The organism is Ottowia beijingensis, assembly GCF_042680925.1.
GTDB classification, from domain to species: domain Bacteria; phylum Pseudomonadota; class Gammaproteobacteria; order Burkholderiales; family Burkholderiaceae_C; genus Ottowia; species Ottowia beijingensis.
In genome coordinates, this window is sequence record NZ_JBHUEP010000013.1 from 1 (window position 1) to 56350 (window position 56350).

Here is a 56350-nt window from a genome sequence, read left to right on the forward strand (position 1 = left end):
CCATCACGCTGGAACACTGTCCGCCATCAGCATGGAATCGTGTCCGCCATCGCGTGGAATACGCAGGCTACCACGAATTCTCACCAGAGACAAGGGGCGAGCGAACTTCTCGATCGCCCTTAATTATGCTCGCGCCTTTTCGAAATTTTGGCGATTTGAGACAGTGGCGTCGTGTTCAACACATCGCTCGCAAAGCACGCATTCAAATGACCTCAACTCGAATCGTCCGTCAACGAGACGTTCCAGGCCTGCTGGGTATTTCGCGATCGACTTTGGCCAATTGGCTGAACCAGCATAGCCCCTACTACAAGGATGAATTTCCAGCAAAAGTGTACCTCAGCGTACGCTCAATTGGGTTTCGCAGTTGCGACCTAGAAGCCTGGATTGCAAGAAACATGGAGGGGCACAAGTCGACGCGATAGAGGATGCCGAATATTCAGCCTTTAGGCCGAAGCTGTCCTCTGGTTTTAGGGGCGGGGACGCCCTGCAAACTCGGTTCTTATGTTATTGAAAGGATAGTTGAAAGGATGTACTTGCCCGTTACGTTCTGAACTGCAACTAGCTTGGATGAAAGGTCGAAGATTTTAAGTATCAACAACTACACACAAAGGATCAAAATTTGATTAATGCACATCAAGAGGCGCTACACCCAAACCCCTCAACACGCAGCATGCCCATCGTCGAAAACAGGCGATTTCAAAGTCGCCCTCGGAAGAAGGGCGATGCCGGAGTCACCGATTCGGTCGCATTGAGGCTTGCCAACCTGAATTTTGAAAGGTCAGATCCAGACGAGCTTGAAACCACGGCAGACCAAGACGCTGTACAGCTTATTTACAGAATCGTTTCATTTATGAAAGCATTGAAGAACACCGATGAAGAACTTTTTAGGATAGATCTTGACACACGGGGCAGGCGCCACTACTACCAGCACCCGCTCGGGGAGAGTTTCATCCGCCTGTGCGGCCGACCGATGCTGCCTATTGTCGAGGCCTTCCCGCTCCACGAGCTTAACCCCTGGGTGAAGGCTTTTTTAGCGCACACGCGTCATGCGGCGATTTACGAGCTGCGCCTACATCCAAATGCGCGTTTTACGGCCAACATGCGGGATTGGATTGACAGCTTGAATAAAATTGTTGCCGAACTGAAAATCGCCATGGCGCAGCCGTCCTTCCGTGCTGCTGAGAAGAATTGGGCCAGACGCACCTCCCGAGCCCGGTGGCGCTTCTTTAAACTCTTCAAGGCCACCCTCGCCAGGCATTCCAAGGTCATGGTCGTCCGCATTGACTTCGGCCTCAAGCGCCACGAGCTCTACAACTCCAAGGAACCGAGGACGCCTTGGCCACAGGCGACGGTCAATCCCAACGCCCCTCACGCCGGCGCTCAAGTACAGGCCGAAGACCAACGGCTCAAAAATCTACTCCAGCAACTTGGCTTTGATGAAATTGATACAGCGCGCGAAAAATCATTGCGCCGCATTCGTGACGTATTCGGATCCGGTTTGCTGGGGTATATCTGGAAACTAGAGTATGGAGCAAGAAAAGGCTTCCATTACCACTGCGTGTTCCTGCTGAATGGTTCCGTCCATCGGCAGGACATCAGCATAGGAAACCAAATCGGAAAAATCTGGGCCGACTACGCTCCCAACGGCCTGGGAATTTTTCGCAACTGCAATGCAAATCGTGGGTACTACAAGTTTCCGGCTGTCGGGATGCTTCAATATCATGAATCGCGGCACTGGAAAGGCCTTAGCCATATTGCCAATTACCTGAGCAAGCCGGACTACTATGTTCTATTGAAACTTCCTTCTGATCAAAAGCACCGGACATTCGGCACCAGTGTGATTCCCAGGCTCACTACGAACAAACCAGGCCCCCATCGGAGAAAATCTTTTGGGCTACAGGGTAATCCACTATGAGTCAGCTGGGCAGCAGATTCGATGGCATTTCTTTCCTCAGGGCAGCATCGATTCTTTCTTTAAATTCGGGATCCCGCTTGCGCCAGTCCTTCAATCGCTCACGCACAAGGCTATCGTCGCCCCACGAAGGTTCAACGCCTATGGAGGATGCATATTTTTCGATTTCTGGACCCAGCTGCTTCAAAGCCATGGACAGACTTTTCTTTTGCTCAAGTGGAAGGCGCTCGATCTTAATAACAATATAGCTCTTAAGTTCACTATTTTTCTTGGATACCGCGTTGCTGCGGTTCTTTGCGGATCGCTTCTTGGTGATGGATGCGAAGTTTTCGATACGTTCATATGCAGCGACTCTTCCAACAAATTGCGCTGCGTCAATGAGGCAGCGCAGCGCTCTGCCGTTTTCGTCCTCATCCAGGAGTCGTGTGGCTTCCTGCAAGATCGTGTATGCCGTTTTCAAATCTCGCCTCAGGTCAACAAAGGCGTCCTTCGGCTCCTCTCGGAGTTGGATCTTCCTCAGGACCTTGCTCTCCTGCGGATCGCCCCTGTCTAACGCAAATGTTTTTATCAGTGCCAGTTCCTCCAAACTCATATCGAAATACTTTTCGGCATATTGTTCTAGATCCAAAAGCAAAGCGATGCGAGCCTCCTGCAGGCCAAAGCTACGCTCGCTTTCCTCCATCAATTCACCTAATAAATTTCTTGACATGAACGTAAAAACCCAAACCAAGCCCCCCTCGACGGAGGACATCATCTGCGCCCTTTCAGAGCGCGCTTTGCCACTTTTTTACCACGGTAATCCAGTACTCAACCTGCCTGGCATGCACAGTGGCTGGGTCCCCAGGTTGGTCGACATCGTCAACGCCGTTGAGCGGATCGCTCGCTCGCAGAAGCCGTTGTTTCGGCACATTCGGACTCCACAGGGTGGCATCGCGATCCGATCGGATGAGCTTGGCAGGGATGTGGCGGGCCTGCTGGCGATGCCTGCCCATCACTTGCGGCAGTCGCTCGTGCTCTACGACCTCGACCCTCGGGTTGACATGTTCTGGGACGAGGCCGACCGGCGAGGACTGGCAACCGTCGTCGCTGTCCAACCATGGACCGATGAGTCGCTCGTGCTGGCAAGCGTGGACGCCTTGAACGGGTTCGTACAGGCCGTGCGGCAACGACATGCGCGCAAAGGATTTCAGTCGAAGGTCAATGCGCACGTCCGTGCGACCTTGAAGAACTACACGGCTCTGAAGGGCTACCTGATGGCCATCCTTCAGCTGCATCCCAGGTTGCTGCCCATCACGCTGGACTTCACGTATCGAAACGGCGCGCCGAGCGGTGCCGCGGATGCTGTGCCTGCGCTGAAAATCGTGAGCAGTCACCTCGCTTCGCTGGTGGAGAACGTGAGGACGACGTTCGGCGATGCCGTGCTGGGCCATGCGTGGAGCCAGGATGCCATGTTGGGGTGCGGCAACGTTGGTCACTTGCTGTTGCTGCTCAAGGACGACATCGACAGCAACGAGTCCTTCGCACTGGCTCACGAGGTCGCCCGATCCTGGCGTGATGACGTCACGGGCGGCGACGGTTGTGCCTACAACAATTTGGCGGCCAATGACCTGCGGTTTCGCTTCCGCGGCATCAGTCAGGACGAGCGTCGCTACACGCCGGTGGAAGAGCACCTTCGTCGCATGGCGGTGTATCTGCGGTGGACGGATCGCTTCGCTGCCCTGAAGCGTTCGCCAGGAGTTCAGACCCATGGCATGGGAACGGTCCCCAAAGTCCCCCGAGCAGCTTCAACGCGCGCAGCCTATCCATTCCCCGAGATGCTTGGCAGCGGCCCTTGGGCGACCAGACTGTGAGCATGTGCGCGCGATGCCAATGCAAACCGGAAGCCAATCCTATGGGGAGCCACGCGCTCCCCGTACTCGTTGATCCATCCCAATGCAAAGGAGCTTCCATGCCAACGGCCATTCCTGTCAAACTCGAAGATCGAGAGTTCGCCAGCCAGAACCAGGCACGCCTGCACTACAGCGCCATGCTGCGCCGCTACGAACCCGGCCAGGCCATCAGCGCCGCCGACCAGACCGACCTGCAAGACCTGCTCAGGCTGCACCCTCGCCACGCTGCCAACCGACCCATCCATCAGATCCAGGTCGTCGCAGGCGGCTTTAATCGCAATCACTTCGTTGCCCACTACGCGAACAAATTCACGCAGCCGCTGTCGTACGTTCACTGCATCCGCAACTGCCCCAGACCGGCTCCCGCTGCAGACGCACCCGTGCCTCCCAAAAAAACAAAGGCCAGGACCGCGGACGATGCCCTCGCACCGTCCGCAATCCCGTCCTCAACCTCCGATCAGGCGGTGCAATCATGAAACTGCTCGCCTGTCTTCGCGACTTCCTGACGTACTCTCCGGAGCAGGAAACTCTGCAGCGCGTGCAGACCATCTCCGACCTGCTCGAAATCCACCGGGCTGCCCGATCAGGATCATCCAAACGCCAGCCCCCCAGGCCTGTCGTCGCGAACAGCTCGGTTGGTGGCGCAGACGGCTGCGCTACATCAGGCACCTGCTGCGGCGCCGCCGACGGGTCTTGATGACCCGCCGACGACCAGCTTCATGAGGCGCCATCGCCCGACCGCTGCACCTGCTGCACCCGGCGCTCCAGCTTGGCCTTGATGCCCTGGCTCGCCTGAGGTGCCGGCAGGTCCTGCGAGGACTCGTCCGGATAGAACTCCTCCACCACAGCCACCCCCTCTTCCTCTGACTCCTCGAACGCTCCGGCCGCATAGCCCTCGCGCGCCGCCTCATCCAGCGCCCACTGATCGAAGCCCAGCTGCTGGCGCCGCTCCTCCACTTCCGCTGCCTGCGCGATCGCCTGCTCCAGACTGGTGCCCGGTGGCGTCGTCAGATCCACGTAGTAGATCGGCGTGCGGTGCGACAGCGTCGTCGACTTGCCCCTGAGCCTCAGCATCAAGGGCAAGGACGCCAGCATCCCCCCCGACACCGCCTTGAAGTAAGCCAGCCGCGCCGCCAGCGTGCGGATGCTGTTGAAACCCGTGGTGCGGAACACAAAGCTCCCCAGCCCATCGTCTTCTCCAGCCCCCGTTTCCGCCTCGGGCGTGATGACCCGCACATGCAGCCGCCCATACGGCTTGCAGCGCCCGTCCTGCCCGAGGGGACAGGCCACCGGCGTCGGACACGGCAAGCTCTCGATCCCCTGCTCCGTCACCCGCTTGCAGCGCTCCCCGTCTCCGACACACCAGGGCCGCCCGCTGCTGCGATCGAACAGGGTGAAACTGGCTCGCAGATTCAACTCCGGCGCTCCGAACACCAGCCGCACCGGAATACTGCGCAGCTTCGCGGTGGCGTCCTTGCGCAAGGCCGCATCCAGCGGATGCCGCACCCAGCCTTCCAGGCCCTGCACCTGGCTGGTCAGCGTGAACTCATCGTCCTTCTCCGGCAGGCGCTTGCCGTTTCTCTCCACCACGCGCCCAATCGAAATCCGCCCGATCACGGGCGGGGTAATGGCCAAGCCTTTCAACATAACGGTTTCTCCTTCATTCGTTGGACGCGCTCATCAGGAAACGCCGGCTGCCCGGCCTGACCTGGCCGTAGCGCTCCTTCAAGTCCGGCTGCTCCTGCAACAGCCGCCTGGTATCCAGCACCACGCTGTCCTTGCTGCGGCGCCAGCTGACCTCACCGGTCTCGAACACCGCCTTCGACGCCTCGCCCATCCGTTCCTCGATGCGCTGGCGCAAGCGGGCTTCCTCCAGCTCAGCGGCCTGGATTCGCTGGCGGATCGCCTGCAGATCGGAGAACGTGCCCCCCATCTCCGTGTCCTGCGTCCAATCCAGCGTCTGCCCATCGTCCTGCGGGTACAGCGCCCACAAGGCGGCTTCGGCCGACTCCGAACCATCCACCGGCGGCGCCTGCCGGGTCTCGACACAGCGCCAGAACGCCGCTTCCAGCGCGATCAGCCGCCCGATCACCGTCTCATCGCGTTCGATGCGGTGAATGCGCAGCTCCTGGCCCCCGATCAGCACTGCCACATCGCAGGCCGCCTTGCCCGTCACCGCCAGCTGGTGCATCACCTGCAACTGCACATACTCCGGCACGCCGTCCTGCCACAGGCGGGCACCGTGGAGTCCGGCCGTCTTGCACTCCAGCAACTGCACTTCCGGGGAACCCATCACCTCGCGGTCCACATTGGCCAGCATCCAGGGGTGCTGGGGGTGTTGCAGCACCGCGTTGATGCGGCGCACCCGCAACCCGGTACGCCGGGTGTAGTGCGCCGCCACAATGGGCTCCAGCAAGGTGCCCCAGTACATGGGGTGGCGGTCATCCTGGGGATCGGGTTCGGGAAACCGGGCCTGTCCGGTCTTCTCCGCCCACAGCTGCAGCGGTGACTTGTACGGGCTCAGGCCCACGGCGGCCGCGGCATCCGAGCTGCCGATACCCTGCTGGCGCACCTGCAGCCAGTCGGCACGGCTGAGTTGCTGGGTCTTGACCAGGCGCAGGGCCGGGCGGGACTTGGGCACCGCAGAGGGTTGCCCGGTCGATTCAATCAAGGGATTCATGACGCTCTCCTTCAGAAACAAAAAAAGCCCCGGTGCCTTTGGGCTACCGGGGCCATGGGTTGGTGGATACCAGGCCGCTTCAGGCCACCAGCTGCAAGGCCTGATCCAGCGCCCGCTGCTTGAGCTGGGCACCGGGGCCGAACCAGGCGCTGTCGAGCCGGTACTCGGGGCTGCGGGCACGCCGCTCGTGGTCGACGAACTCGGTGACGGCGCACAGCAGGCCCCAGGCGGTGTCGTGGGCAGCGCCGACTTCCGCACCCCGCCCCTGGCCGTCGTACAGGCTCTGCACCTTCTTCAGGGCCTGCTCGTTGCTGAGCTTCATGCGGGGCTCGCCCGGGCCATCGGCGTGGCACAGCACCTGCAGGAAGTAGTTCATCGCCTCGTGGCTCTTGACCTTGCGCTCGGCCAGGGTCTTCATGCGGTACATGAAGCCGTCCCACTGGGAGACGGCCAGGCCGAGTTGCTGCTTGACGGCCTGGGCGTCGAAGCGGGTCGAGTGCGGCACCTTGACGGCGCCGGTGGCGCCGTTCAGGGCGATGCCAAGGGTGTTCTGGCACACCACGCGCACCGTGGTCGGGGTGGCGGTGGTGGCCAGGCTGCCATCGCAGGAGCTGGCCAGCAGCAGGTAGCCCTTGACCAGATCGCGTCCCTTGAGGACGGTTTCCTGGCCGGTGCGCGCCAGCGCCCAGAACTTGCGCCCGGCCTTGAGCACGCCGGCGGTTTCCAGCTCGTAGCCGGAGACGGCCACGAGGTCGCGGTAGAACTCCAGCACTTCGCGTGGCTGCACCACCTGGTAGCGCGATCCCACCACCGACAGCGGCAGTTGGGTGTCGCTGCGGTAGAGCACCTTCTGCTCGTCGAAGCTCTGGATGGCGCCGAGCGAGCCGGCCTGCTCGGTGAGAAAGCGCACCGGGGTTTCGCGGATTTGCCAGTCCATGCCGGCAGCGCGTGCCCAGGCTTCGAGGGGTTGCTTCGGGGGCAGGTCGCTGCCCAGGGTTTGCCAGGGGGTTTCGGCGGGGGTGAGGGTGGCTAAGGCTACGGACATGGGAATACTCCTTCAACAGATACAAAAAAAGGCCCCGAAGGGCCAAGACAAGAAAAGACAGGGAAGAGAACAGCCATCGATCAGGCGACCTGCAGGCGGGGCGTGAAGGTGTGGCCGCAGACGACACACTGGTGGCTTTCGAGCCAATGGGTGTCGATGGCGTGGCCGATCTCCAGGCCGACTTCGCGGCCGATGGCGCCGCCGATGAGGCCGCCGACGCAGGCGCCGGCGATGGCGCCCAGGGAGGAGCCGACGGGGCCGGCGATCAGGCCGACGGCGGCTCCGGTTTCGGCGCCGGCGGTGGCGCCGCGCAGGGCAGCGGCCACACCGGTGGCAGAGCCGGCGATGGTGCCGAGGGCGCCACCGGTGTCGCGGCCGATGTGGCGTTCGACCACGCGGGTGGATTGGCAGTTGGGGCAGGTCAACATGGGAACTCCTTGAAAGGGATGAGAGGGAACAGGCCATCACGCCAGCAGACGGCACAACGCCCGGCGCAGCGGGGGCTGGCCGGGCGTTGGTGTCGGGGAGGAAGAAAGCCGCGGGGGCTCAGGGGGCGCTGGCGAGGGCCTGGGGCAAGCACTGGGTCAAGTGCTTACTGGGTAATATGTGGTTGAAAAATTCTGGATTGATGGGGACCTTGACCGAGTCTCCGCGAGGTGAAGTCTGCCGGCCGCGCGGCAGGTAGACGGCTTGCCTGGCCATGATTCGCAGGTGCCAGCAACATCTTCTTCACACACCTGTCGCACCTTCCACCTACGGTGGCACGTCCCGATGAGCGGAGCCAATAACGACAATTGACAAGAACAATTTGTTCGTTACATTCTGCTTCGCATCCACGTTTGCCGCGCCATGTGGTCATCTGCATGGGCGTCGAGAAACCAGAACTCAAACTCTCATCGAGAGGATGTGACTCATGGGATTCGCTGCGTATGGCGTCCGTCAAGCGGGCATGAATGCCACGGTCGACTTCATGTGGGTTGCCGTGAGAAGGTTGCTCTGGCGATCAGTGCCATTCGGGATCATGTCCCTCCTTGTCGTGGCGCACAACGCGGCAGCATCGGGCTCACCTCAATGCGAGCGCATGAGTCAGAACCTGGCAAGATTGGAACAGCGTTCCGTCGACCTACCGCTGATCGCAAGTGCGCGCAGACAGTATGAGCGCATGTGTGGCGCATTGCCGCCGGACAGGGGCGCCGGTACCAGCTCGACAGGATCGATGGCGCGACCCTCATCGATGGCGCGGCCTGCCACGCAGTCGGGCGCACCGAATCCCCCGTCGGCTGACTCAGCCTCCCGCTCCACCAACGCGACGCCAAGAGCCAGTGCCGATCAGGCGGCCAGGATGTGTTCGCTGGATGCGGATCATCCGATGTGCCGCGGTGCGACCCAGGCACCAAGGCTAAGAAGCTTCAGCTACTGGAGTGCTGCCAACTACGGCCGTTGTGCGCAGGAAAGCACACCCGGACAGCCGCGTGATCGCGATTACTGCCCCCGTACATTGGTCGAGCAAGCGCTTCAGTTGGGTTTGGTTTCCAGTGCGGCTGTCGAGCGCTGCCGCTCGCAATGGGTTCAGAACAACGAAAACCGCTCGGAACAATTCGCCATCTACACGTGCCTCGAAAAAGCCTCGCACATGGAAGGCATGATGACCTCCCGAATCTTGAGTTCGGCGCCGGAAACCGTCAGCACCTCGTTGCCCAGCAATGGCTACCGCCAGCCTGCGGCCATGGCGGCCATTCATGCAGGCAACTTCAGCCAAGTACCCCCGATTCGCGGGGACGGCACCTACTTTCACCAGGCACTTGGACAGCTCGGCGAAATGTGTCCCGCACTCGGGGTCGAAGCGATCCAGCTGCAAATGACTCAGCAACTGGTGCGCCGGCAACAGGAGGTCATGGCGCGAGCCGCACGGGGTCAAGTCACGCGCGAAGAGGCGCAATCGATCGTTGCGAGCATCGTTGTAGGGATGGTAATGATGGAGAACTGCGATGCGAAGGACTCCCACGAAGAGCGACAACGCTGTGAAAGAGGCAAAGAAGACCTGATGACCTTGCCGGAATCACGAGACGCAGTGCAAGACGCTTCCCTGTTGGTCAAACGCCATGCCTGCACCAGCAATGAAACCAGGCGATTTACCGCCAACCTGGGGAAATGGCTCATGATGCCGCCCGAGATGCGTTCACCTCTTGCTTGGGCCGACGGGGACCGCGAGCAAGGTCGGTATCGGGCCATTTTCGAGAACTGCCGGCGCCAAGGAGGCGATGGCTCCGCAGACGCCTGGTGCGGCTGCTATGTCCGGCAGTTCAGCAAGACCAAGCCAGGCACACGAGCCCACCCAGCGGAACACGCGGCAACGGCAAGCCAGACTGCTTTCGTTGGGGACAACGACTCATGGTTTGTTCCGTCCCAGTTGTACGACTGTGAGCCGCAGCTTGAGCAGCTCAAGGTGTGGCGGCGCGCACAGGCGCCGGAGAAGGTGACCGCCTGTCTCGTTGGCCAGTCCGCAGTCGCGGAATCTGTCTTGCCTGAGTTGAAGGCCTGTCGCTATCGAGCCGCATGGGGCGAGATCGAGGTGCGCAGTCAGCAATGTCAACCTCAGTTGCTGGCACGAAATTGGGGTGGCGAGACCGTTCGGTGCAACTGAGGGCCTTCAACGCTTGAGATTGGGTTCGGACCCAGGCGCGGTTCGATTGGTGTGCTGTCGTTGCATTGGTCGAGGTTCTGCGTGCCTTGAGCCGCGGCGCGTCTAATCTGACGCCGCACAATGCCCCCATGTGCAACCGCTACGTCACCCCCGATGAAGCCGAGATCGAGCGTGCCTGGCACATAGGCGGGCGCAACCCGGTGCGCTGGTGGGATGAAGTCGTGTTCCCTCGCGGCCGGGGTGTCTTCATCCGGCGCGCCGTGCACGATGCCGCCTACTCACGCGAACTGGTCGCCGGCCAGTGGGGCCTGATCCCGCACTTCGCCAAGTCGGCCAAGCTGCCCTACAGCACCAACAACGCCCGGTCCGAGGAACTGGCCGCCAAGCCTACCTACCGCACCCCCTGGGCCAAAGGCCAGCGCTGCATCATCCCGGCAGACAGCTTCGATGAACCCTGCTGGGAGACTGGAAGGAACGTTTGGTGGCGTTTTCGCCGTGCCGATGGCGCGCCCTGGGGTCTGGCCGGCCTGTGGAACACCTGGACCGACCGAGCCACCGGTGAGGTGCACGAGAGCTACACCATGCTCACCCTCAACGCTGACCACCACCCGCTGATGAGCCGCATGCACAAGCCCGACCCGAAGCTGCCGCCGGACAGCCAAGACAAGCGCAGCGTGATTCCCATCGAATCCAGTGACGTCGATCAATGGCTGGCCGGCACCATGGCCGAGGCCCAGGAACTGCTCAGGCTGACCGAGGCTGAGGCTTTCGACGCAGCGGCGGTGGCCTGAGAACGGCGCGCGGCGCGCTGTGAACCCCGTCCTCGTTGTATTCCATTGCCGCGAATTCCATCTCTTCCAGCTCCTCCGCGCTGAACAAGGCACGGGCGTCGAAGATCAGTTGGCGCAACTCAGGCACATCCAGGTGACCCGGGCCACCGTGGGCCGGGTTGGCGATCATGTGCTGCTGCACCAGGCGACGCACGATCCCTTCCAGGGCGGTCAATTGAGAAGTGTTCGGGGACGTGTCCATGATCGGACTCCTTCAAGAGATACTGTATATTTGCACAGTACACCGGAGGCCGTCAAGAAGCACCATGCCAAACCCCACCCTGTCGCAAGCGTTCTTTGATGGTCTGGGAAATCGCAATGTCCAAGCTGACCGGGTACGGGCCGGCGATGCCGGGTTGGCCGAAACTCCTGCAGATTCCGACTTGGGCGGCTTGTGGCGTGTGTATCGCCTGCGTCACCATGGGCAGAAGGTAGCTGCCGACGCGGTGCGCGCCGGTGCACTGGTCGGACGCCTGACGGTGTGGAGCCACGTGGCTGACCGCAACCGGCGTGCCGAACTGCTCGCCAGCTTTGAGTTGCCCGATGGCACTCGACCACTGCCGGGGCTGGTGCAGGTTCGGCTGTTGCAGATCGACCGGGGCGGTGTTCTGCTGACAGGCTACGAGCGTGTCTTGATCGAGAGCGATTGTCCAGGCGGGAACATGCCGTTCCGGCAGACTTGGTGGTGCCTGCCTTCGCCCGCCTGAGGGCGTGAAGACAGGGGAGGGCGCGGCACGCCCCCGATACACTTAGTCACATGGTCTTCGAGCCCACACCTTTCTCTTCTTTCATCAGGTCCGTTACAGACCTGCTGCGCGGCGACTACATGCAGTCCGCTTGCGGTAAGGTCATCTTCCCGTTCACTGTTCTGCGCCGTCGAGGCTGCGAAATCGAATTGACCAAGCACGCCGTCCTTGCTGAGCTGACCACCAGGCGGCAGCGCGGCACCAATCCAGATTCCTTTCTCGCGCGCAAGATTGGCCTGCCGTTCTTCAACCAGTACCTGCTCAATTTGGACAAGTTGCAGCTTCACCCGATCCGCGCCACTGCTGCTCGCCACATGCCGGGGCATCCCATAGAGACAAACAGCAAAGGATGAAAGGGGCCATGTCCAACCCGTTCTTCGATCAGCCCATCCTGAACTCGCCCTACGCGCGTCCTGCGCGTCATTGGGAACTGGACAGCTCCGGTCAGCCCACGCAAATCATCAAAGAGTCGCGCCGCCAAGCTGACTTCATCACTCCGATCCCGAAGCCGCGCAAGCAAAAAGGTGGCGGGGATCAGGCGTCACTGGTGTTCGACGAAGGGCAGGGTCTGTCCACGGATAAGCAGCAGTACGACCACACCGCCGTCATCAATGCGGTGCGCGAAGAGGTGGACAAGTGGCGGATGCTGCCACCCGCTCAGTGGCGCGTCACACCGGAAACCGCGCGCTTGTTGCAGCACTGGCGCGGTCACCCGTTCTCTGGCATCCGACCGTTCTTCTGTCAGGTCGAAGCGGTGGAAACCGCGATCTGGCTCACCGAGGTCGCGCCGCAGTTGGGCAAGAGCGGCCAGCGTTTCCTCGACCATCTTTCCAAGGCCAACACCGAGGCCAACCCCGAACTCAGCCGTCTTGCCCTGAAGCTCGCCACCGGCGCGGGCAAGACCACGGTCATGGCCATGCTCATCGCGTGGCAGACCATCAATGCCGTGCGCCGCCCCAACAGCCAGAAGTTCACACGCGGTTTTCTCATCGTCGCACCGGGTCTGACCATCAAGGATCGCCTGCGCGTGCTGCTTCCCAACGACACGGAAAGCTACTACGCCAACCGCGAGCTGGTTCCCAGCGACATGCTGCCGGACATCGCCCACGCACGCATCGTCATCACCAACTACCACGCCTTCCGCCTGCGCGAGCGGCTCGAAGTCTCCAGCGGTGGCCGCCGTCTGCTGCAAGGGCGCGGCGGCGAGGAAATGCAGACGCTGGAAACCGAAGGCCAGATGCTCCAGCGCGTGCTGCCGGAGTTGATGGGCTTGAAGAATATCCTCGCCATCAACGACGAAGCCCACCACTGCTACCGCGAGAAGCCGCCCAGCGAAAGCGACGAAGACGAAGACCTCAAGGGCGACGACCGCAAGGAAGCCGAGGAGAACAACGAGGCCGCTCGGCTGTGGATCTCCGGCCTCGAAGCGGTGAACCGCAAGCTCGGCCTCGCGCGCGTGTTCGATCTTTCCGCCACACCCTTCTTCCTGCGCGGATCAGGCTACGCCGAAGGCACCTTGTTCCCGTGGACGATGAGCGACTTCTCGCTGATGGATGCCATCGAGTGCGGCATCGTCAAGTTGCCGCGCGTGCCGGTGGCCGACAACATCCCCGGCAACGAGGTGCCGGTGTATCGGGAGCTGTGGAAGCACATCGGCAAGCGCATGCCCAAGAAGGGTCGCGGCAAGGGCAACCGGCTTGACCCGCTCAGCCTTCCGGTGGAGCTGCAAACCGCGCTCGAAGCCCTCTACGGCCACTACGTCAAGGTGTTCGAGCACTGGCAAAAGGCCGGCATCAAGGTGCCGCCGTGCTTCATCGTGGTGTGCAACAACACCTCCACGTCCAAGCTGGTCTATGACTTCATCTCCGGCTTTCAGCAGGAGAACGACGACGGCAGCAGCCAGTTGGTGGAAGGGCGCCTCAAGCTGTTCCAGAACCACGACGAGCACGGCAACCCGCTGGCGCGGCCGCGCACCCTGCTGGTAGACAGCGAACAGCTTGAATCCGGCGAGGCCCTCGACGACAACTTCCGCACCATCGCCAGCGACGAGATCGACCGCTTCCGCCGCGAAATCATCGAGCGCACCGGCGACGCCCACGCCGCCGACAAGCTCACCGACTCGGAACTGCTGCGCGAGGCGATGAACACCGTCGGCAAGGAAGGCCGCCTCGGCGAATCGGTGCGCTGCGTGGTGTCGGTGGCGATGCTCACCGAAGGGTGGGACACCAACACCGTCACCCACGTTCTGGGCGTGCGCGCTTTCGGCACCCAATTGCTGTGCGAACAGGTCGTGGGCCGCGCCCTGCGCCGCCAGTCCTACGAACTCAACGCCGAGGGCCTGTTCAACGTCGAATACGCCGACGTGCTGGGCATCCCCTTCAACTTCACGGCGCAACCCGTGGTGATCCCGCCCGAGCCGCCTGCGGAGGTGATCCGCGTCCGCGCCGTGCGCCCGGAACGCGATGCGCTGGAAATCCGCTTCCCGCGCGTGGTCGGCTACCGCGTGGAACTGCCGCAGGATCGCCTGAGCGCCGAGTTCAACGAAGACTCCGTGCTGGAACTCACGCCGGAACTGGTCGGCCCGTCGCGCAACGTGCAGGCAGGCATCATCGGCGAGGCGGTCGAACTGAACCTGCAGCATCTGGACGACGTGCGCCCGTCCACCGTGCTGATGCACCTCACCAAGCACCTGCTCCTCAGCAAATGGCGCGACGCGGGCGACGCCCCGCAACTGCACCTGTTCGGCCAGTTGAAGCGCATCGTCAAGCAATGGCTGGACACCTGCCTCGTCTGCAAGGGCGGCACCTTCCCCGGCCAGTTGCTCTATCAGGAACTGGCCGACAAGGCCTGCGAGCGCATCACCGCCGCCATCACCCGCGTGGAGTTGAAGCAAGGCCGCCCGGTGAAGGCCGTGTTCGACCCTTACAACCCCGAAGGCAGCACAAAGCATGTCGCCTTCAACACCTCGCGCAGCGACCGCTTTGAGACGCTGGGGCCGCCGCCCAAGAACCACGTCAACTGGGTCATCCTCGACAGCGACTGGGAGGCCGAGTTCTGCCGCGTGGCCGAAGCGCACCCCAAGGTGCTGGCCTACACCAAGAACCACAACCTGGGCCTGGAAGTGCCCTACCGCGCAGGCAGCGAGACGCGCAAGTACATCCCCGACTTCATCGTCAAGCTCGACGACGGCCACGGTGAAGACGACCCCCTGCACCTGATTGTGGAAGTGAAAGGCTACCGGCGCGAAGACGCGGTGGTGAAGAAGATGACGATGGAAACCTACTGGGTGCCCGGCGTGAACCACGCCGGCAAATACGGACGCTGGGCATTCGCCGAGTTCACCGACGTGTACGAGATGCAAGATGACTTTGCCGCCAAGATCAAGGAGCATTTCGAGCACATGGTCGACGCCGCCATGACGGAAACCGTTGCGAAGAAGGACGCCTGATATGGCCACGAGAAAGAAAGAAAAAACACCGATCAGCGTCGAAGCCTTCAAGCACGAGGAAGCCACGCGCAAGAACATCCCCACGGCGGAGTACCAGGCCGTGCTGGCCAAGACCGAGCAAGCGCCGGTGCGCGTGGCGATGGAGCGGCGCAACCGCGATCTCGACCCGCAACTGGTCTGGCGCGGCAAGGATGCGCAGGACGAAGTCGACCTCGTGGTGCAGGCCGCGCCGCTCTACATTCAGGAGAAGGTGCATCCCAAGGTGCTGGTCGATGACCTGCGCCGCCAGAGCGAAGCGCGCCGCGAGGCACAGGCACAGGCGCAGCAGAAGCAAGGTACCTTCGCCGATCTATTCGCCGACTTCAACGGCCTGCCCAACGAGGCCGCGCGCACCGAGTTCTACCAGCACGACGCGCACTGGGCCAACCGCTTCATCCTCGGCGACAGCTTGCAGGTGATGGCGTCACTGGCCGAGCGCGAGGGCTTGCGCGGCAAGGTGCAGTGCATCTATTTCGATCCGCCCTACGGCATCAAATTCAACAGCAACTTTCAGTGGTCAACCACCAGCCGCGACGTGAAGGACGGCAACGCCGAGCACATCACGCGCGAGCCGGAGCAGGTGAAGGCGTTCCGCGATACCTGGCGCGATGGCATTCATTCGTATCTGACCTATCTGCGCGATCGGTTGACGGTGGCGCGGGATCTGCTGACGGAGAGTGGGTCGATCTTCGTGCAGATTGGGGATGAGAACGTGCATCGGGTGCGGGCGGTGATGGATGAGGTTTTCGGCGAGCAAAACTTCGTTGTATCCATTGTTGCTCAGAAAACCACTGGCGCAGGCAGTCCAGGTGAACTTAAGACGCTCCCGGGTGTTGCTGACAACATTCTGTGGTTCGCCCGGAATATTGAGGTTGTGAAATACAAGCAACTCTGGCGTGAAAAGGTCGCTGGCGCTGCTGGCGGAAGTCTCTACACGCAAGTTGAGGAGGCAACCGGCCTGCGTCGACCGCTACAAAGAGAAGAGAAAACCGGAGCAACGATTCCTGAAGGAGCGCGGATTTTTGGCGTTGATAATCTGACTTCGTCATCTGGTGTGGACAAGACTCGTTATCCAGTGAACGTATCAGGTCGAGAATTTCGACCTGCATCGGGCGTTTGGAAAACTGGTCAAACTGGCATGACGCGATTGCTTGCCGCGAATCGCGTTCACGCAGGCTCAGGAAGTAATCTTGGCTACATTCGCTACCTCGATGATTTCCCTGCATTTCCATTTAACAATATCTGGAGCGATGCTGTTGGCCAAAACCAGTTTGGTGGCGACAAGATCTATGTCGTTCAAACCGCGAACAAGTTGATTGAGCGGTGCATTCTGATGGCAACCACCCCCGGCGACCTCGTGCTCGACCCTACTTGCGGTTCCGGCACTACTGCCTACGTCGCCGAGCAATGGGGTCGTCGCTGGATCACGATTGACACCAGCCGCGTTGCGCTCGCACTGGCCCGCGCCCGCGTCATGGGCGCGCGCTATCCGTTCTATCTGCTCGCCGACAGCCGCGAAGGCCAGCAGAAGGAAGCCGAGATCACCCGCAGCGCGCCCAGCAGCAAGCCCACCAGCGGCAACATCCGCCACGGCTTCGTCTATGAGCGCGTGCCGCACATCACGCTGAAGTCCATCGCCAACAACGCCGAGATTAATGTCATCTGGGACAAGTTCCAGCAACTACTGGAACCGCTGCGCGAAGCCCTGAACAAGGCACTTGGTAAGCAGTGGCAGGAATGGGAGATCCCGCGCGAGCTTGACGCCAAGTGGCCGGATGCCACCAAGCAGGCGCACAAGGACTGGTGGCAGCAGCGCATCGCCCGCCAGAAGGAAATCGACGCCAGCATCGCCGCCAAGGCCGATTCCGAGTTCCTCTACGACCGCCCCTACGAAGACAAGAAGAAGGTGCGCGTGGCCGGGCCGTTCACGGTGGAAAGTCTCAGCCCGCACCGCGTGCTGGGTGTGGACGAAAACGACGAACTCATCGACCACGTTGCCGAAGCGCAGGCCGAATACGGGCGAGACTTCAACGCCATCATCCTGGAGAACCTGCGCACCGCTGGCGTGCAGCAGGCGCACAAGGCCGACAAGATCGACTTCACCGCGCTGGAACCCTGGCCGGGTGAGTTGATCTGCGCCGAGGCGCGTTATCTTGAAGGCACGGATGAAAAGCGCGCCGCCATCTTCATCGGCCCCGAGTTCGGCACCGTCACCCGCGTTGACCTCGCCGCCGCCGCGCGCGAAGCGGCCGAGGCCGACTTCGACGTGTTGATCGCCTGCGCCTTCAGCTTCGACGCCCACGCCAGCGAGCTGGGCAAGCTCGGCCGCATCCGCGTGCTGCAGGCGCGCATGAACGCCGATCTGCACATGGCCGAGGACTTGAAGAACACCGGCAAGGGCAACCTGTTCGTGATCTTCGGTGAACCGGACATCGACCTGCTCGACGGCGGCGAGGACGACGCTGCCAACCAGATGCGCGTCAAGGTGAACGGCGTGGACGTGTTCCATCCCAACAGCGGCGAAATCCGCAGCGACGGCGCAGACGGCATCGCCTGCTGGTTCATCGACACCGATTACAACGAGGAGAGCTTCTTCGTCCGCCACGCCTACTTCCTCGGCGCGAACGACCCGTACAAGGCACTCAAGACCACACTGAAGGCCGAGATCGACGCGGAGGCGTGGGCGAGCTTGAACAGCGACACCTCGCGCCCGTTCGAGAAGCCGAAGTCGGGACGAATCGCGGTGAAGGTGATCAATCACCTCGGCGATGAAGTCATGAAGGTGTTTCGCGTCTAGGGGGGTCGCATGCAGCCAGGCGACAGGGTCAGACTGAAGGCCAATCCTGGCCGAATCGGAATACTCACAAACGAATCGGATGGCCCCGCGTCACGGCGGAGAGTGCTTGTCAACTTCTTCGACGGAAGCGAGGATTTCTTTCTTCCCGGCGCACTGGAGAAGGTCGATAGGACGCCGCAAGGACCCTACGAGATGATCTTGCACGGTCGGTTTGGCCGCGTCCACGATCTGCGGGGTGCCATCACCTACTACAGGTTGAGTGGGAAGCTGGCCAACCTGATCTACAGCCTCAACTCCACCAATACGCAGTTTCTCGCGTATCAATTCAAGCCTGTGCTCCAGTTTCTGGACTCCCCGAGCAACGGCATCCTGATCGCCGACGAAGTTGGCTTGGGCAAGACCATCGAAGCTGGGCTTATTTGGACCGAACTTCGAGCTCGTCAGGACGCACGACGCCTGCTGGTGGCGTGTCCTGCCATGCTCTGCGAGAAATGGCGTCACGAACTGAACGAACGCTTTGGCGTGCGCGCCGAGATCGTCAACGCCGGAGAGCTCCTCGCGCGTCTTGAGAAGGCGGTTCGGGACCCACACGAAGAGTTCGCACTGATTGCCAGCTTGCAGGGCATCCGTCCACCACGGGACTGGGACGAGACCGACGATGCGCCACAATCCGGCGCAGCGAAGCTAGCGCGGTTTCTCGACGACGCTGATTTTGACGATGCACCGCTGGACTTGGTCATCATCGACGAAGCGCACTACCTGCGCAACAGGGAAACGAAGACCCATCGGCTGGGCGAGTTCCTCAGATCGGCTGCGCAGAACATGGTGATGTTGTCTGCCACACCGATCCAGTTACATAACCGCGATCTATTCAATCTTCTGCACCTGCTCGACAAGGAGTCATTCCCCTTTGAATGGACTTTTGAGTGGACGCTGGAAGCCAACGTACCGATGGTCAGGCTGCGAGACAGGGTTCTGAACTCTGTCGTTAGTCAGGCGGAGTTTCTCGCTGCGGTCGAGGAGGCCCTCGGTGCTGGCCATCTCGACGATAACGAGCAGCTCGCCTACCTGCAGGAAAACCCACCAAGCGACGCCGTGCTGGCCAGCGCGCGGGGACGCGCGGAGATCGCGGACAGGCTGGATCGGATCAATCCGCTCAGCAAGATCATCACCCGCACACTCAAACGCGACGTCAACGAGCACAGGGTGGAGCGATACGCTGAGGTTGTAAAGGCGACGATGGCGCCTGTGGAGGCCAGGTTCTACACGCTGGTCACGGACAAAGTCCGGGAGTTCTGTGAAAACCTCGAAATCTCTGAAGGTTTCATGCTCACCATCCCTCAACGCCAGATGGCTAGTTCGATGGCTGCTGCCTGTGCAGGCTGGCGCAGCAAGCTGACCGGCGAGTCCGATCGGGAGGGCTTGGCCGAAACAGCATACGAGCTGGACGCGGACGAGTTCTTCGCCGATCGTGAGACCAAAAAGGACGGTGTGCTGCTGCGTGAGTTGGCGAAGATCAGTGCCGCAGTCGGCGATTCCGCGGAACTCTCCAGACACGATTCGAAGTATCGCGAGCTAACGAAACGGCTGAGCAAGTATTGGAAGGAGTACCCGGGCCGCAAGGTCGTCCTGTTCACTTTTTACAAGCAAACGCTGTACTACTTGGCAGAGCGTCTAAAGGATGACGGCATCACCTCGATCGTGCTCCATGGGGGGATGGACAAGCACGATGCACTGGCGCGGTTCGAGAAACCCGATGGCGCCAACATCTTGTTGTCCACGGAGGTGGCCTCTGAAGGCGTAGACCTCCAGTTTTCAAGTCTGCTCATCAACTACGACCTGCCGTGGAATCCCGCAAAGATCGAGCAGCGTATTGGTCGCATTGACCGGATCGGGCAACAAGCCGAACGAATACTGATTTGGAACATGGTCTATGCGGACACCATTGACGAGCGCGTCCAGTCTCGCTTGATGCAGCGCCTGGACACATTCCGAAATGCACTCGGCAGCATGGAGGCCGTACTCGGAGAGGAGATTCGCAAGCTGGGTTACGAACTGCTATCGCATAGGTTAACGGCAGCCGAAGAGCGCGATCGAGTCGATCGAGCCGCTGTTGCGATTGAAACCCGGACGCAGCAAGAGCTTAAGCTTGAGGAGGAGGCGTCAAACCTGATCGCGCACGGCGAGTTCATCACCAACAAAGTCAGGGCGGCGAACGAACTGGGTCGCTACATTCGCGGTGACGATCTACTGGCCTATGTGCGCGATTTCCTGAAGCATGAGTTCGAAGGCACTCGACTCATTGCCGCCGCCGGTGAGCCGCTTGTTCAAACCGCAGAGTTGTCGATAGACGCCAAGCAGGCATTTGGAGATTTTTTGCAGGCTCATCGCCTGCAATCGCGGACCGCATTGTTGTCGTCCAAGCCGCCGCTGCTTAGGTTCGACAACAAGGTTGGCGGACCCAAATCCAGCTTGGAAATTGTCAGTCAGGACCATCCACTCGTTCGCTTTGTCAGCGAACGCATCAAAGCGACAGGCGGCGACCCCAGGTATCTCCCCGTCGCAGCAGTGCAGCTTGAATCCAGTGCCGATGCAGGCCAGCCGCCTGACATCTATGTCTACACAGTCATGCGTTGGTCTGTGTCAGGTTCGCGCGAACTGGAGCGGCTTGAGTACGTTGCAAAATCGTTGCACACCGGCCGGGTTGTCGAAGGCAGTGCAGCGGAGCGTCTCGTCAACGTCGGCGCGTTGCAAGGCCGGGAATGGCTGGGAGCGACAGGAGAACTCGACACAGCGAGAACGGCCAACCTTCAGGACGAATGCCGCGAGATTCTTGAACGGGAGTTTAAAGAGTTCGTTGAGTCCACGCGTCGCGAAGATGCGGATCGAATTCGCTTCAACGTCAGTGCATTGAGAAAGCACCTTGACGACAAGATGGAAAAGTACGACGCGAGAATTCGTGCCTATACCCACTCAGCCGATCCCAAGAAGCTGCGGATGCGGCCTGCGGAAGAAAAGCGCAAGGCCAATGAGCGGCAACGTATCGAGGAGCGCATCGCCTTGCTTGAACTCAAGGCGAAGGCAACCGAGCAGAGCAGCCTGGTATCGGCGGGTGTTATCAAAGTTGTTTGAAGAAGGGGACAAAGGTGGCGCGATCAATAAGGGAGGCGTTCATCAAGGCGCAACAGGAAGCAGATCGTAAGGGCGCATCCAGCCCTGATCGCGCCCTGGCGAACCGAAGTGCAGATGACTCAACTCGTCGCGCTGCGCAGGGGCCGCCTCCTACTGACGTCAGCGCATCGAGAGCCAACGCACAACCTATTCACTCTCACCCTGATCACACGAGGAGCAACAATCGACGAGAGACGATGGGTGGTGTCCCACCAGAACGGCCGGCACGTAGCGATTCCAAGAACGGGCGCCTAGTCTCGCATCTCCGGGGTCCCACTCGCTCAGGGCAGGCGGGTTTACGATCAGCCCAGACACGGAGTAGGCCTGCTGCGCAAAATTCACCGCCGAAACCGCCAGATCAGACCATTAGGCTTTCCATCGCTGCCAATGCAAGATTCAACCTTGGGCCAGCTATGCCCGTCGCGTCGGTGCAGTCAGACGACTTTGAGCTCTCCGGTATCGTTACTCAAGCGCATCATGGCAAGGTCGAGGACCAGCATGAGGTCACGATGGGATTGGATTTCGGCACCTCGTGCGTCAAGGTGGTCATTGGGGACCATGAACTGGGCCAAGCATTCGCTGTGCCGCTGGGGTCTGGTACAGGGATCGAGCAGTATCTGCTTCCTTCTAGGCTGTACCAAACTGGAGAGCGGTTTTCACTCACGGACGGCGCGGAGTGTCACAGAGACTTGAAGCTCTCCTTGCTCTCCGATCCAGACCAAGTTGCACTGCAATGTCGTGCCGTGGCTTTTCTAGCACTCATCATCCGACGCTCGCGCGGATGGTTGCTTAGCACTCGTGGCGGGCTCTACCGAAGCACGCAACTCTTCTGGAAGCTCGCCATCGGGTTGCCAGCCGCCCATCACCTCGATTCGCCGAAGACCGCAAGACTGTTTCAGCGCATCGGTTCCGCCGCGTGGGCGTGTGCCAACGCCGCTGGCGACGTGGGTCTCGCCTCGGTGCAAGCGGCGCTGGATCGCGCAACGGGGGAACCGACTGATGAAGATGATGCAGAGGTGATTGCGTTGCCCGAGATCGCCGCACAGATTTACGGCTTCGTGGTTTCGACCAGTTTTGACGTCAATGCCCGAAACATCTTTCTGATGGCCGACATCGGCGCGGGGACGATCGATGCGTCCCTATTCCATGTAAAGCCTTCGCGAGGAGGCAAATGGGACTTCGAGTTCTTTACCTCGGTGGTTGAGCCGAACGGGGTCAGCAACCTTCATCGACATCGAGTGAATTGGTGGAGCACTGCTCTCGACCAGAGTCGAGCGGACGCCGCTTTGACGGAACCGCTCAAGGATGCGAAGTTCGCCACCGATCAGCAGCGGGCCGTGCCTGAGAGCTTCCGAGATTATTTCAGCGGAATCGCGATCCAGTTCCCGAAAGATTCGAAGACTCCCGATGAGGGGTTCTACAGCTCCAATGTGCTGGCCCAAGTGCAAGGCAGGGCGTTCTGGCGCGCTTGGAGAAACGGGCTTTTGGACCAATCAGCCCTGACGGACATACCGTTCTTCCTGTGTGGAGGGGGTGGGCGAATGAAGTTCTACCTTGAATTGGAGAAGTCTCTTGCGTCCGTTCCGGGGCTGTCCTGGCTGCGGGCGGAGGCGTGGCATTTAGGCGTCCCCGAGGATCTCGATGCGGAAGGCATAACGACGGAAGATTTCGATCGCCTCTCTGTCGCGTACGGCTTGAGCAGAGTCGATATTGGCAATCTTCGCAAAGCCCTCCCCCTGCCCAAGTTGCGAGAAACGCCAAGTGGAGCATGGCGTGACAACTATGTAAGCAAGGATGCGTGTTAACGATGAACTTCCGCATTGCCGACACGTTCACTGACAGTCTCGCACGGTTGACCGGTGACGAGCAGAAGGTCGTCAAGACCACTGCATTCGACTTGCAACTCAATCCGGCCCATCCGGGGATGAGCTTCCACAAGCTCGACCGCGCCAAGGACACTCGATTTTGGTCGGTGCGGGCGGGCTCCGACATCCGTCTAATCGTCCACAAATCTGCGAGCAGTCTGCTGCTCTGCTACGTGGATCACCACGACAAGGCCTATGCGTGGGCGGAACGGCGCAAGCTGGAAGTGCATCCCACTACCGGCGCAGCACAGTTCGTGGAAGTGCGCGAGCGTGTGGAAGAAATCCGCGTCCCCAAATACGTGGACGAGCCGGTGCCATCGGTGCGCGTGCCAGCATCCGCCTCACCCACACCGAAGCCCTTGCTGTTCGCACAGACGGCAGAACAGTTGCTGCTGGGCTTCGGCGTGCCAGTGGAATGGCTGGAGGATGTGCGCAAGGCAGACGAAGACTCGCTGCTCGATCTGGTCGAGCACCTGCCCGCGGAAGCAGGCGAAGCCTTGCTGGAACTGGCTACGGGTGGCACGCCCAAGGCTGCGCCGGTGGTGGTGCAGCCCAATGCCGATCCCTTCGAGCACCCCGATGCCCTGCGACGCTTTCGCGTGGTGGCGAACGTGGAGGAACTGGAGCGCGCCTTCGAGTATCCGTGGGAGAAGTGGACGATTTTCCTGCACCCGGATCAGCGCCAGTTCGTGGAGCGTGACTACAACGGTCCTGCGCGCGTATCCGGCTCTGCGGGCACCGGCAAGACCATCGTAGCGTTGCACCGTGCTGCGCACCTGGCGCGCGTCAATGCCGACGCACGGGTGCTGCTGACCACATTTTCGGAAGGTCTGGCGACCGCGCTGCGAACCAGGCTTCGGCTTCTCATCAGTTCCGAACCGCGCTTGGGTGAACGCATCGAGGTGGCGGCACTTGACGCCGTGGGCCTGCGCCTCTATGAGGTCAGCTTTGGCAAGGCTCGGCTCGCTACGGCCAGCGATGTGCGGGCACGACTCGCCAAGCACGCGGCGAAAGTGTCTGGCTCGCGTTTTGGCGAATCCTTTCTGTTCGGCGAGTGGCACCAGGTCGTTGATGCGTGGCAGTTGCAGACCTGGGAGGAGTATCGCGACGTTGTGAGGCTGGGCCGTAAGACTCGGCTGTCAGAAGGGCAGCGGCAATTGCTGTGGTCGGTGTTTGATGCGGTTCGGCAGGAGCTGCAAGCCGACGGCTTGGTCTCGTTGGCGGGGGTGTTCACGCGGCTGGCCATAGAAGTGCCCAAACGCAAGCATCCGCCGTTCGAGCATGTGGTGCTGGATGAGGCGCAGGATGTGTCGGTAGCGCAGCTGAAGTTTTTGGCCGCTGTCGGCGGCGGGCGCCCGAACGCCCTGTTCTTTGCGGGCGATCTCGGCCAGCGGATCTTCCAGACGGCTTTCTCTTGGAAATCACTCGGCGTGGACGTGCGTGGACGCTCGCGTTCCTTGATGGTGAACTACCGGACCTCGCATCAGATCCGTGCGCAGGCCGATCGGCTTCTCGGTACTGAAATCGCCGATGTGGATGGCAATAGCGAATCTCGCAAGGGCACAGTGTCTGTCTTCAACGGTCCATCGCCCACGGTCCAGGAATTCAAGACCCCGGAGGACGAAAGCAAGGTCGTGGGCGACTGGATCAGAAGTCAGGTCGATGCCGGATTGGCTGCGCACGAGATCGGCGTGTTCGTCCGCAGCGAGGCCGAGTTGGAGCGTGCCCGAGAAGCTCTGCAACACGCCGACGTGCCTTTCGTGATCCTGGACGAGAGAGTGCAGTCGGTCATCGGCAAGGCATCCGTAGCCACCATGCACTTCGCCAAGGGGCTGGAATTCCGTGCCGTCGCCGTGATGGCCTGTGACGACGAGGTGATCCCCCTGCAGTCACGCATCGAGTGCGTGAGCGACGAAAGCGATCTGGACGAGGTTTACGCGACCGAGCGCCATCTTCTTTATGTGGCCTGCACGCGTGCGAGAGAATTTCTGCACGTTTCCGGCGTGAATCCGGCCTCGGAGTTCTTGGCGGACTTGACCGACTGACAACTGCCGATCAGAGATTTTTGAGGGTATTCGGACGGGCTAAGGACGGACTGAATCTGAAGAGGATGCGCGCCATCATCGAAGCCTTCGAGCGGCATCAGATCATGAGCAGACAGGCGCTGGATTCGGAGTGGGTGAGGGCCGGGATCAAGAACGTGCTGCTGGGGCCGGCGGGGTTGTACGAGGGGTTGCGGGGCGGCGCGCAGTAGGTGCCTGGCGCTCCAGGGCTTGAATTGGCTGGGAACGGTTGGTTTGAGGCGGTAGCGGAGAGCATCCAGTTGTCCGATCAGTTCGCTGGGATGGTGAGTTGACAACCTTCACGAACTCTTCTCGCTTCCCTGTCTGTCCGGGGGAACAAACGGGGGAAAAAATAAAAACCTAATCGGAGAATTCGTAGATTTCATGCGCGTAAGCGCAGATCATTCAGTAGATGGTCGCCCACCAATATTGAAGCCCCAACCGTTCTCGGTTGGGGTTTTTTCTTGGCCGTTCCCCGCGTGTTTGCTGCGTTTCGGGGCATCGCCCTTCGGACGCGGGCGTGGCCGGTTCGCGGCGCTAGGCTCTCTGACGACTCTCTCTTCTCTGTTTTTCTCTGGCGTCCGTGGAGTGCTCCGAGGGCGACTTCCTTGCGAGACAAGGGTTTGGAGACGGTCGGTTGTAGTTTGAGACTGCTACAGCAGCAAGGACTGAGACGCCGCCGAGACGGGCCCCGCATCGAAGGTTTCCACGGGTGCGAGCCGCAGCAGGCTCTGTGCCTCGTCCACCGTGCCGCGCAGCCACTGCTCGACGTCACCCGCATCGATGGGGATCACCGACCGCTTGTCCTGCGCATCGGGTGGCAAGTTGGGTTCGGGTTTGTGCATCCGGCGCATCAGCGGGTGGATACGTTGCTCAAGCAGGGGCTGACACAAACCGTCGGCCAGTTGCGGGAGTGGAAGGTAGCGATCTGACGGACGCGGGTTCGATTCCGCAAATGGGAATTGAACCGGGCCCGTCCCTCGCAAAGTTGACGCCCCTGCAGTGGTCGACCGTGCGCCGGTGAAAACTGCAGAAATGCCCCGAAAGTGGGCTGTCAAGGTCCACTTTTCACTGGAATCCGCAGCAATCCGCTACTTGCCGAGACCCCGATTTCGGGTCCATTCAACGCGGTTTGGGACCGGCTACCATCCCACCACCACATTCAAGGGCTCGGATCATTTCCGGGCCCTTTGTCTTTCTGGCGACGACGCATTTGCGCCCGAGTTGCCGCATCGAAAAAGAAAAAGTCCGCACGGGTGTGAACCTGTGCGGACTTCAATGTGGTGCCGACTGCCGGGATCGAACTGGCGACCTACGCGTTACGAGTGCGTTGCTCTACCAACTGAGCTAAGTCGGCGAAATTGGAACCAAAGATTATAGCGCGACTGACCGGGATCGTGGATGATGCAGGGCCTCGATTCGATCAGGCATGGGCAGGAATCCGCAAACGCCTCTAGACTGGTTGTCCCGATCCCCACATACACAGGAGAGCTATCAGATGCTGAAGTCCGACCACATTCTCGACACCCAGGCGCTGCTCGATGTGCCGGCCAAGCCGCTGGCGCCCACGCGCCGCACCGCGCTCAAGCTGGGCCTGGGCGCGGGCTATGCCGCGGCGACGCTGCCGATCATGGCGCAGACGGCCATCAAGACCTCGGCCGAGGGGCTGACGGCGGGCGAGGTGACGATCGACGTGGCCGGCTTCAAGATGCCCGCCTACCGCGCGCAGCCGGCGGGCAAGACGGGGCTGCCGGTGGTGCTGGTGCTGTCGGAGATCTTCGGCGTGCACGAGTACATCGCCGACACGGCGCGGCGCTTTGCCAAGGCGGGCTATCTGGCCATCGCGCCCGAGCTGTTCGTGCGCCAGGGCGATGCGCAGAGCTATGGCGAGATGGCCAAGCTGATGAGCGAGGTGATCTCAAAGGTGCCCGATGCGCAGGTGCTGGGCGACCTGGACGCCACGGTGGCCTGGGTCGCGGCCCACGGCGGCAATGCCGACAAGCTGGGCGTGACCGGCTTCTGCTGGGGCGGGCGCCAGACTTGGCTGTACACGGCGCACAACCCGAAGGTGAAGGCCGGTGTGGCCTGGTACGGGCGCCTGGTGGGCGACAGCACGGCGCTGACGCCGAAGCACCCGGTGGAACTGGCGGCGCAGCTGAAGGGGCCGGTGCTGGGCCTGTACGGCGCGGCCGACACGGGCATTCCGCTGGACACGGTGGAGAGGATGAAGGCGGCGCTGGCGGAGGCGGGTGCCAAGGGCAATGCGGCGGCCAAGGCGTCGGAGTTCGTGGTGTACCCCGACGCGCCGCACGCCTTCCATGCCGACTACCGCCCGAGCTTCCGCAAGGAAGCGGCCGAGGATGGCTGGAAGCGCGCGCTGGCGTGGTTCAAGCAGCACGGTGTGGGGTAAGCGTAAGGCCAGGCTGCAGCAACTGGACAGGAAAAGCCGCCCGAAGGGGCGGCTTTTCTTTCTGGCGTTTGTCAAAAATGCTTGATTACCAAGAAGTCTCGGATGACGCGCGGATCTCATCCGCTGTGTGGGAACGGGCTTGCCCGCGATCAGGCGTTCGTGGCGACGAGGCGCCTCATCGCGGGCAAGCCCGCTCCCACAACACGGTCTGAGACTTGTTGCTGATCAAACAAAATGATAGCTGCTTGCGCTGATAAACAGGCGATTTCAACATCATTCAATTCTGAAATTGTTTAATGACGAGCGCAGCCAGCTATCAAATACGTAGAGCCTGATCCCTCAACCCTGCGCCATCGGCAGCCCCGGCGTGCGGCTCCATTCGCTCCAGCTGCCGCCGTACAGCGCGGCGGGCGGGTAGCCGGCCAGTTCCATGGCCAGCACGTTGGGCACGGCGCTGACGCCGCTGCCGCAGTGGTGCACCACGCCAACGGCGTCGCGCCCGGCCAGCAGCGCATCGAACTCGGCCTGGAGCTGCTCGCGCGGCTTGAAGCGGCCGTCGGCGCCCAGGTTGTCGGTGAAGGGGCGGTTCAGCGCACCGGGGATGTGGCCGGCCACCGGATCGAGCGTCTCGGTCTCGCCGCGGTAGCGCGCCGCGCCGCGGGCGTCGATCAGTGTCTGCGTGGGGCGACCCAGCTGTTGCAGCACCTCGTCGGTGTGCACCAGGCGGCGCAGGGCGGGCTTCAGGGAGAACTGGCCGCGTGCGCGCCGGGGCGGGGGGCCGGATTCGACCGCGCCCGCCGCCTCCCAGGCCTGCAGGCCGCCGTCGAGCACGGCCACGGCGTCGTGGCCGGCCCACTTCAGCATCCACCACAGGCGGCCGCAGTAGTTGGCGCCGTTGCGGTCGTACACCACGGCCTGCATGGCGTTGTCGAAGCCCAGCGCTTGCAGGGTCTGCGCAAACAGCTCTCGTTTTGGTAGCGGATGGCGCCCGCCGTTGACAGCGTTGGCCGGGTCGTGCGCGCTCAGGTCGCGTTCCAGGTGCGCCTGCACGGCCCCGGCGATGTGCTTCTCGGCGAACATGGCGTCGGCCTTGTCGGGGTTGCCCAGTTCCGAACTGCAGTCGAACACCAGCAGCGGCGCGTCGCTGGCGTGCAGGGCTTTCAGCTCGTCGACGGAAATCAGATGGGTGTAGTGCATGTCAGTGCGATTCAGCGGGCGGGTTGGGCAATGCACGGGCGCGCAGGAAGGTGGCGGTCATGCCGCTGGCGATGATGGTGGCCATGCCGGCCCAGCCGATCAGCGGCATCCGGTCGCCGAACAGCAGCAGCCCGAATAGCGCCGCGAAGATGATGCCCGAATACTGCAGGTTGGCCACCACCATGGTGGCGCCGCGGGTGTAAGCGCGCGTCATCGACAACTGCCCCAGCGCCGCCAGGATGCCGATGGGCAGCAGCCACAGTGCCTGCACGGTGTTCAGCGGGTGCATCTCGAAGAACAGCATGCCGATGCCGCCGGCCAGCGTGGCGCCGAGCGAAAAATAGAACACGGTGCGCGCCTCCGGCTCGCCCACGCGGCCGAGCGCGGCGACCTGGATGTAGGCCAGCGCCGACATCAGGCCCGACATCAGCCCGATCAGGCCGGCGAACAGCTGATTCTGTTCCAGCGTGGGGCGCAGCATCATGATGACGCCGGCAAAGCCCGCCATCACGGCCAGCACCAGTGGCCCCTGGCGGCGGATGTCGGCGATGCGGCCCAGCAGCAGCGTGCCGCCGATCAGGAAGGCGGCCACCCACACGCCACTCATGTAGTTCAGCGTCATGGCCGTGGCCAGCGGCAGGTGGGCGATGGCGTAGAACCAGCACACCAGCGCCGACACGCCGACCACGTTGCGCCACACGTGCATCATGGGCACCGTGGTGCGCAGGCTGACCTGGCGCGAGCGCATCATGATCCACAGGAAAACCATGCCGATGGCGCCGCGGTAGCAGACGATCTCCAGCGGGCCGAAGTAGGGCGAGGCGTACTTGATGCACACGCTCATCAGCGCGAAGAACAGCGAGGCGGCGATCATCCAGGCGGCTTGCATGGGCGGCGATTATGAATCAAATCGGGCTATGGCGCCCGTCAGGTAAGCGCGGAGAGCTACAAAAACAAAAGCGCCGGTTGTTGTGTCAACCGGCGCTGTCTAGTATTCCAAAGGCCGCGGAGCAGGCCATGCCAGTGATCGCCGTGGAAGGGCTTGGCCCGCCCACTGGCGATGTCCCCCCTCGCGCAGCAGAGGGGGAAGCGCCGTCAGGCGCTCAGGGGGGTGGCACCGATTTTTTTTCGGTACCACTCATGGAAGTGCTGCATGCCGTCCTCCATCGGGCTCTGGTACGGGCCGACCTCGTTGTCGCCGCGCAGCATCAGCGCCTTGCGGCCGGCGTCCATGCGCTCGGCGATCTCGTCGTCCTCGATGGCGGTCTCCATGTAGGCAGCGCGCTGTGCCTCGACGAACTCGCGCTCGAAGGCGACGATTTCCTCGGGGTAGTAGAACTCGACCATGTTCAGCGTCTTGTCGACGCTGATCGGGTGCAGCGTGCTGACGGTGAGCACGTGCGGATACCACTCGACCATGATGTGCGGGTAGTAGGTCAGCCAGATGGCGCCGCGCGTGGGCTGCTCGCCGCCCTGGTAGTTCAGCAGCACCTCGTGCCACTTCCTGTACACGTCGGAGCCGGGCTTGGCGAAGGTGGGGGCCACGCCCACGGTCTGCACCGAATACTCGCTGCCGAACTGCCACTGCAGGTCGTCGCAGGTGACGAAGTTGCCCAGGCCGGGGTGGAAGGGGCCGACGTGGTAGTCCTCCAGATAGACCTCGATGAAGGTCTTCCAGTTGTAGTTGCACTCGTGCATCTCGACGTGGTCGAGCGCGAAGCCCTCGAACGACAGGTCCTTCGCCACGCCCATGCCGGCCAGGTCGGCGGCGATGTCGCGGCCGTTGTCCTCGAACAGCAGGCCGTTCCACTCGCGCAGCTTGTAGTTGTGGAGGTTCAGGCAGGGGTCGTGCTTGAAGTGCGGCGCGCCCAGCAGTTCGCCCTGGGGCGAATAGGTCCAGCGGTGCAGCGGGCACACGATGTTGCCGCCGGCATGGCCCTTGGCCTCGGTCTGCAGCGAGCCGCGGCCCTTCAGCATCACGGCCTGGCGGTGGCGGCAGACGTTGGAGATCAGCTCGATGCCGCCCTGCGGGTTGCGCGCCAGCGCGCGGCCCTCGGCCTCTTGCGGCAGGGCGAAGTAATCACCAGGGTTGGGCACGGCGAGCTGGTGCCCGACGTAGCGCGGACCGGACTCGAAGATGAGCCGCTTTTCGCGCTCGAACAGCGCCTGGTCGAAATAGGAGGTGACGGGAAGTTGACTTGCCGCCTGCTGTAATTGAAGACTCAAATCAGACATGGTGTTCCGATCCAAAGACTCCCCCTATGAAGGGGCAGGAAGTAAGCGCTTTGGCATCCGAGGATATTGGGCGCGCGAACCCAGTGGTTTTTGAGGCCAAGGGAACCTTTTATTTTACCCGGATGAGGGTGGTTGTGCAGTTTTCAAGCCTGTAGTCCGGGGCCGCGTTCTGTGCGCTTTGCCCGCGGTGTGGCGGGGGCGCACCTAAAATAGGCACCTTTGCCCGCCATGTCCCGAAAAGCACCCGCCACCCCCGCCGCGCCCGCCAGCTATGGCGATGCCGTGCAGCAGCTCGAGCAGCTGGTGGCCGGCCTGGAGTCGGGCCAGTTGCCGCTGGAGGAGTTGCTGGGCCAGTACCAGCGCGGCACCGAGCTGCTGCGCTACTGCCGCGACCGCCTGCAGGCGGTGGAAGACCAGGTCAAGGTGCTCGACGACAGCGGCGCCATCAAGCCGTGGACGGCGGAATGAACGGGGTGGTTTTGAACGGATCAGCATCGAGCGTGACGGATTTTTCGGCCTGGATGGCAGCGCAGGGCGCGCGTGTCGAGCAGGCCCTGTCGGACTGGGTGCCCGCCAGCACCCCGGCCGGCTTGGGCGAGGCCATGCGCTACGCCGTGCTGGACGGCGGCAAGCGCCTGCGCCCGTTGCTGGTGCTGGCTGCCGCCGAGGCGGTGCAGGGCCATGCCGAGGCGGCCCTGCGCGCCGCCTGCGCGGCGGAGTTGATCCACGCCTATTCGCTGGTGCACGACGACATGCCTTGCATGGACAACGACGTGCTGCGCCGCGGCAAGCCCACGGTGCATGTGCAGTTTGGTGAAGCCACCGCGCTGCTGGCAGGCGATGCCCTGCAGGCGCTGGCGTTCGAACTGCTCACGCCCGAGGGCGACGCGGTGCCGCCCGCCATGCAGGCCGATCTGTGCCGCCTGCTGGCGTGCGCCGCCGGGGCCCACGGCATGGCCGGCGGGCAGGCCATCGACCTGGCCAGCGTCGGCAAGCCGCTGGCCGAGCCCGAACTGCGCGCCATGCACCGCCTGAAGACCGGCGCGCTGCTGCAGGGCAGCGTGCGCATGGGCGCGGCCTGCGCGTCCGATGTGCCGACGGCCGCGCGCAAGGCGCTGGACGACTACGGCGCCGCCATCGGCCTGGCGTTTCAGGTGGTGGACGACATCCTCGACGTCACCGCCGATTCCGCCGCCCTGGGCAAGACGGCGGGCAAGGACGCTGCCGCCGACAAACCCACCTACGTGTCACTGCTGGGGCTGGCCGCGTCGCAGGCCCTGGCCGACGAACTGCGCGCCCAGGCCCATGGCGCGCTCGATGCCAGCGGCCTGCGCGACGTCTCGCGCCTGCGCGCACTGGCCGATCTGGTGGTGAACCGCAAGAACTGACATGGCTTCCACGAACCTTCTCGACTCCATCCACGACCCCGCCGAGCTGCGCCGCCTGCCGCGCACGCAGCTGAAAGGGCTGGCCGACGAACTGCGCGAATGCGTGCTGCAGAACGTGGCCAAGACCGGCGGCCACCTCAGCTCCAACCTGGGCACGGTGGAGCTGACCATCGCACTGCACTACGTCTTCAACACACCGCAGGACCGCCTGGTGTGGGACGTGGGCCACCAGACCTACCCGCACAAGATCCTGACCGGCCGGCGCGAGCGCATGCCCACGCTGCGCCAGCTGGGTGGCATCTCGGGCTTTCCGCGCCGCGACGAGAGCGAGTACGACACCTTCGGCACCGCGCATTCGTCCACCAGCATCTCCGCCGCGCTGGGCATGGCCCTGGCCGCGCGCCAGAAGGGCGAGGACCGCAAGGCCGTGGCCATCATCGGCGACGGCGCCATGACCGCCGGCATGGCCTTCGAGGCGCTGAACAACGCCGGCGTGGAGCGCGATGCGCGCCTGCTGCTGGTGCTGAACGACAACGACATGAGCATCAGCCCGCCCGTCGGCGCGCTCAACCGCTACCTGGCGCAGCTGATGAGCGGCGGCTTCTACGCCGCCGCCAAGAACGTGGGCCGCACCGTGCTGGGCCCGGTGCCGCCGCTGTTCGAGCTGGCCAAGCGCATCGAGCAGGGCGCCAAGGGCATGGTGGTGCCGGCCACGCTGTTCGAGAAGTTCGGCTTCAACTACATCGGCCCCATCGACGGGCACGACCTGGATTCGCTCATCCCCACGCTGGAGAACATCCGCGACCGCATGGCCAAGCAGGAAGGCCCGCAGTTCCTTCACGTGGTGACCAAGAAAGGCCAGGGCTACAAGCTGGCCGAGGCCGACCCGGTGGCCTACCACGGCCCCGGCAAGTTCGACCCGGCCGTGGGCCTGGTCAAGCCCGCCACGCCGCCCAAGCCCACCTTCACGCAGGTGTTCGGCCAGTGGCTGTGCGACATGGCCGAGCACGACCAGCGCCTGGTCGGCATCACGCCCGCCATGCGCGAAGGCTCGGGCATGGTCGAGTTCCACAAGCGCTTTCCGGATCGCTACTACGACGTCGGCATCGCCGAGCAGCACGCCGTGACCTTTGCCGCCGGCCTGGCCTGCGAAGGGCTGAAGCCGGTGGTGGCCATCTATTCCACCTTCCTGCAGCGCGCCTACGACCAGCTGATCCACGACGTGGCGATCCAGAAGCTGCCCATGGTGCTGGCCCTCGACCGCGCCGGCCTGGTGGGCGCCGACGGTGCCACGCACGCCGGCAACTACGACATTGCCTACCTGCGCTGCATTCCCAACGTCAGCGTGGCCTGCCCCGCCGACGAGCGCGAATGCCGCCAGCTGCTGAGCACGGCGTTCGCGCAAGACCACGCCGTGGCGGTGCGCTACCCGCGCGGCGCCGGCGTGGGCGCCGAGCCGCTGCAAGACCTGTCGGCGCTGCCTTTTGGCAAGGGCGAGATTCGCCGTACCGGCCAGCGCATCGCCATCCTGGCCTTCGGCCCGCTGCTGTACCCGGCGCTGCAGGCCGCCGAGCGCCTGGGCGCCACCGTGGTCAACATGCGCTGGGCCAAGCCGCTGGATACCGAGCTGCTGCTGCAGGTGGCCGCCGGCCACGAGGCCCTGGTCACGCTGGAAGAGGGCGCCGTCATGGGCGGCGCCGGCAGCGCCGTGGCCGAGGCGCTGGCCGCAGCCGGCGTCGTCAAGCCCTTGCTGCAGCTGGGCCTGCCCGACGAGTTCATCGAGCACGGCGATCCGGCGCGCCTGCTCAGCCTGCAGGGGCTGGACGCCGCCGGCATCGAGGCGTCGGTGCGCCAGCGCTTCGGCGAACTGGCCAGCGCGGCATCCCCGGCGCTGAAGATCGTCGCCTGACCGACTTGTTCACGGCTTCGCGGCCGCGGACAGGTGAATCCCTAGTCCGTGCCGATAAACCGGCCGTTACACTTCCGTGTTCTCAATGTCAATCAAGGAGTATTCATCCATGGATCGTCGTTCCCTCATCAAGCGCGCCGGCATTGCCGGGGTTCTGGCCGCCGGCGTGGCCCCTGCCGTGCACGCGCAGCCGGCCGTGCGCTGGCGCCTGGCCTCGAGCTTCCCCAAGTCGCTGGACACGATCTTCGGCAGCGCCGAGAAGATGTCGCAGACCGTCAAGGCGCTGTCGGGCGGCAAGTTCGAGGTGTCGGTGCACCCCGCGGGTGAACTGATGCCCGCCTTCGGCGTGGTCGACGCGCTGGAGAAGGACACCATCGAGATGGCCCAGTCCGCCGCCTACTACTTCGCCGGCAAGGACCCGATCTTCTCGCTGAGCTGCGCCGTGCCCTTCGGCCCGACGACGCTGCAGATGAACGCCTGGAAGGACCATGGCAACGGCCGCAAGCTGCTGGATGCGTTCTTCGCCAAGTACAACTTCAAGACCGCCAGCGGCGGCAACACCACCACCCAGATGGGCGGCTGGTATCGCAAGGAAATCAAGACCCCCGGCGACCTGAAGGGCCTGAAGATGCGCCTGGGCGGCGGCATCTTCGGCGAGGCCATGGCCAAGCTGGGCGTGGTGGCGCAGTCCATGCCTGCCGGCGACGTGTACCAGGCGCTGGAAAAGGGCACGCTGGACGCGGTGGAATTCGTCGGCCCGTACGACGACGAGAAGCTGGGCTTCAACAAGGTCGCGCCGTACTACTACTACCCCGGCTGGTGGGAGGGCGGTGCCGATCTGGAGTTCTTCGTCAACGTCAAGAAGTACAACACGCTGTCGGCCGAGAACAAGGCCATCCTGGATGCGGCCATGAAGGTGGCCGCCGCCGACATGACCTCCAAGTACGGCGCGCAGAACCCGCAGGCGCTCAAGCGCCTGGTGGCCAGCGGCACCAAGCTGACGCTGTTCCCCAAGGCGGTGATGGATGCGGGCTTCAAGGCCTCCATGGAAGCCTTTGCCGAGAACGACGCCAAGTCGGCCGAGTTCAAGAAGATCCACCAGGACATGCGCGCCTTCCAGCGCGACCAGATCCTGTGGAACCGTTTCTCGGAGTTCCCGTACAACCAGTACATGAACAGCGTCAAAATCTGACGCCCGCCGCCGGGCGATGCGCCCGGAACGAAAAAAGCCGCTCATCGAGAGCGGCTTTTTTCTTGGCTGGCGGCTGGTGCGCGCCGGCCTTCGGTACGGTTCCTGCGCCATGCCATGAGCAAAATCAGGCGATAGCCATTGAGCGCCACAAAGCAGTATGAAAAAGAGAGCTGCTTGCGCCCGATGATCGGGCGCAAAAGCCGTTTGTCATGGGGCAAAAAATCTGGAAGGTCCCCCCCCCGGGGGATGCTTTCAGCGGCGGTGCGGACGCCGGGCCCGCACCGCCGTGCGGCGCTTCACTGCGTCTTCAGCGCATCCTGCATCGCCTTCATGGGGTCGTCGGCGCCGTAGCCCTCCGTGGCAGGGGCGGCCGGGGCCGCCGGCGCGGCTTCAGAGCCCGGGGTCGCCGGCTCGGTTGCCGACGACTCGTCGCCCCAGGCGGAATCGTTGCCCCAGCCGGCGTCGGCGCCTTCGGGCTTGGCCGCACCGCTTTCGCTGCCGCCGTCACCCCAGGCCGAGCCGCTGCTCCAGTCGCTGCCGCCGGCCGCTTCTGCGCCACCGTAGCCGGCGCCGGAACCCAGGCTCTCGCGCATCTGCGCGCCGATGGCGTCCATGTCGACCTGCACTTTCTTGTCCAGGCTGCCCGTGACCAGTTGCGGGAAGGCGATCAGCACGCTCACCATCACCAGCTGGATGAACAGGAACGGGATGGCGCCCTTGTAGATCTGCATCGTGGTCACCGGGTCCATCACCTTGCCGGTCACCTTGTCGACATAGGGCTTGTCGGGTGCGACCGAGCGCAGGAAGAACAGCGCGAAGCCGAACGGCGGGTGCAGGAACGAGGTCTGCATGTTCACCGCCAGCAGCACGCCGAACCAGATCAGGTCGATCCCCAGCTTGTCGGCCACCGGGGCGAGCAGCGGCACCACGATGAAGGACAGCTCGAAGTAGTCGAGGAAGAACGCCAGGAAGAAGATCATGACGTTCACCAGGATCAGGAAACCCACCTGGCCGCCCGGCAGGTCGGCCAGCAGGTGCTCCACCCATTTCGGGCCGTCGGCGGCCTGGAACACCATGCTGAACACGGTGGCACCGATCAGGATGAACATCACGAACGAGGCCAGCTTGGTGGTGGCCGCCAGCGCCTGCTTCAGCAGCGACCAGCTCATGCGGCCGCGCAGCCAGGCCATGATGAGCGCGCCCACCGCGCCCATGGCGCCGCCCTCGGTGGGCGTGGCCACGCCCAGGAAGATGGTGCCCAGCACCAGGAAGATCAGCAGCAGCGGCGGGATCAGCACGAAGGTCACGCGCTCGGCCAGCTTGGACAGCAGGCCCAGCTTGAGGAAGCGGTTGACCACGGCGATGAGCCAGGCCACGAACACGCCGCCGCACATGGCGACGACGATCTTCTCGTCGGTCGGCACGGATTCGACCAGCTTGCCCTCCCACCAGGTGTGCACGTCGGCCATGTGGCGCGCCAGGAAGATCGACACCAGCGCCGACACCACGGCCACCACCAGCAGCGACTGGTGGCCGCTCTTGCCGTTGGGCTCGCGGAAGGTGCGCGCCTCGGGCGGCAGCGCCGGCACCATGCTGGGCCTGAAGATGGCCAGCAGCACGATGTAGAGCACGTACATGCCCACCAGCATGAAGGCCGGCACGAAGGCGCCCTTGTACATGTCGCCCACGCTGCGGCCGAGCTGGTCGGCCATGATGATCAGCACCAGCGAGGGCGGGATGATCTGTGCCAGCGTGCCCGAGGCGGCGATGACGCCGCTGGTCAGCGGCCGGCTGTAGCCGTAGCGCAGCATGATGGGCAGCGAGATCAGGCCCATGGAGATGACCGACGCCGCCACCACGCCGGTGGTGGCCGCCAGCAGCGCGCCGACGAAGATCACCGCCAGCGCCAGGCCGCCGCGCATCGGGCCGAACACCTGGCCCACCGAGTCGAGCAGGTCCTCGGCCATGCCGCTGCGCTCCAGCACCAGGCCCATGAAGGTGAAGAAGGGCACGGCCAGCAGCGTGTCGTTGGCCATGATGCCGATCAGCCGCTGCGGCAGCCAGGCCATGATGGACGATGGGAAGATGCCCAGCTCGATGCCCAGGAAGCCGAAGAACAGTCCGCAGGCGCCCAGGCTGAAGGCGACCGGAAAGCCCAGGATCAGGAAGAAGATCAGCCCCACGAACATGATGGGGGCGTAGTTGGCGGTGAGGAACTCCATGCTGCGTGCCTTCTGGTGATCAGCGGGCCGCGGGCGCGGGGTTCGGGGCGGCGGCCTCGGCCTCGGCCTGCTTGCGCAGCGCCTCGGCCAGGTCGGCTTCGGCGCTCTGGTCGGTCAGGCGGCCCATCGGGTCGGGACCCTGGCCACGCAGGAAGGCGATGCGCTTGATCAGCTCCGACCAGCCCTGCAGCAGCAGCAGCCCGAAGCCGACCGGCAGCGCCAGCCACACCGGCCAGCGGATCAGGCCGCCCGTGTTGGGCGACACCTCGCCGGAGGCGTACTTGTCGATCAGCATGGGCACGCCCAGCCACAGCACCAGCAGGCACAGCGGCGTGAGGAAGAAGGCGAAGCCGATGATGTCGATCCACACCTGCGCTTTCTTGGGCAGGCGGCTGTTCAGCACGTCGATGCGCACGTGCTCGCGGTGCAGCAGCGTGTAGCCGGCGGCCACCAGGAAGGCCCAGGCGAACAGGTACCACTGCACCTCGAGGTAGGCGTTGGAGCTGTAGTTGAACACCTTGCGCACCACGGCGTTGAGCGCGCTGATCAGGGTGGCGGCAAAGATGAGCCAGATGACGACCTTGCCCACCTGAGCATTGAGCCAGTCGATGGCCCGTGAGATTTTGAGCAGCGCTTGCATCGGGGTCTCCGTATCGGCGGCGGCGCGCCTTGTGCGGCGCGACAGCAGGCGCGGCCACCGAGGATCGACACGGCGCCGCGCAGCAAAAGTGAGCGATTGTAATGACCGGGCCGCGGGCGCCGGAACGAGGCTTTCCCTAGGCGGGCGGCGGTTGCGCCGTGCCGGCGCGCCGGCCGGCGGCCTTGGGCCGGGCGAAGCGCCACCACGGCAGCACCTGCGTCATGGCCCGCACCTGGCCGCTGTGCGAGGGCACGTAGCCCGGCAGCGCGGCCAGGCTGGCGCGCCAGCCGGGGCTGGCCAGCACGTCGCGCAGGGCCGTCACGGGCGGCTCGTCGAGTGCCGACTGCAGGCACACCAAGTGGTAGTCCTCGGTCACCAGGGGCACGAAGTCCAGCCCGCGCCCGCGCGCCGTGGCCTCGATGCCCAGGCCGGCATCGGCCTGCCCGGCCAGCACGGCCTGCGCCACGGCGGCGTGCGAGGGCTCGGTCTGCTCGTAGCCGCGCAGCTGCTCGGGGGCGATGCCGGCCTCGGCCAGCAGTTCGTCGAACAGCACCCGCGTGCCCGTGCCGAGCGCGCGGTTCACGTAGCGCAGGTTGGCGCGCGTCAGGTCGTGCAGGCCGCTGATGCCGCGCGGGTTGCCCGGCCGCACCATCAGGCCCTGGGTGCGGGTGGCGAAGCCGATGATCTTGTGCTGGCCCGGCCGCAGCAGGGGCTTGTAGGTGCGCTCGGCCAGCGAGCCCTCGGGCGGCGCGCGGCGGGTATGAAAGCCGGCCATGATGCAGCGCCCTTCGTTCAGCGCCTGGATCGCGTCCACGCTGCCGACGAAGCGGATGTCCAGGTGCAGGCGCGGGCTGCCCGGCAGGCTGGCGGTGTGGCCGCGCAACGCGGTCAGCGCATCGTCGTGGCTGGCGTAGAAGGTCAGCACGTGCGCCTGGTCGTCGAAGGCGACCGCGAAGGTGCGCTGCAGCTCGGCGCGCAGCGCGTCGATCTGCGGCGCCAGCCGCGCCTGTGCCTGCCGCTCGGACCACAGCAGCTTGTCGGCGAAGGCCGTCAGCCGGGCCGGGCGGCCCTTCTCCCACAGCACCAGCGGGTGGGCCAGGGTCTGCTCCCAGCGCTTGAGTTCGCCCCACACATGGCGGTACGACAGATCCAGCAGCTTGGCGGCACCCGAGATGGAGCCGCTGGCGCGCACGGCCTGCAGCAGGTCGATGAGCGGGTTGCGGATCAGCGGCTCGGCGCTGTCGGCGTCGAGTGAATAGGAAAGACCAATGTGATGCACCCCGCGAGTGTGCCCGATCCGGGGTCGTGCGCCGCCGATGACCGCGGGCGGCCGATTGAGGCTCAATTCGGCCTCCGGCGCCCATCCAGTCGGCGCCGGTAGCTATTGATCAAGTAGCAACGAGGTCGGCGGATGTTCATGCCATTCATCGGACGCGCCGTCCTATGCAATCATTTGCATAGCTCTCCATCCCCAATACTCGGGCATTGCGCCAGCGTTTAGCATCGGCGCCGCCGTGAACACCTTTGCCGACAGCGCGCGCACTGCGCTGGCCCTCATCACCAACTTCGACCCTGGCCTGTGGACCATCGTGGCCCGCTCGCTGGCCGTGAGCGCCACCGCCTGCGCCATTGCCTATGGGCTGGGGCTGGCGGCGGGTGCGTGGCTGGGGGTGACGCGCTTTCGCGGCCGCGGCGCGGTGCTGACGGTGCTGAACACGCTGCTGGCGCTGCCCTCGGTGGTGGTGGGGCTGCTGGTGTACCTGCTGCTGTCGCGCAGCGGGCCGCTGGGGTTTCTGGGCTGGATGTTCACCTTTCAGGCCATGGTGGTGGCGCAGGTGGTGCTGGTGGTGCCGGTGGTCACGGCGCTGACGCGCCAGACGGTGGAAGACGCCGACGTGCAGCACGGCGAGCAACTGGCTTCGCTGGGCGCGGGCCGCTTCCTGCGCGGGCTGCTGCTGGCCTGGGACGAGCGCTACGCGCTGCTGACGGTGCTGATGGCCGCCTTCGGCCGTGCCGTGTCCGAGGTGGGCGCCGTGATGATCGTCGGCGGCAACATCGACGGCTTCACGCGCGTGATGACCACCGCCATCGCGCTGGAAACCAGCAAGGGCGATCTGCCGCTGGCGCTGGGCCTCGGCATCGTGCTGCTGGCCGTGGTGCTGATCCTGAACGCGCTGATCGCCGTGGTGCGCGGCTGGCGCGAGCGCGTGGACGGCATCACCACGGCCGCCACGCGCGGGCTGGTGGCCACATGAAGCGCGATCTGCCGACGGCCCGCGAACCGGGCGAGGCCGGGTTGGCGCCTTCCCCCGCCGGGGGAAGGTCGGGATGGGCGCCGCACCCCATGCACGCAGAGGCGGTGCAGCCCGCACCCCCACCGGCCCCCAGCGCGGCAGGGGGCGCAACGCGGTTGATCGCCCTGCACGACGTCAGCGTGCACTTCGGCGCCGTGCACGCGCTGCGCGGCGTGACGCTGCACATCGCCCCCGGCGAAAGCGTGGCGCTGATCGGCGGCAACGGCTGCGGCAAGAGCACGCTGCTGCGCGCGGTGCACGGCCTCATCGCCACCAGCGCTGGCCAGTTGCAGGCGCCGCCGCGCGCGGCGCAGGCCATGCTGTTCCAGCGCCCGTGGATGCTGCGCACCACGGTGCAGCGCAACATCGCCATCGGCCTGTGGCTGCGCGGCGTGCCCTGGGCCGACGCCAAGGCGCGCGCCCTGCAGGCGCTGGAGCGCGTGCAGCTGGCGCCGCTGGCCGAGCGCAGCGCGCGCGGCCTCTCGGGCGGGCAGCAGCAGCGCGTGGCACTGGCGCGTGCCTGGGCGCAGCGCCCGCAGCTGCTGCTGCTGGACGAGCCCACGGCCAGCCTCGACCCGCACGCCAAGCACGAAGTCGAGGCGCTGATGCAGGAGTTCACCGGTGCGCCCGCCGAGACCGGCGCCGCGCCGCTGACCATGGTGTTCGCCAGCCACAACCTGGGCCAGGTCAAGCGGCTGGCGCGGCGCGTGGTGTATCTGGAGCAGGGCCGCGTGCTGGCCGATCTGCCCGTTCAGGACTTCTTCAACCGCGACGTGCTGCGTGCCGTCTCGCGTGAGGCCGATCTGTTTCTTAAAGGAGAGTTGTTATGAGTTTTTTCAAGTCTTTTGGCCCCCGAGCCGCCGTCAAATCTGCGCTGGCAGCTTCTGTTTTTGTAGCGTCCATGGCTGCTTCGGCGCAGTCCATCGTGGTCGCCTCCACCACCTCGACCGAGCAGTCGGGCCTGTTCTCGCACCTGCTGCCCGAGTTCAAGAAGGCCAGCGGCATCGACGTCAAGGTGGTGGCGCTGGGCACCGGCCAGGCGCTGGACACCGGCCGCCGCGGCGATGCCGACGTGGTGTTCGTGCACGACCAGAAGGCCGAGGACAAGTTCGTCGCCGACGGCTTCGGCGTCAAGCGCTACCCGGTCATGTACAACGACTTCATCCTCATCGGCCCCAAGGCCGACCCGGCCGGCGTCAAGGGCACCGACATCGTCGAGGGCCTGAAGAAGCTGGCCGCCGGCAACGCGCCCTTCGTCTCGCGCGGCGACAAGAGTGGCACGCACGCCGCCGAGCTGCGCTTCTGGGACCAGGCCGGCCTGAAGGACGCCAAGGGCAGCGGCTACAAGGAATGCGGCTGCGGCATGGGCCCGGCGCTGAACATGGCGGCCTCCACCGGCGCCTACGTGCTGGCAGACCGCGGCACCTGGCTCAACTTCAAGAACCGTGCCGATCTGGGCATTCTGGTCGAGGGCGACAAGCGCCTGTTCAACCAGTACGGCGTGATGCTGGTCAACCCCGCCAAGCACCCGCAGGTCAAGCAGGCCGAGGGCCAGAAGTTCATCGACTGGGTGACCTCGCCCGCCGGCCAGAAGGTCATTGCCGAATACAAGATCGGTGGTGAGCAGCTGTTCTTCCCCAATGCGGAGAAGTGATGCGGCGCCTGTTGCTGGCCGCCACGGCCGTGGCGGCGCTCGCGGCGTGCTCCTCGATGCATAGCGCCGCACCCGCTGCCAGCGCCGAGCCGGTGCGCGTGTACGCCGCTGGCAGCCTGCGCGAGGCGTTGACGAACATCGCACAGGACTACGAAGCACGCACGGGCCAGAAGGTGGCGCTGACCTTCGGCGCCTCGGGCCTGCTGCGTGGTCGCATCGAGCAGGGCGAGCCCGCGCAGGTGTTCGCCTCGGCCGACACTGACCATCCGCAGCGCCTGGCCGCCGCGGGCGGCTGGCAGGCGCCGGTGGTGTTCACGCGCAACCAGCTGTGCGCGCTGACCAGCGACCGCGTGAACGCTACGCCCGACTCGCTGCTGGCCACGCTGCTCGACCCGCAAGTGCGCGTGGGCACCAGCACGCCCAAGGCCGATCCGTCGGGCGACTACGCGTGGCAGCTGTTCCGCCGCGCCGACAGCGTGCGCCCCGGCGCCTTCGCCACGCTGGATGCCAAGGCGCTGAAGCTGACCGGCGGCCCCGATTCGCCGCCCGCGCCCGCGGGCCGCGGCACCTACGCCTGGCTGATGGACGAAGGGCGTGCCGACGTGTTCCTGACCTACTGCACCAACGCCGTGGCGGCGCAGAAGGAAGTGCCGCGCCTGAAGGTGGTGCAACTGCCCGACAACCTGCGGGTGGGTGCGGACTACGGTTTGGGCGTGCGGCAGGGCGCGCCCGCGGCGGCGGTGCGCTTTGCGCAAAGCCTGCGCGAGCCGGCCGCGCAAAAGGTGTTGCAGGGGCTGGGCTTCGGCGCGCCGGGTTAGAGTTACTTCAGCACCTTTGTTTCCATATACTCCCAATGCATCATGCTGCCAGCGCCCGTGTATAGGGCGATACAGCGCGATACTCCCTTATGGGGTGGTAATGGGGGCAACGGGGCGGCGCCTCGATCCAGCGTGTAGGGCGGATAAGCGCAGCGCCATCCGCCTTTGTTCGTGAGCACGATGCGCGGTCGTCGGCGGATGGCGCTGCGCTTATCCGCCCTACGATCCTGCGACCCCGGCCGCGGCGGATAGCAACCCTCATACTGTTCCGCGTTCAAAAAAATGGCTGCGCGCGCGCGCGCGATGCGATGACGAAATGACCTCGCTGCGCTTCGATGACGGCGGCTGCGCCGCCATGACGCCAGCCAAGGGCGAGGCACTGCGCAGCACTGGCGTCATTTCGTCATTCCGTCATCACGCCGCGCAGCGGCGAAGTCATGCGACACGGTATCAGTCCAGCACCGCCACGCCCTTGATCTGCGCGAACACGGGCTGACCCGGCGCCAGCCCCAACGCATCGGCCGACTTGCGCGTCACGCGCGCCAGCAGCGGCGTGCCGCCCGCATCCAGCGCCACCAGCGTCTGCGCCGGGCCATCGGCGACCAGCGAGGTAACGCTGGCGGGCAGCACGTTCAGGATGCTGGTGTCTTGTGCCGCGCGCAGCGTCAGGCTCACGTCGCGCGCCTGCACGCGCAGGCGCACGCGCTCGCCCGGCTGGCGCAGCGGCGTGCCGGGCGCGTGCACGCACTGGATGGTGCCGCCGGCAAAGCGCACGTGCAGCAGCTGGTAGTCGGCCTCGATGCGCTCGACCACGCCGTCGATCAGCGCGCCGGCGGCGTCGCCATGGCTTTGCGCGATGTCGAGCCGCGCCAGCAGCCCGGCCACCGGCCCTTGCGCCACGGCGCGGCCGTCCTTCAGCAGCAGCAGGTGGTCGGCCAGGCGCGCCACTTCGTCGAGCGAGTGCGTGACGTAGAGCATCGGCGTGCGCAGCTCGCGCGCCAGCCGCTCGAACCAGGGCAGCACCTCGGCCTTGCGCGCGGCGTCCAGCGCGGCCAGCGGTTCGTCCAGCAGCAGCAGGCGCGGGCTGGTGGCCAGCGCGCGGGCAATCGCCACGCGCTGGCGCTCGCCGCCTGAAAGCTGCGCGGGGCGGCGGCCCAGCAGGTGGCCGATGCCCAGCAGATCGACCGCGTGCGGCAGCGACACCTGGCGCTGGGCGGCGGGCACGCGCTTCAGGCCGAAATCCAGGTTGCCCTGCACCGTCAGGTGCTCGAACAGGCTGGCCTCCTGAAACACCACGCCCAGCGGGCGCTGGTGCGTGGGGCGCCAGATGCGGGCCGCGTCGTCCTGCCACACCTCGCCCGCGACGACGATGCGCCCCGGCGCCGGCCGCGTCAGCCCGGCCACGGCGCGCAGCAGCGTGGTCTTGCCGCAGCCCGAAGAGCCGAACACGGCGGTGACGCCCTGGCCGGGCAGGCGCAGGTCGACGTCGAGCGTGAAATCGGCACCGTGCCGCACGCGGGCGCACAGTGCCAGATCGTCGGGCGAGGTGCTCACACGGCGCCTTGACTCAGAAAACAAGCGATAACCATTTGGTGAGGTATCAAAGTATCAATAAGTGAGCTGTTTACGCCCGTCTTGTAGGCAAAAAACCTGTTTTTCATCATCCGGAAAATTTGCAAGGTCCCCCCCCTTGACTTGGGCGTCTGCAGTGCTTCAGCCGCCGCCTGCGCGCCGGCTGCGCGCCTGCAGCAGGTGCAGCGCCAGCAGCACGGCAAAGCTGAACACCAGCATGCCGCCGGCCAGCCAGTGCGCCTGCGCGTATTCCAGCGCCTCCACGTGGTCGTAGATCTGCACCGAGATGGTTCGCGTCTGGCCCGGGATGTTGCCGCCGATCATCAGCACCACGCCGAACTCGCCCAGCGTGTGCGCGAAGCCCATCACGGCGCCGGTCAGGTAACCCGGCCGTGCCAGCGGCAGCGCCACGTGCCAGAAGGCATCGAGCGGGCCGGCGCGCAGCGTGGCGGCGGCTTCCAGCGGGCGCTGGCCCAGCGCCTCGAAGGCGTTGATGAGCGGCTGCACCACGAAGGGCAGCGAATAGATGACGGAGCCGATCAGCAGCCCCCAGAAGCTGAACGACAGCAGCCCCCAGCCCAGCGCCTGCGTGAGCTGGCCCAGCGGCCCGTTCGGCCCCATGGCGACGAGAAGATAGAAACCCAGCACCGAGGGCGGCAGCACCAGCGGCATCGCCACCAGCGCACGCACCGGCACGCGCAGCCAGTTCCAGCGTGGCGAGCGGCCGCGCGCCACCCACCACGCCAGCGGCGTGCCCGCCACCAGCAGGATCAGCGTGGCCAGGATCGACAGTTCGATCGACAGGCGGATGGCGGCGAGGGCGTTGGGATCGAGCATGGGATGAAATCGTAAGCTGATGACCGCGCTGCGCGCGATGACGTCGCCGCTGACGCGGCGTCCATGACGAAATGACTGCGGGGCAGGCGTTGTGTGCCGGTCATGGGCCGGCGTAGCGGCCCGTCATCGACGCCGCATGCGCGGCGAGGTCATGCCGCGTCAGCGGCGTCATGCGTCACTTCACCGCGTAACCGTAGCTGCGGATCAACTCCTTTGACTGCGGCGTCTTCAGCAACTCCATCCACGCCTTGGCGGCCGGGTTGTTGGCCGCGCGCTTCAGGATCACCGCGTCCTGGATGATCGGTGCGTGGTACTGGGCCGGCACCACCCACATCGAGCCGCTTTTCAGCTTGCCGCCGTCGAGCACCTGCGCCAGCGCGACGAAGCCCAGCTCGGCATTGCCGGTGGCGATGAAGTTGTAGGTCTGGCCGATGCTTTCGCCGGTCACCAGCTTGGGTTGCAGCGCGGCCGCCAGGCCCAGCTTGTTCATGGCTTCCACCGCGGCGGCGCCGTAGGGCGCGTTCTTGGGGTTGGCGATGGCGATCTTGCCGAACTGGCCGTGCTTGAGCACGGCGCCCTCGTCGTCCACCAAGCCCGGCTTGGCCGACCACAGCACCAGTTGCCCCGTGGCGTAGGTGAAGCGCGAGCCGGGCACGGTGTCGCCTTCCTTCTCCAGCCGCGCCGGCCGCTCGTCGTCAGCCGCCAGCAGCACGTCGAAGGGCGCGCCGTTCTTGATCTGCGTGTAGAACGCGCCGGTGGCGCCGAAGGACAGCCGCGCCTCATGCCCGGTGGTGCGGGCGAAGACCTCGGCCAGCGCCCTGGCCGGCGCGGTGAAGTTGGCGGCCACGGCCACCTGCACGACGTCGGCCCGGGCCAGCGTGGTGAAGGCCAGGGCGGCGGTCAGGGCCAGCAGGCGGTGAAGGCGGAGCGGCATGGCGATTCGTTATTCAAAAAAGGAATAGCGAGTGTAGCCGCACCGGCCGCGCGCCACAATCGGGGCCATGGCTCGATCACTCGTCACCGCCGCCGCGCTGGGCCATGGGCCGGCCGACAAGCGGCTTGAAATCCTGCAGCTGGTCGGCCGCCACGGCTCCATCTCGCAGGCGGCGCGCAGCGCGGGCGTGAGCTACAAGGCGGCCTGGCAGGCCATCCACACCCTCACCAACCTGGCCGGCGAGCCGCTGGTGGACAGCAGCGTGGGCGGCGCGGGCGGCGGCGGCGCGCGCCTGACGCCCGCGGGCGAGCGCCTGCTGGCCGCGGCCGATCAACTGCAGGCGGCGCGGCGCGGCGTGCTGGCGCGCGTCAACAGTGCCGACAGCGCGGCACTGGCCGGCCCGCGCACCAGCATGCGCAACCACCTGCGTGCGGTGGTCGAGCGGCTGGAGAGCGACGGCGCGCGCGACCCCATGGTGCGCGTGGTGCTGGCGCTGGCGGGCGGCGGCGCGCTGGCGTCGCTCATCACGCGCGAGAGCGCCGAACTGCTGGGGCTGGCGCCCGGCCTGCCGGTGCTGGCGCTGTGCAAGGCCACGGCGGTGCGCGTGCAGCCCGTGGACGCCGCGGCGCCGCAGGGCGGTGCCAACCTGCTGCCTGGCCGCGTGCTGCGCATGGCGCGCGGCGTGCAGCGCGACGAGGTGACGGTGACGCTGGCGGGTGAGTTGCAACTGGTCGGCTTCGCCGCGCGGCCGAATCGCCTGCGAGCCGGCAGCCGCGCGTTGGCGTGGCTGGATGAAAGCGCGGTGGTGGTGGCGCTGGCGGGGTGATGGGCGGCTTGCGGCGGGCGCGGTGACGCCCACCATGGGACGCCGGTTGCCGGTTCATAGCAAAAAACGGGCTTCAGCGCCCACCCGCTGGGCGTCGGAAGCTACATAAATCATAGTTAATTCCAAGTCCGATCAAAACAGCCAGAAATTCGTCAGTCCGGCGAAAGCCGGAATCCAGGCGGCGTTTGCAAGAACCCATGGACCCCGGCTTTCGCCGGGATGGCGGTTGTTCACGTTTTGAAGTGGAGGCGGAATGAATGGTCCCCTCGGGCCCTCGCGTCGGCGGCTGGGGCGCGGCCCGGAGCAGGGTAGCGGCGGCGCCCGGTTCCGGGGCTTTTTCGCGCCGCCGCGCAGTACTCGACAAGGGTTACCACCAATCTGATATGACGCAAGGCATGGGGCAAAATGCCTATGCACAATTGTTCATAGGCAGGCGCATGTCGCGCCGCGAAAAGCAAGGAGACCTTCATGCAAAAGGTGTTGCACCTCGACGCCGAAAAATGCACCGGCTGTCTGCAATGCGAGATGGCTTGTTCGTTCGAGAACTACGGCACTTACTCCATAGCCAAGTCGCGCATCAAGGTGTTCGACTTCCATGAAACCGGCAAGAAGGTGCCCTACACCTGCACCCAGTGCGACGAGGCCTGGTGCGTGCATGCCTGCCCGGTCGAGGCCATCACCATCGACGCAGCCTCGGGCGCCAAGATCGTGCACGAGTCGACTTGCGTCGGCTGCAAGGTCTGCACCGTGGCCTGCCCGTTCGGCACCATCAACTATGTGCAGGAGACGGGCAAGGTGCAGAAGTGCGACCTGTGCTTCGACAACGCCGACGGCCCAGCCTGCGCCAACGCCTGCCCCACGGCGGCAATCACCTTCATCGACGCCAACTGGACCGGCCTGGACCGCATGCGCGCCTGGGCCGACAAGCTGGTCAATCAGACCTCCGCCGCTTGATACATCAGCGCAAGCAGCTATAGATCAAGGAGCAAAAATCATGTCCTGGGCTGGCAAACTTCTTCGCGTCAACCTCACCACCGGCACCGTCAAGTCCGAACCGCTCAACATGGAATGGGCGCGCCAGTACATCGGCTCGCGCGGGCTGGGCACCAAGTACTACACGTCGGAGATCGATCCCAAGATCGACCCGCTGGCGCCTGAGAACAAGCTGATCTGGGCCACCGGCCCGCTCACGGGCACCATGGCCTCGACCGGCGGGCGCTACACCGTCATCACCAAGGGTCCGCTCACGGGGGCCATCGCCTGCTCCAACTCGGGCGGCTACTGGGGCGCCGAGCTGAAGTTCGCCGGCTGGGACATGATCATCTTCGAGGGCAAGTCGCCCAAGCCCGTGTGGCTCTACATCCAGGACGACAAGGTGGAACTGCGCGATGCCGCCGAGCTGTGGGGCAAGAGCGTGTGGGACACCGAGGCCATCATCAAGAAGGAACTGCAGGACCCGCAGGTGCGCATCTCCAGCATCGGCCGCACGGGTGAGAACGGCGTGCTGTTCGCCGCCATCATGAACGACCTGCACCGCGCGGCCGGCCGCTCGGGCGTGGGCGCCGTGATGGGCAGCAAGAACCTGAAGGCCATCGCCGTGCGCGGCACCCTGGGCGTGGGCAACGTGCGCGATCCCAAGGCCTTCATGAAGGAGACCATGGAGCGCAAGAAGATCCTGGCCGAGAACCCCGTGACCGGCGAGGGCCTGCCCACGCACGGCACGCAGGTGCTGATGAACGTGATCAACGAAGTCGGCGCGTTGCCCACGCGCAACCACCGCGACGTGCAGTTCGAGCAGGCCGACGCCATCAGCGCCGAGGCCATGCGCCGCCCGCGCGCCACCGACGGCAAGGCGCAACTGGTGACCAACCAGGCCTGCTTCGGCTGCACCATCGCCTGCGGGCGCATCAGCAAGCAGGACCCGAATCACTTCACCGTGAAGGACAAGCCGCGCTATCAGCACGCCACCGGCGGGCTCGAGTACGAAGCCGCTTGGGCGCTGGGCGCCGCCAACGGCGTGGGCGACCTGGAGGCGCTGCAGTACGTCAACCAGCTGTGCAACGAGGAAGGCATGGACCCGATCAGCCTGGGGGCCACGCTGGGCGCGGCGTTCGAGCTGTACGAGATGGGCGTGCTGACGAAGGAGCAGCTCGGCATCGAGGCGCCCTTCGGCTCGGCAAAGGCGCTGGTGCAGCTGGTGGAAGACACCATCGCCGGCCAGGGCTTTGGCAAGGAGATCGGCCAGGGTTCCAAGCGGCTGACGGCCAAGTACGGCCATCCCGAGCTGTCGATGTCGGCCAAGGGCCAGGAGTTTCCGGCCTACGACGGCCGCGCGTTGCAGGGGATCGGCCTGGCCTACGCCACCAGCAACCGCGGCGGCTGCCACCTGCGCGGCTACACCGTCGCGTCGGAGGTGATGGGCATCCCGGTCAAGACCGACCCCACCGCCACCGAGGGCAAGCCAGAACTGGTCAAGGCCTTCCAGGACGCCACGGCGGCGTTCGATTCGGCCGGCCTGTGCGTGTTCACCACCTTCGCCTGGAGCCTGCCCGACCTGGCGCCGCAATTGCAGGCCGCCTGCGACGAGGCCTACACGGTGGAAGAGCTGTCACTGATCGGCGAGCGCATCTGGAACATGGAGCGCGAGTTCAACAACGCCGCCGGCTTCACCAAGGCCGACGACACGCTGCCGCCGCGCCTGAAGACCGAAGCGGCCAAGGTCGGCGGCTCCAAAGGCCAGGTCAGCCAGGTCGACGCCATGATGCCGAAGTACTACGAAGTGCGCGGCTGGGACAGCGAAGGCCGGCCGACGGCCGAGACCAAGGCGCGCCTGGGGCTCTGAGGTGTTGCTCCCTCTCCCCTTGGGGAGAGGGCTGGGGTGAGGGTTCGTCCGCGTTTTCCTGTGGCGCACCTTGCCCTCACCCCAACCCTCTCCCGCAGGCGGGAGAGGGAGCGAAAGAGCCAAGGGGCGGTTTCCGTCAGCGAAGCAGTCACCCCATCCGTAACATCGAAGGCTTCCCCATGCACCACGTCATCCTCGGCGCCGGCCCCGCCGGCGTCATCGCCGCCGAAACCCTGCGCAAGGCCGCGCCGGCCGACACCATCACCCTCGTCGGTGGCGAGGCCGAGGCGCCGTACTCGCGCATGGCCATCCCCTACCTGATCGCCGGCAACGTTGCCGAATCGGGCACGCACCTGCGCCATGGCAGCGACCACTTCAAACAACTGCGCATCGACCAGATCCAGGCCAAGGCCATGCGCATTGAGCCAGCCGACCACCGCGTGGTGCTCGACAACGGCCAGACGCTGACTTACGACCGCCTGCTGATCGCCACCGGCTCCAACCCCGTGCGCCTGTCGGTGCCGGGCGGCGACAGCGAGGATGTGTTCAACTGCTGGACGCTGGCCGACGCGCGCGCCATCATGGAGCGCGTGCAACCCGGCGTGCGCGTGGTGCAGACGGGCGCCGGCTTCATCGGCGCCATCATCATGGAATCGCTGCGCCTGCGCGGCGCGAAGATGACCATGGTGGCCAAGGGCGACCGCATGGTGCCGCGCATGATGGGCGAGGTGGCCGGCGGCATGATCCTCGACTGGTGCCGCGCGCAGGGCGTGGAGGTCATCACCGAGTCGGTGTTCGAGCGCATCCAGCCCGCCCAGGCCGGCCAGCCCATGAAGGTGCACCTGAGCAACGGCCAGGCCATCGAGGCCGACGTCATCATCAGCTCCACCGGCGTGCGCCCGTCCATCGCCTTCCTCGACGGCAGCGGCGTGGCCACGAAGAGCGGCGTGCTCACCGACAGCCGCATGCGCACCAATGTCGACGGCATCTTTGCCGCCGGCGACTGCGCCGAGGCCTTCGACAAGGCCAGCGGCAAGCCCGTGGTCAGCGCCATTCAGCCCAACGCCGCCGACCAGGCGCGCGTGGCCGCACTCAACATGGCGGGCCAGCCGGCCGAACTGAAGAGCGTACCCACGCTCAACGTGCTCGACACCATGGGCCTGATCTCGGCCAGCTTCGGCCACTGGCAGGGCGTGCCGGCGGAGCAGGGCGGCGCGCACGCCGACCTGACCGACCAGACTGGCCTGCGCCACCTGAACCTGCAGTTTCAGGACGACGTGCTGATCGGCGCCAACGCCATCAACTGGACCGAGCACGTGGGCGTGCTGCGCGGGCTGATCGACGGCAAGGTCAAGCTCGGTGCCTGGAAGGACCGCCTGCAGGACGACCCCACGCAGCTCATGCCCGCCTACCTGGCCTGCGCGCAGGCGCTGGGCCAGTGGAACGGCGCGGGCGACGAACGGCGCCGTTGAAACACTATTGAGTTGATAGCTGCTCGCGCTTGCTGTGCAGGCGCTGCAGGCTGATTTTGCACTGAACCACGCATGCGCATCACCTTCAAGCTCTTTGCCTCGCTGGGCGACTATCTGCCGCCCGAGATCAGGCCCGGCAACGTGATGACGCTGGACGTCGGCCCCACCGACAGCATCGCCACCATCATCGCGCCCTTCCACCTGCCGCCGCACCTGGTGCACATCGTGCTGGTCAACGGTACGTTCATCGCGCCCGAAGACCGCGCCACGCGCACCCTGCAGGAAGGCGACGCGCTGGCCATCTGGCCGCCGATCGCCGGGGGGTGATGACGGCGCAGGTGCCCGAGCGCTTCGAGCGCGACATGGCGGGCAGCGAGGCGGACTGGCTGCGCCTGTTGCCGCCTGCCCTGGCGCCGCATCCCTGGCAGCGCGAAGATGCGGCCGTGAACGTGGCGATCGGCGATGGGCGGCTGCGCATCACCTGGGTGCCGTTGCCGCCGCGCCGCATCGCGCTGCTGTCCTTTCCAAGGCTGCACGTGCGCTTTGCCTTCGATGGCGTGCCGCCTTCTGCACGCGCGGCGTTCATGCGGCACTTCGACCTGCACACGCACCGCGGTGGCGGCTGAGCGGCGGCCGGGCTACCGGGCCACCAGCAGCGAAGCCGTCCTGATGCCGACGAAGGTCATCGTCAGCGATCCCAGCAGGTGCAGCGCAACGGTGGCCAGGGCCTGGCCCCAGCGGTCGGCCAGCATCATCTCGACCACCTCGGCGCTGAAGCTGGAGAAGGTGGTCAGCGAGCCCAGAAAGCCGGTGACCAGCATCAGGCGCCAGAACGGCGCCAGCTCGGCATGGTGCGCCCAGGCCAGGATCAGGCCCACCAGATAGCCGCCGATCAGGTTGGCCGCCAGCGTGCCCCAGGGCATGAAGGCGTGCGGGTGGTTCAGCCACAGGCCCAGCTGCCAGCGCGCCAGCGCGCCGATGCAGGCGCCCAAGCAGATGGCGAAGACGGCGTGCATGGGGCGTCAGGGCCGGCAGCGGTGGTTCTCAGAACGGCGGGCCGTCGTCGTCCGCGCCGGCGGTGGCCAGCGCGCGGCGTTCGGTGGCCGAAGCCGGTGCGGCGGCCGGCGCCTGATCGCTCACGGCCGTCGGGTCGGCCTCGCCGCCCAGCGCGTCGATCAGGTCGGTGATCAGCCCGCTCAGCTCGCCCGTGGACAGCGCCACGTCGGCGTCGAAGCGGTCGTCGTCCTTGGACTTCGCGCCTTCCTCGAACACGCCTTCCTGGAAGGCGATCTTCTTGAGCTGCAGCGCCTGCGTCAGCATGAAGCCGACGCGCCCGGCCCAGCCCAAGGCCAGCTTGGTGGGCAGCTTGCCTTCGGCGATGTGCTGGCGCACCTCGTCGGTCTGCAGCGGGTGGCGGGTGAACTTGACCACGGCCGGCTCGTCGCCGCTGCCCTTCAGCTCGCACTCGCGTTCGATGTTGAAGGCGTGGGGCAGGGCGTCGCCTTCGGCGTCGGCCAGCCAGGCGGCCATGGCGGCCTGCGGCGAGCTGGCGGTCTGCAGCAGGCCCACGCCGAAGCCCTTGCCGGCCACGCGCACCAGGCTGGTGATGACCTCGTCGGCCTTGCCCTGCGCGCCCACGTCCATAACCAGCCAGCGCTGCGTGGGCTCGATCCACACCGTGACGGTGCTGCGGCGCGGGAAGGCTTGCGGCAGCAGCGAGATCAGCGCGTCGTCGCGCAGGTCACGCAACTCCTTCTTGCCGGGCTTGCGGCCGGTGGTCTTCTCGATGTGCTGTACCGCTTCTTCCACCTTGCGGCGCACGGCATCGCCGGGCACGGCCTTGGTCTCGATGGCGAAGCGGGCGATCCATTGCCCGTCCACGGTTTCGACCAGCGCGCCGTGCTCGTCGCCGCGCGGCGGCACCCAGCCGGTGGATTTCTGCTGCGTGGCGCTGCATTCGGCGAACGGCTCGTTCGCGATCGCGGCTTCCCATTGCGCTGCGGACGCCGGCCACTCGGGGCTCAGGCGGTACAGCATCAGATTCTTGAACACGTTCGTCACTTCCCAATCAACGCGGCCCGCACATCGGCGGGCCGGATCAGGATCATAGAGCGTCGAAGGCGCTCACATGTGCCCCGGCATCCACGTGGCGATCTGCGGGAAGAACCACAGCAGCAGCACCATCGCACACATCAGGAAGAAGAAGGGCATGGTGACGCGCGCAATGTAGGCGATGTCCTTGCCCGTCATGCCCTGCAGCACGAACAGGTTGAAGCCCACGGGCGGGGTGATCTGCGCCATCTCGACCACCACCACGACGAAGATACCGAACCAGATCAGGTCGATGCCGGCGGCCTGCACCGTGGGCAGCAGCACGCCCATGGTCAGCACGACGATGGAGATGCCGTCCATGAAGCAGCCCAGCACGATGAAGAACAGCGCGAGCGCGACGACCAGCACGAAGGGCGACAGGCCGAGGCCGCTGATGTATTCGGCCAGGTGGCGCGGCAGGCCGATGTAGCCCATCGACAGCGTGAGGAAAGCCGCGCCGGCCAGGATCAGCGCGATCATGCAGTACAGCCGCGTGGCGCCCATCAGCGAATCGCGGAAGGTCTGCCAGTTCAGGCTGCCCTGCACCAGCGACAGCAGCAGCGAACCCACCACGCCCACGGCGGCGGCTTCGGTGGCGGTGGCCACGCCGGTGTAGATGCTGCCCAGCACGGCGGCGATGAGGATCACCACCGGGATCAGGTGGCGCGACTCGTGCAGCCGCTCGCCCAGGCTCATCACGCGGTCGGGGCGCGGCACCTTGCCGGGGTTCATCAGCGCCCACGCCATCAGGTAACCCGAGAACAGCGCCGCCAGCAGAATGCCCGGCAGCACGCCGGCGATGAACAGCTTGGCGATCGACACGTCGGCCGCCACGCCGTAGACGATCATGATGATCGAGGGCGGAATCAGCAGGCCCAGCGTGCCGGCGCCGGCCAGCGAGCCGATGGTGATGCCTTCGGGGTAGCCGCGCTTGCCCAGCTCGGGCAGGCTCATCTTGCCGATGGTGGCGCAGGTGGCCGCCGACGAGCCCGACACCGCCGCGAAGATGGCGCAGCCGATCACATTGGTTTGCAGCAGGCGCCCCGGCAGCCAGGTGACCCACGGCGCCAGGCCACGGAACATGCTCTCGCTGAGCCGGGTGCGAAACAGGATTTCGCCCATCCACACGAACAGCGGCAGGGCCGTGAGCGTCCACGACGAGGCCGAGCCCCAGATGGTGACGGCCATGGCATCGCCCGCGGGGCGCGCCGAAAACAGCTGCATGCCGATCCAGGCCACGCCGGTGAGCGTGAGGCCGATCCACACGCCGCTGCCCAGCAGGGCGAACAGCGACAGGATCAGCAGCGCGGTGATGCCGAAGTCACTCATTGTGCAGCGCCTCCTCGGCCGTCGATTCGTGGCTGCGCCGGCCCAGGATTTCCAGCACCCATTCGTCGACGAAGGCGATGAACAGAACCACCGTGCCGACCGCCATCGACAGCTGCGGAATCCACAGCGGCGTGGCGTCGTTGGACGTGGACATGTCGTTGAACAGGTGCGACTGCCACACCAGCCGGCAGGCGTAGAAGGCGAACAGGCCGGCCAGCAGCACGGCCGCCGACAGCGACAAGAGCTCCAGCGCACGCCGCGCACCGCCCCGCAGGCGGCCGATGACGAGCGTGACGCGGATGTGTTCGCCCTTCTTCAAGGTGTGCGCCAGCGCCAGAAAGCCCGCCGCCGCCATGCTGTAGCCGGCGTAGGCGTCGCTGCCCGGCAGGTGAAAGTTCAGCAGGCGGCCGAGGATGGAATTCAGCACCATGACCAGCACGCCGATCATGGACAGCGCCGCCAGCCAGGCCGTGGCGTCGTAGAGGAAATCAAGACTTCGGCGCATCGGGTATTCCCTTTCCTCTGTTCAGTTAAAAGCTCTTCATTCTCAATCACGGTGAGACTGCCGTTGCGGCTGCAGCTATCAACCAAGGCCGATTTGCGGGCAGCGGAATGCTTTGCAACGCGTGCGCGACAGCGTACTCGAGTCTGGGCAAGTCGTTGACGATGGTGTGCCACTGGTTGATCGACTGGTTTCGGACCAAGTGTTGTAGCTTCCGCGCGACGCACATTTCAGCCAGCGAATGCGCGAGCGTACAGCCAGAACTCATGGGTGAACGAAGCGCAGTTGGAAACTGAAGTTGTGGGGCGGGGGAACGAATCGGCAGGCTAAGCTCCCGCTGCATCGACATTGATTTGAAGACGCGGGAGGGAGTGGGATGTCAGAGCCTTGGGCCCATTCGGGCGGACATTTGTTGGCCGAGCACTTGCAGGGCGTGGCGGGCGCGGCGGCCGAATTTGCGCAGGCCCTGGGGCCGGCATCAGCGCCTTGGGCCGAGCTGGCGGGTCGCTGGCACGACCTGGGCAAATACCGCCCCGGCTTTCAGCGGTACGTGCGGCAGGCCGAGGATGCGCATATCGAGCACCGAGTGGCGGGGCGCGAGAAAACGCATTCCGCTGCTGGCGCTCTGTGGGCGATGCAGCAACTCAACCAGTCCAAGCTGCCCTACGGCCATGTGCTGGCGTATCTGATTGCGGGACACCATGCGGGCTTGGGTGATTGGGACGAGGATTTGCGGCCCCGCCTGGCCTCGACCGACAGCGCGCAGGAACTGGCCGAGGCCCTGGCTGCGCAGCCGCCCGCAGCAGTTCTGGCAACGGATGGCTGGGTGCCCACGTTGCAGGGCATACCTGGCGGAG

51 protein-coding genes and 1 tRNA gene (1 of these 52 cut by a window edge) are annotated in these 56350 nt (G+C 64.9%); 31 read left to right on the forward strand and 21 right to left on the reverse strand.

Annotation, left to right across the window (positions count from 1 at the left end; translation table 11 throughout):
* Both ACFSCU_RS17195 and ACFSCU_RS17200 read left to right on the forward strand, forming a co-directional pair.
* On the forward strand, positions 1-422 hold a 422-nt coding region (locus ACFSCU_RS17195), incomplete at its 5' end, for a helix-turn-helix transcriptional regulator (protein WP_377561238.1).
* Between the two features lie 248 nt (positions 423-670).
* Positions 671-1915: a YagK/YfjJ domain-containing protein gene (locus tag ACFSCU_RS17200; RefSeq protein WP_377561239.1), complete on the forward strand. Its 1245-nt coding sequence runs from the start codon at positions 671-673 to the stop codon at positions 1913-1915.
* A 1-nt stretch (position 1916) separates the two neighbouring features.
* Here the strand turns inward: ACFSCU_RS17200 and ACFSCU_RS17205 are convergent, their stop codons facing one another.
* Positions 1917-2663: a hypothetical protein gene (locus tag ACFSCU_RS17205; protein ID WP_377561240.1), complete on the reverse strand. Its 747-nt coding sequence runs from the start codon at positions 2661-2663 to the stop codon at positions 1917-1919.
* Between ACFSCU_RS17205 and ACFSCU_RS17210 the strand changes: the two genes are divergently transcribed.
* The 3 genes from ACFSCU_RS17210 (at position 2620) to ACFSCU_RS17220 (ending at position 4498) form a co-directional block, all read left to right on the forward strand.
* Positions 2620-3762, forward strand: coding sequence for a hypothetical protein (locus tag ACFSCU_RS17210; RefSeq protein ID WP_377561241.1), 1143 nt, complete (start codon positions 2620-2622; stop codon positions 3760-3762). The genes ACFSCU_RS17205 and ACFSCU_RS17210 overlap by 44 nt on opposite strands.
* A gap of 98 nt (positions 3763-3860) precedes the next feature.
* On the forward strand, positions 3861-4277 hold the full coding sequence (locus tag ACFSCU_RS17215) for a hypothetical protein (protein ID WP_377561242.1): 417 nt from the start codon (positions 3861-3863) through the stop codon (positions 4275-4277).
* A complete protein-coding gene (locus ACFSCU_RS17220; RefSeq protein ID WP_377561243.1) occupies positions 4274-4498 on the forward strand; it encodes a hypothetical protein in 225 nt (74 codons plus the stop codon). Before ACFSCU_RS17215 ends, ACFSCU_RS17220 begins: the two co-directional genes overlap by 4 nt.
* Before the next feature lie 20 nt (positions 4499-4518).
* Here ACFSCU_RS17220 and ACFSCU_RS17225 read toward each other — a convergent pair whose 3' ends face one another.
* The 4 genes from ACFSCU_RS17225 to ACFSCU_RS17240 form a co-directional block, all read right to left on the reverse strand.
* Positions 4519-5448 carry a recombination directionality factor gene (locus ACFSCU_RS17225; protein WP_377561244.1) on the reverse strand — a complete coding sequence of 310 codons (930 nt, stop codon included), beginning with the start codon at positions 5446-5448 and terminating at the stop codon, positions 4519-4521.
* A 13-nt stretch (positions 5449-5461) separates the two neighbouring features.
* Entirely contained in the window at positions 5462-6481 is a 1020-nt protein-coding gene (locus ACFSCU_RS17230) for a YqaJ viral recombinase family nuclease (protein ID WP_377561245.1), read from the reverse strand.
* Between the two features lie 79 nt (positions 6482-6560).
* The gene (locus ACFSCU_RS17235) at positions 6561-7526 is read right to left on the reverse strand and encodes a DUF932 domain-containing protein (protein WP_377561246.1); all 966 of its coding nucleotides are present in this window, start codon (positions 7524-7526) and stop codon (positions 6561-6563) included.
* An 80-nt stretch (positions 7527-7606) separates the two neighbouring features.
* Positions 7607-7954, reverse strand: coding sequence for a hypothetical protein (locus ACFSCU_RS17240; protein WP_180549652.1), 348 nt, complete (start codon positions 7952-7954; stop codon positions 7607-7609).
* Positions 7955-8607: 653 nt separating this feature from the next.
* Here ACFSCU_RS17240 and ACFSCU_RS17245 point away from each other — a divergent pair.
* Positions 8608-10170: a hypothetical protein gene (locus ACFSCU_RS17245; RefSeq protein ID WP_377561247.1), complete on the forward strand. Its 1563-nt coding sequence runs from the start codon at positions 8608-8610 to the stop codon at positions 10168-10170.
* A 128-nt stretch (positions 10171-10298) separates the two neighbouring features.
* Positions 10299-10961, forward strand: a complete 663-nt coding sequence (locus tag ACFSCU_RS17250) for an SOS response-associated peptidase (RefSeq protein ID WP_180549650.1) — start codon at positions 10299-10301, stop codon at positions 10959-10961.
* On the opposite strand, the gene ACFSCU_RS17255 is transcribed toward ACFSCU_RS17250, so the two are convergent.
* Positions 10915-11202, reverse strand: coding sequence for a hypothetical protein (locus tag ACFSCU_RS17255; protein ID WP_180549649.1), 288 nt, complete (start codon positions 11200-11202; stop codon positions 10915-10917). The two genes, ACFSCU_RS17250 and ACFSCU_RS17255, sit on opposite strands and share 47 nt — an antisense overlap.
* A gap of 64 nt (positions 11203-11266) precedes the next feature.
* On the opposite strand from ACFSCU_RS17255, the gene ACFSCU_RS17260 reads away from it, so the two are divergent.
* The 8 genes from ACFSCU_RS17260 (at position 11267) to ACFSCU_RS17295 (ending at position 25320) form a co-directional block, all read left to right on the forward strand.
* On the forward strand, positions 11267-11707 hold the full coding sequence (locus ACFSCU_RS17260) for a hypothetical protein (protein ID WP_180549648.1): 441 nt from the start codon (positions 11267-11269) through the stop codon (positions 11705-11707).
* Between the two features lie 50 nt (positions 11708-11757).
* Positions 11758-12099, forward strand: coding sequence for a type I restriction-modification system subunit M N-terminal domain-containing protein (locus tag ACFSCU_RS17265; RefSeq protein ID WP_180549647.1), 342 nt, complete (start codon positions 11758-11760; stop codon positions 12097-12099).
* An 8-nt stretch (positions 12100-12107) separates the two neighbouring features.
* The gene (locus ACFSCU_RS17270; RefSeq protein ID WP_377561248.1) at positions 12108-15194 is read left to right on the forward strand and encodes a BPTD_3080 family restriction endonuclease; all 3087 of its coding nucleotides are present in this window, start codon (positions 12108-12110) and stop codon (positions 15192-15194) included.
* A 1-nt stretch (position 15195) separates the two neighbouring features.
* On the forward strand, positions 15196-18030 hold the full coding sequence (locus tag ACFSCU_RS17275; RefSeq protein WP_377561249.1) for a site-specific DNA-methyltransferase: 2835 nt from the start codon (positions 15196-15198) through the stop codon (positions 18028-18030).
* 102 nt (positions 18031-18132) lie between these two features.
* Complete coding sequence (locus ACFSCU_RS17280) at positions 18133-21162, forward strand: SNF2-related protein (RefSeq protein ID WP_377561250.1); 3030 nt, start codon at positions 18133-18135, stop codon at positions 21160-21162.
* 452 nt (positions 21163-21614) lie between these two features.
* Positions 21615-23006, forward strand: coding sequence for a hypothetical protein (locus ACFSCU_RS17285; protein WP_377561251.1), 1392 nt, complete (start codon positions 21615-21617; stop codon positions 23004-23006).
* A 2-nt stretch (positions 23007-23008) separates the two neighbouring features.
* Positions 23009-25111, forward strand: coding sequence for a 3'-5' exonuclease (locus ACFSCU_RS17290; RefSeq protein ID WP_377561252.1), 2103 nt, complete (start codon positions 23009-23011; stop codon positions 25109-25111).
* A gap of 65 nt (positions 25112-25176) precedes the next feature.
* Positions 25177-25320 carry a hypothetical protein gene (locus tag ACFSCU_RS17295; RefSeq protein ID WP_180549643.1) on the forward strand — a complete coding sequence of 48 codons (144 nt, stop codon included), beginning with the start codon at positions 25177-25179 and terminating at the stop codon, positions 25318-25320.
* Between the two features lie 462 nt (positions 25321-25782).
* Here ACFSCU_RS17295 and ACFSCU_RS17300 read toward each other — a convergent pair whose 3' ends face one another.
* Both ACFSCU_RS17300 and ACFSCU_RS17305 read right to left on the reverse strand, forming a co-directional pair.
* The gene (locus ACFSCU_RS17300) at positions 25783-25974 is read right to left on the reverse strand and encodes a hypothetical protein (RefSeq protein ID WP_307776770.1); all 192 of its coding nucleotides are present in this window, start codon (positions 25972-25974) and stop codon (positions 25783-25785) included.
* 436 nt (positions 25975-26410) lie between these two features.
* Positions 26411-26486, reverse strand: a tRNA-Thr gene (locus tag ACFSCU_RS17305).
* Between the two features lie 141 nt (positions 26487-26627).
* Here ACFSCU_RS17305 and ACFSCU_RS17310 point away from each other — a divergent pair.
* On the forward strand, positions 26628-27539 hold the full coding sequence (locus tag ACFSCU_RS17310) for a dienelactone hydrolase family protein (protein ID WP_180549642.1): 912 nt from the start codon (positions 26628-26630) through the stop codon (positions 27537-27539).
* 339 nt (positions 27540-27878) lie between these two features.
* Here the strand turns inward: ACFSCU_RS17310 and ACFSCU_RS17315 are convergent, their stop codons facing one another.
* The 3 genes from ACFSCU_RS17315 to ACFSCU_RS17325 form a co-directional block, all read right to left on the reverse strand.
* Positions 27879-28736: a sulfurtransferase gene (locus ACFSCU_RS17315; RefSeq protein WP_377561253.1), complete on the reverse strand. Its 858-nt coding sequence runs from the start codon at positions 28734-28736 to the stop codon at positions 27879-27881.
* A gap of 1 nt (position 28737) precedes the next feature.
* Entirely contained in the window at positions 28738-29625 is an 888-nt protein-coding gene (locus ACFSCU_RS17320) for a DMT family transporter (RefSeq protein WP_180549641.1), read from the reverse strand.
* A 206-nt stretch (positions 29626-29831) separates the two neighbouring features.
* A complete protein-coding gene (locus ACFSCU_RS17325; RefSeq protein ID WP_333708243.1) occupies positions 29832-30971 on the reverse strand; it encodes an aromatic ring-hydroxylating oxygenase subunit alpha in 1140 nt (379 codons plus the stop codon).
* A gap of 228 nt (positions 30972-31199) precedes the next feature.
* Between ACFSCU_RS17325 and xseB the strand changes: the two genes are divergently transcribed.
* The 4 genes from xseB (at position 31200) to ACFSCU_RS17345 (ending at position 35460) form a co-directional block, all read left to right on the forward strand.
* Positions 31200-31439, forward strand: coding sequence for an exodeoxyribonuclease VII small subunit (gene xseB, locus ACFSCU_RS17330; protein WP_180549639.1), 240 nt, complete (start codon positions 31200-31202; stop codon positions 31437-31439).
* Positions 31436-32359 (forward strand): polyprenyl synthetase family protein, encoded by a 924-nt coding sequence (locus ACFSCU_RS17335; RefSeq protein WP_180549638.1) that lies wholly within the window; start codon positions 31436-31438, stop codon positions 32357-32359. The genes xseB and ACFSCU_RS17335 overlap by 4 nt, the downstream gene beginning before the upstream one ends.
* A gap of 1 nt (position 32360) precedes the next feature.
* On the forward strand, positions 32361-34268 hold the full coding sequence (gene dxs / locus ACFSCU_RS17340; protein WP_377561254.1) for a 1-deoxy-D-xylulose-5-phosphate synthase: 1908 nt from the start codon (positions 32361-32363) through the stop codon (positions 34266-34268).
* A gap of 109 nt (positions 34269-34377) precedes the next feature.
* Entirely contained in the window at positions 34378-35460 is a 1083-nt protein-coding gene (locus ACFSCU_RS17345) for a TRAP transporter substrate-binding protein (protein WP_377561255.1), read from the forward strand.
* 296 nt (positions 35461-35756) lie between these two features.
* Here the strand turns inward: ACFSCU_RS17345 and ACFSCU_RS17350 are convergent, their stop codons facing one another.
* The 3 genes from ACFSCU_RS17350 to ACFSCU_RS17360 form a co-directional block, all read right to left on the reverse strand.
* Complete coding sequence (locus tag ACFSCU_RS17350; RefSeq protein WP_377561256.1) at positions 35757-37682, reverse strand: TRAP transporter large permease; 1926 nt, start codon at positions 37680-37682, stop codon at positions 35757-35759.
* 19 nt (positions 37683-37701) lie between these two features.
* Positions 37702-38322: a TRAP transporter small permease subunit gene (locus ACFSCU_RS17355; protein ID WP_180549636.1), complete on the reverse strand. Its 621-nt coding sequence runs from the start codon at positions 38320-38322 to the stop codon at positions 37702-37704.
* A gap of 136 nt (positions 38323-38458) precedes the next feature.
* Positions 38459-39601: a substrate-binding domain-containing protein gene (locus tag ACFSCU_RS17360; RefSeq protein WP_180549635.1), complete on the reverse strand. Its 1143-nt coding sequence runs from the start codon at positions 39599-39601 to the stop codon at positions 38459-38461.
* Between the two features lie 235 nt (positions 39602-39836).
* Between ACFSCU_RS17360 and ACFSCU_RS17365 the strand changes: the two genes are divergently transcribed.
* From ACFSCU_RS17365 to ACFSCU_RS17380, 4 genes are all read left to right on the forward strand, one after another.
* Positions 39837-40577, forward strand: coding sequence for an ABC transporter permease (locus tag ACFSCU_RS17365; protein ID WP_180549634.1), 741 nt, complete (start codon positions 39837-39839; stop codon positions 40575-40577).
* Positions 40578-40666: 89 nt separating this feature from the next.
* Positions 40667-41446, forward strand: a complete 780-nt coding sequence (locus tag ACFSCU_RS17370; protein ID WP_377561270.1) for an ABC transporter ATP-binding protein — start codon at positions 40667-40669, stop codon at positions 41444-41446.
* Complete coding sequence (locus ACFSCU_RS17375) at positions 41443-42270, forward strand: ABC transporter substrate-binding protein (protein ID WP_377561257.1); 828 nt, start codon at positions 41443-41445, stop codon at positions 42268-42270. The genes ACFSCU_RS17370 and ACFSCU_RS17375 overlap by 4 nt, the downstream gene beginning before the upstream one ends.
* The gene (locus ACFSCU_RS17380; RefSeq protein ID WP_180549632.1) at positions 42270-43088 is read left to right on the forward strand and encodes a molybdate ABC transporter substrate-binding protein; all 819 of its coding nucleotides are present in this window, start codon (positions 42270-42272) and stop codon (positions 43086-43088) included. The genes ACFSCU_RS17375 and ACFSCU_RS17380 overlap by 1 nt, the downstream gene beginning before the upstream one ends.
* 450 nt (positions 43089-43538) lie before the next feature.
* Here ACFSCU_RS17380 and modC read toward each other — a convergent pair whose 3' ends face one another.
* The 3 genes from modC to modA all read right to left on the reverse strand — a co-directional run bounded on the left by modC (position 43539) and on the right by modA (position 46431).
* On the reverse strand, positions 43539-44642 hold the full coding sequence (gene modC / locus ACFSCU_RS17385) for a molybdenum ABC transporter ATP-binding protein (protein ID WP_180549631.1): 1104 nt from the start codon (positions 44640-44642) through the stop codon (positions 43539-43541).
* 159 nt (positions 44643-44801) lie between these two features.
* Positions 44802-45497 carry a molybdate ABC transporter permease subunit gene (gene modB, locus ACFSCU_RS17390; protein WP_180549630.1) on the reverse strand — a complete coding sequence of 232 codons (696 nt, stop codon included), beginning with the start codon at positions 45495-45497 and terminating at the stop codon, positions 44802-44804.
* Positions 45498-45672: 175 nt separating this feature from the next.
* A complete protein-coding gene (gene modA / locus ACFSCU_RS17395) occupies positions 45673-46431 on the reverse strand; it encodes a molybdate ABC transporter substrate-binding protein (protein ID WP_180549629.1) in 759 nt (252 codons plus the stop codon).
* 67 nt (positions 46432-46498) lie between these two features.
* On the opposite strand from modA, the gene ACFSCU_RS17400 reads away from it, so the two are divergent.
* From ACFSCU_RS17400 to ACFSCU_RS17425, 6 genes are all read left to right on the forward strand, one after another.
* The gene (locus tag ACFSCU_RS17400; RefSeq protein ID WP_180549628.1) at positions 46499-47257 is read left to right on the forward strand and encodes a TOBE domain-containing protein; all 759 of its coding nucleotides are present in this window, start codon (positions 46499-46501) and stop codon (positions 47255-47257) included.
* 468 nt (positions 47258-47725) lie between these two features.
* A complete protein-coding gene (locus ACFSCU_RS17405) occupies positions 47726-48211 on the forward strand; it encodes a 4Fe-4S dicluster domain-containing protein (RefSeq protein ID WP_180549627.1) in 486 nt (161 codons plus the stop codon).
* Between the two features lie 40 nt (positions 48212-48251).
* Complete coding sequence (locus tag ACFSCU_RS17410) at positions 48252-50099, forward strand: aldehyde ferredoxin oxidoreductase family protein (RefSeq protein WP_180549626.1); 1848 nt, start codon at positions 48252-48254, stop codon at positions 50097-50099.
* A gap of 179 nt (positions 50100-50278) precedes the next feature.
* Positions 50279-51571, forward strand: coding sequence for an NAD(P)/FAD-dependent oxidoreductase (locus ACFSCU_RS17415; RefSeq protein ID WP_180549625.1), 1293 nt, complete (start codon positions 50279-50281; stop codon positions 51569-51571).
* A gap of 72 nt (positions 51572-51643) precedes the next feature.
* Entirely contained in the window at positions 51644-51898 is a 255-nt protein-coding gene (thiS, locus tag ACFSCU_RS17420; RefSeq protein ID WP_377561258.1) for a sulfur carrier protein ThiS, read from the forward strand.
* The gene (locus ACFSCU_RS17425; RefSeq protein WP_257645605.1) at positions 51898-52197 is read left to right on the forward strand and encodes a hypothetical protein; all 300 of its coding nucleotides are present in this window, start codon (positions 51898-51900) and stop codon (positions 52195-52197) included. The genes thiS and ACFSCU_RS17425 overlap by 1 nt, the downstream gene beginning before the upstream one ends.
* 12 nt (positions 52198-52209) lie before the next feature.
* Here ACFSCU_RS17425 and crcB read toward each other — a convergent pair whose 3' ends face one another.
* The 4 genes from crcB to ACFSCU_RS17445 form a co-directional block, all read right to left on the reverse strand.
* Entirely contained in the window at positions 52210-52587 is a 378-nt protein-coding gene (crcB, locus tag ACFSCU_RS17430; protein ID WP_180549623.1) for a fluoride efflux transporter CrcB, read from the reverse strand.
* A 28-nt stretch (positions 52588-52615) separates the two neighbouring features.
* On the reverse strand, positions 52616-53623 hold the full coding sequence (locus ACFSCU_RS17435) for a recombination-associated protein RdgC (protein ID WP_180549622.1): 1008 nt from the start codon (positions 53621-53623) through the stop codon (positions 52616-52618).
* A 72-nt stretch (positions 53624-53695) separates the two neighbouring features.
* On the reverse strand, positions 53696-54991 hold the full coding sequence (locus ACFSCU_RS17440; protein WP_377561259.1) for a TRAP transporter large permease: 1296 nt from the start codon (positions 54989-54991) through the stop codon (positions 53696-53698).
* Positions 54984-55496, reverse strand: coding sequence for a TRAP transporter small permease (locus ACFSCU_RS17445; RefSeq protein WP_180549621.1), 513 nt, complete (start codon positions 55494-55496; stop codon positions 54984-54986). The genes ACFSCU_RS17440 and ACFSCU_RS17445 overlap by 8 nt, the downstream gene beginning before the upstream one ends.
* Before the next feature lie 409 nt (positions 55497-55905).
* On the opposite strand from ACFSCU_RS17445, the gene ACFSCU_RS17450 reads away from it, so the two are divergent.
* On the forward strand, positions 55906-56350 hold the 5' end (the start) of the coding sequence (locus tag ACFSCU_RS17450; RefSeq protein ID WP_377561260.1) for a CRISPR-associated endonuclease Cas3''. It continues 1766 nt past the right edge of the window; 445 of the gene's 2211 nt are visible here — the first part of the coding sequence; its start codon is at positions 55906-55908; the stop codon falls past the right edge of the window.

What these genes read in the sequence shown, in the direction of transcription:
- ACFSCU_RS17285 (WP_377561251.1), top strand. Translation starts at nt 21,615, where the DNA reads ATGCCCGTCGCGTCGGTGCAGTCAGACGACTTTGAGCTCTCCGGTATC.
- ACFSCU_RS17215 (WP_377561242.1), top strand. Translation starts at nt 3,861, where the DNA reads ATGCCAACGGCCATTCCTGTCAAACTCGAAGATCGAGAGTTCGCCAGC.
- ACFSCU_RS17250 (WP_180549650.1), top strand. Translation starts at nt 10,299, where the DNA reads ATGTGCAACCGCTACGTCACCCCCGATGAAGCCGAGATCGAGCGTGCC.
- ACFSCU_RS17275 (WP_377561249.1), top strand. Translation starts at nt 15,196, where the DNA reads ATGGCCACGAGAAAGAAAGAAAAAACACCGATCAGCGTCGAAGCCTTC.
- ACFSCU_RS17235 (WP_377561246.1), bottom strand. Translation starts at nt 7,526, where the DNA reads ATGTCCGTAGCCTTAGCCACCCTCACCCCCGCCGAAACCCCCTGGCAA.
- ACFSCU_RS17255 (WP_180549649.1), bottom strand. Translation starts at nt 11,202, where the DNA reads ATGGACACGTCCCCGAACACTTCTCAATTGACCGCCCTGGAAGGGATC.
- ACFSCU_RS17415 (WP_180549625.1), top strand. Translation starts at nt 50,279, where the DNA reads ATGCACCACGTCATCCTCGGCGCCGGCCCCGCCGGCGTCATCGCCGCC.
- ACFSCU_RS17410 (WP_180549626.1), top strand. Translation starts at nt 48,252, where the DNA reads ATGTCCTGGGCTGGCAAACTTCTTCGCGTCAACCTCACCACCGGCACC.
- modB (WP_180549630.1), bottom strand. Translation starts at nt 45,497, where the DNA reads ATGCTCGATCCCAACGCCCTCGCCGCCATCCGCCTGTCGATCGAACTG.
- ACFSCU_RS17345 (WP_377561255.1), top strand. Translation starts at nt 34,378, where the DNA reads ATGGATCGTCGTTCCCTCATCAAGCGCGCCGGCATTGCCGGGGTTCTG.
- ACFSCU_RS17375 (WP_377561257.1), top strand. Translation starts at nt 41,443, where the DNA reads ATGAGTTTTTTCAAGTCTTTTGGCCCCCGAGCCGCCGTCAAATCTGCG.
- ACFSCU_RS17295 (WP_180549643.1), top strand. Translation starts at nt 25,177, where the DNA reads ATGCGCGCCATCATCGAAGCCTTCGAGCGGCATCAGATCATGAGCAGA.
- ACFSCU_RS17400 (WP_180549628.1), top strand. Translation starts at nt 46,499, where the DNA reads ATGGCTCGATCACTCGTCACCGCCGCCGCGCTGGGCCATGGGCCGGCC.
- crcB (WP_180549623.1), bottom strand. Translation starts at nt 52,587, where the DNA reads ATGCACGCCGTCTTCGCCATCTGCTTGGGCGCCTGCATCGGCGCGCTG.
- ACFSCU_RS17230 (WP_377561245.1), bottom strand. Translation starts at nt 6,481, where the DNA reads ATGAATCCCTTGATTGAATCGACCGGGCAACCCTCTGCGGTGCCCAAG.
- ACFSCU_RS17355 (WP_180549636.1), bottom strand. Translation starts at nt 38,322, where the DNA reads ATGCAAGCGCTGCTCAAAATCTCACGGGCCATCGACTGGCTCAATGCT.
- ACFSCU_RS17240 (WP_180549652.1), bottom strand. Translation starts at nt 7,954, where the DNA reads ATGTTGACCTGCCCCAACTGCCAATCCACCCGCGTGGTCGAACGCCAC.
- dxs (WP_377561254.1), top strand. Translation starts at nt 32,361, where the DNA reads ATGGCTTCCACGAACCTTCTCGACTCCATCCACGACCCCGCCGAGCTG.
- ACFSCU_RS17245 (WP_377561247.1), top strand. Translation starts at nt 8,608, where the DNA reads ATGAGTCAGAACCTGGCAAGATTGGAACAGCGTTCCGTCGACCTACCG.
- ACFSCU_RS17440 (WP_377561259.1), bottom strand. Translation starts at nt 54,991, where the DNA reads ATGAGTGACTTCGGCATCACCGCGCTGCTGATCCTGTCGCTGTTCGCC.
- ACFSCU_RS17260 (WP_180549648.1), top strand. Translation starts at nt 11,267, where the DNA reads ATGCCAAACCCCACCCTGTCGCAAGCGTTCTTTGATGGTCTGGGAAAT.
- xseB (WP_180549639.1), top strand. Translation starts at nt 31,200, where the DNA reads ATGTCCCGAAAAGCACCCGCCACCCCCGCCGCGCCCGCCAGCTATGGC.
- ACFSCU_RS17300 (WP_307776770.1), bottom strand. Translation starts at nt 25,974, where the DNA reads ATGCACAAACCCGAACCCAACTTGCCACCCGATGCGCAGGACAAGCGG.
- ACFSCU_RS17220 (WP_377561243.1), top strand. Translation starts at nt 4,274, where the DNA reads ATGAAACTGCTCGCCTGTCTTCGCGACTTCCTGACGTACTCTCCGGAG.
- ACFSCU_RS17210 (WP_377561241.1), top strand. Translation starts at nt 2,620, where the DNA reads ATGAACGTAAAAACCCAAACCAAGCCCCCCTCGACGGAGGACATCATC.
- ACFSCU_RS17200 (WP_377561239.1), top strand. Translation starts at nt 671, where the DNA reads ATGCCCATCGTCGAAAACAGGCGATTTCAAAGTCGCCCTCGGAAGAAG.
- ACFSCU_RS17310 (WP_180549642.1), top strand. Translation starts at nt 26,628, where the DNA reads ATGCTGAAGTCCGACCACATTCTCGACACCCAGGCGCTGCTCGATGTG.
- ACFSCU_RS17205 (WP_377561240.1), bottom strand. Translation starts at nt 2,663, where the DNA reads ATGTCCTCCGTCGAGGGGGGCTTGGTTTGGGTTTTTACGTTCATGTCA.
- ACFSCU_RS17445 (WP_180549621.1), bottom strand. Translation starts at nt 55,496, where the DNA reads ATGCGCCGAAGTCTTGATTTCCTCTACGACGCCACGGCCTGGCTGGCG.
- ACFSCU_RS17425 (WP_257645605.1), top strand. Translation starts at nt 51,898, where the DNA reads ATGACGGCGCAGGTGCCCGAGCGCTTCGAGCGCGACATGGCGGGCAGC.
- ACFSCU_RS17335 (WP_180549638.1), top strand. Translation starts at nt 31,436, where the DNA reads ATGAACGGGGTGGTTTTGAACGGATCAGCATCGAGCGTGACGGATTTT.
- ACFSCU_RS17315 (WP_377561253.1), bottom strand. Translation starts at nt 28,736, where the DNA reads ATGCACTACACCCATCTGATTTCCGTCGACGAGCTGAAAGCCCTGCAC.
- ACFSCU_RS17265 (WP_180549647.1), top strand. Translation starts at nt 11,758, where the DNA reads ATGGTCTTCGAGCCCACACCTTTCTCTTCTTTCATCAGGTCCGTTACA.
- ACFSCU_RS17380 (WP_180549632.1), top strand. Translation starts at nt 42,270, where the DNA reads ATGCGGCGCCTGTTGCTGGCCGCCACGGCCGTGGCGGCGCTCGCGGCG.
- ACFSCU_RS17270 (WP_377561248.1), top strand. Translation starts at nt 12,108, where the DNA reads ATGTCCAACCCGTTCTTCGATCAGCCCATCCTGAACTCGCCCTACGCG.
- ACFSCU_RS17325 (WP_333708243.1), bottom strand. Translation starts at nt 30,971, where the DNA reads ATGTCTGATTTGAGTCTTCAATTACAGCAGGCGGCAAGTCAACTTCCC.
- ACFSCU_RS17225 (WP_377561244.1), bottom strand. Translation starts at nt 5,448, where the DNA reads ATGTTGAAAGGCTTGGCCATTACCCCGCCCGTGATCGGGCGGATTTCG.
- ACFSCU_RS17405 (WP_180549627.1), top strand. Translation starts at nt 47,726, where the DNA reads ATGCAAAAGGTGTTGCACCTCGACGCCGAAAAATGCACCGGCTGTCTG.
- thiS (WP_377561258.1), top strand. Translation starts at nt 51,644, where the DNA reads ATGCGCATCACCTTCAAGCTCTTTGCCTCGCTGGGCGACTATCTGCCG.
- ACFSCU_RS17370 (WP_377561270.1), top strand. Translation starts at nt 40,667, where the DNA reads ATGCACGCAGAGGCGGTGCAGCCCGCACCCCCACCGGCCCCCAGCGCG.
- ACFSCU_RS17290 (WP_377561252.1), top strand. Translation starts at nt 23,009, where the DNA reads ATGAACTTCCGCATTGCCGACACGTTCACTGACAGTCTCGCACGGTTG.
- modA (WP_180549629.1), bottom strand. Translation starts at nt 46,431, where the DNA reads ATGCCGCTCCGCCTTCACCGCCTGCTGGCCCTGACCGCCGCCCTGGCC.
- ACFSCU_RS17320 (WP_180549641.1), bottom strand. Translation starts at nt 29,625, where the DNA reads ATGCAAGCCGCCTGGATGATCGCCGCCTCGCTGTTCTTCGCGCTGATG.
- ACFSCU_RS17350 (WP_377561256.1), bottom strand. Translation starts at nt 37,682, where the DNA reads ATGGAGTTCCTCACCGCCAACTACGCCCCCATCATGTTCGTGGGGCTG.